Below are 57,671 nucleotides of genomic sequence, written 5' to 3'. Positions count from 1 at the left end.
TTAACGTTGCACTAAAAGGGCTGCTTTCAGGTTCGGCTATGATACGCACGGTCAGGTGGTCATAAAAAGCAAACTCCTGATTTATGTCGATGCTACTGTGCACCTCTCCTCCATCGGATAATTCCTGGCTATAAATCGGGACATCCTTCTCATCCAAAACTATCAGCTTTAAAGTGGCGCTTGCATCCGGCTCTTTTTCTACAGACACGCTGCTGATTTCAAGGCTTCGCCTTCCCTCACTCTCAGAGATTCTGAAGGCGGAATTCAGGTGATTTAAATGTATTGTTTCCATTATCCTGCTGTTAAATTTTATTGTGCTGAAGTACTTGCTGGCTTTCAGGTACTGGTTATAGTACGTTGTACAATGGGCGAGAGGTAGCGGTTACGGCGACGGATTTAGAGGATGTTGCTGCCCTTCTCCTACGCGAAAGCAACAGGCAGAAAACGACCATAACAATAGACAAAAATCTATATAGTTAAAATATGTTTTTTATAGGCATTATTACATAACTTCGTGCTCCGAATATATAGGTATACTACAAAAACTGTTTGGCTGTTTACTGCCTTTAACTATGAAAACCCGCTTTATCTTCCTCTTTTTTGCGTTCCTGCTCTTCTCTTTGCAAGATGCCGGGGCGCAGCATCATAATTTTGTTTCCAGGTATATCAATAAACTACTGAATGACACGACAGATGCTTCGCAGCCACAGTTTCTCCTTTACCCAACCCTGGCTTACTCACCGGAAACAAACCTGGAGTTTGGCCTGAGCAGCCTCTATGTTTACTATGCAAAGAATGATACCACCAACAGGCTCAGCGAAATAAACGGCTTTACCTTTTTCACGCTTGAAAACCAGTATGGTGTCCTGTTCGACCATTCCCTTTACTCAGATAAGAGCAGGTGGTTTTTTCTGGGTAAGCTTCGTTTCCAAAGTTTTCCGATGCTCTACCACGGCATCGGCCCGGACTCTCCCGCCGAACACCTGGCCCTTGTGGAGGCAACCCAGATGCAGGTGAAGGAACGGGTGCTGCGCCAGATTCGCCCAAACCTGTACATAGGCCCGCAACTGGATTACCAGCGAATGGCTTCTGTTGACTTTATTTCTCCCACCGACGCACACGTAGCAGAACCGGCTGGCAGCAAAGGCTCGGCTAACACGGGTTTAGGACTGGGCATTATTTACGACAACCGGCACAACGTGCTCAATGTGCGGGACGGGTTGTTTTCAGAACTGGCCCTGATCCGCTACGATCGGCTTTGGAACAGCGACTTTAAATTTACTTCCATTTTTTCAGATAACCGTATTTACAAGCCCATTGGCAGAAGCAACGTACTGGCAGCACAGCTGATAGGGCAGTTTAACGTGGGCAATATGCCCTTCAACCAATTGGCCTTACTGGGAGGCGAGAGCATCATGCGCGGCTATTACACAGGCCGTTTCCGTGACAAAAACCAATTAGCTGCGCAGGTAGAGTATCGTTTTCTGCCCTTGCCCCTGAGTTTTTCCAGCAGAATCGGCGCATCAGTGTTTGCAAGCACAGGCACTGTTTTCCCGGACTTTAGCCACCTGAACGCAAAAAACTTAAAAGTGGCTGGTGGCGGTGGCCTGCGCTACCTGCTCTTCCCTAAAAAAGACATCTACACCCGCGCTGATATTGCTTTCACCAACGAAGGAACCGGCTTTTACATTTTGATTGGGGAAGCGTTTTAATACTGGTTACGCCCTGCTTAACGGGAACAGCAAAGTATACGCTACTCCAATTTATGGTCTGGGCTTACTAAGAAATACAGTGCAGGAGCAGTATGTGAAGTAAAATGCAATCCCGCTGGCAAGAGTTTACAGCTCATGCTTTTTCACAACCATGCAATTCTCATGAAAAAGCACGAACTGCACGCTCACACTAGCGGCAGATAATAAAACTCCCCGCCGCTGTCGGTCAGTACCAACAACGGCGGGGAGTTTTTTATAAAGGTAGATAGTCTAAATCCCACTAAAGCTTACACCACTACGGCAGAAATTTAGGCGCTTTACGGTGTTTGGTCCCTTGCTCATATCCATAGGCAACTTCAAGTAAAACCGGCTCACTCCAGGCTCTTCCGAAGAAAGAAATACCCACCGGCAGTTCCCCCACATAACCCATCGGTACGGTGATGGAGGGATATCCAGCCTGGGCTGCAGGAGAAGAACTTCCAACCTGGAAGCTATCGCCGTTTACTAGGTCTGTTTTCCAGGCTGGGCCTCCCGTTGGGGCTACGATGGCATCCAGGTTATGCTGGTCCATTACTTTGTCGATGCCTTCCTCCCTACTGCCTTTCATCAGGTTAACTAAAGCCTCTGTATATTCCGTTGCGTTCAAGCCCCCTTTTTCCTGCGCCATCTCCAGGTAGCGCTGGTTGAAATGCTGCAACTCAACTGAATCCGCTTTATTAAAAGCGATCAACTCTTCCACACTTTTGATAGGAGCATCAGGCCCAAGCGACTTAAAGTATTCATTTAACCCGTGTTTGTATTCAAATAACATAATTTCAAAAGAACTGGCGCCAACTCCTTTTCCTCCTATGGCATCAATTTCCGCAATTTCTGCTCCCTGGCTTTTCAGGAAATTCACCGCTTTTAACATCAGGGAATCCACTTTATAGTTAGCGCCCAGCGGTGCTTTGTAAAAACCGATGCGCTTGCCCTTCAGGCCATCTGCTTTTAAGAATTGGGTATAGTCCTTGTGAAATTTCCCCTGGCTGGCTCCTGTTTTTTCATCTGCCGCATCCACTCCTACCATGGCTCCTAAGCCAATGGCCGCATCCCGCACAGTGCGGGCCATCGGTCCAGGTGTATCCTGTGTGGAGGAAATCGGGATAACTCCGGAACGGCTAACAAGGCCAACCGTGGGTTTAATGCCCACTACGCCGCTGGCTTGCGCCGGGCAAACGATGGATCCGTTCGTTTCCGTGCCAACGGCCAGTACAGTCAGGTTAGCGGCCACCGCTACAGCTGATCCGGAGCTAGAGCCGCATGGATTGCGGCTTAAAACATAAGGGTTTTTGGTTTGCCCGCCCAAGCCACTCCAACCACTGGTAGACATCTCGCCCCTGAAATTTGCCCACTCACTTAAATTAGCTTTACCAATAATGATGGCTCCTGCTTCTCTTAACTGCCTGGCAACATAGCTGTCCTGCAAAGGGTATGAATTGGCCAAAGCCCTGGAGCCGGCAGTAGTGGGCATTTTATCATGCGTGTCAATATTATCTTTCAGCACTACGGGTATTCCATGAAGCGGACCTCTTACTTTTCCCTCCTTCATCTCTTTATCCAGCGCTTCTGCAATTTGGATAGCATCCGGGTTTACTGCTATAATGGAGCCTAGTTCCGGCCCACTATCATCTAATTCCTCAATTCTAGTCAGGTAAGCCTGCACAACTTCTTTGGCGGTCAGGGTGCCGTCTTTATACCCTTGCTGTAGCTGGGCTATTTCATATTCAACTATGCTGGTACTGTCAGCGCTCACAACCTCATTTTCACGTGAAGTGATCTGGCAGGAAACCTGAAAGAATAAAGAGGAAGCAACAGTTAAAAGAAGCACAGCTTTTTTTGAAAGGTGCTTTCTGTTTAAAAGATTCATTTGTTTATACATGTTCAATTATTTGGATGCTGAGGTATACGTGCTTTGTTATTAGCAGCGGAACCGAATGTTACAACTGGTTAATGGAAATTACAGTTTTGTAAATTATGCAAATTGTGTAACAGATAAAAAACGATGAACAAAATATCCAGCAAGTACTTTCACCTGACATAGCAGGAGAGTGCTAATCAACGGCCTTATACCTCTTTTTATTGGCTTCGCACCTTTATCTCGCTAACACGATCCTGAAGCTTAATCTTTAAATTTTACTTTGGTTGGAAAAACTCTGAGAAAACTACCTCCTTCAGCACAACTAACGAAAGCCTCTGTTCGCGACAATTTCTAGAATTGTACTTATCTTTAGAGTTCTCCATCAACATATCTTGCTCATCAGCGTATTAATCTTGTTTGTTGCTCCCTTACTGGGAAAGCTGTTTGCCTTGGTATAAAGCTTATCCTGCCTGAATGCGGAGAAAAGGCAGAAAGCTAAAACCTGTTATTTGAAGTTTCAGAAGGATTTTCTAGAGCGTTAGAGATTTGACTCTAATAGGATTAATTATGGAAAACAAAAAAATAAAACAATGGCAGAAATTAGAATTGAACGCAAGAAAAATAGTTCACTATGGATATGGGTACTCGTATTTGTTCTGCTGGCTTTAGTAGCCTGGGCGGTATACGAGTTTGCTTTCGATAGGAACGAAGTAGAGACGATAGAGGTAAACCCGAGCACCGGCATGGTGCTACCGGAAGCGTCGCACTACCAGGTGGCTTAACCTCCTTGTCTCCTGTTACTAACTTTAAAAAATTAAAACTATGAGAAATAATGATATAAGTCAGGATATGACAGATCGCTTGATGCCATTAAGCAGTCTGAAGGATTATCAAGTGGCCTCTGACAGCACAGACGTGCTGGGCTGGAAAGTGGCAGGTGCCGATGGCGACATATTTGGAGTAGTAAAAGATTTAATTGTCGACCCGCAGACCCTGCGTGTCCGCTATTTGTCTGTAGTAGCCGACCGCAAATTCTTTGACACAAAAAACGATCAGTATTTACTGATACCTATTGGAGCAGCCGCACTTGACAAAAGAGGGAAAAAGATATTTGTGACTTACATTGACTCGCGCTCTGTTTCAAGGTATCCGGTATATGGTGGTGGCTCTATTTCTGAAGATTATGAGTATGCTGTTCGGGATACATTTCAACAGTCCCAACATGATACGCTGCCAGATACCAACACCAATAGAAGGAGCGAGTTTGAAGAGGCGGCAGTACAGCAACCAGTCACCAGCCGGCACATATCAGATGACTTTTATAACGACGACAACTACAACGAGAACCGATTCTACTCCTCCAGCTGGCAGGAAGATCACGCTGACAGTGTAGATGATACCAAGCCTGTAGCAACTGAAACAAATGCTTATAACGAGGACAACAGCACTTCTAAAACAGTGGAGGACTCCATTGCTACCATCGAAAGATTAGAGCAATTACGTAAAAGAGGTTCTATCACAGACGAAGAGTATACCGTACTAAAGAAGAGAGCTCTAGATATATAAATCTTCCGGTAAAAGAGTATGCTTCACATAAGAGTCTCTCAAACACATTTGAGAGGCTCTTATATTCTCCTCTTGCGGCGCAACACATATATCCAGTTTAAATCACTTTTAGCACAGTGATAAAAGTCAACTCAGTAAGTATAGTTGTGTTTTTATGATGCTAAAAAAGAAATGCTTCTTATCCGAACAGGTGCAACTCCAGGCTAATTCTGCATGTTTAAACGCAATACCTTACCGTTTTCCTGGTCAGTCAGCACATAGACGGAACCATCAGGTGCCTGCGCTACATCGCGTATGCGTGCATCCAACGGAATACGCTCCACTTCCTCTGCTTGCTCGCCATTGACTTTTACCCGTACGAGGCCTTGGCTGGTCAGCCCCCCAATAAGGGCCGTTCCCTGCCATTCATTGAACATGGACCCTGTATAGAATATCATACCGGAAGGAGAGATAACCGGTGTCCAATGAATTGCGGCATTGGCAAACTCAGTAGTGGTCGTCGGATCGGGTATGTCTGTGCCGTCATAGTTGTCTCCCCAGCTCACCACGGGCCAGCCGAAATTACGACCCGCCTCCGGCTGGTTTAGCTCGTCTCCTCCCTCGGGGCCCATCTCTGCCACCCAAAGCCTGCCGGTATTCGGTTCAATGGCTGCAGCTTCAATATTGCGATGGCCGTACGACCAAATCTCGTCTTCTGCATTTGCCTGCCCTACAAAAGGATTATCGTTTGGCACAGATCCATCAGGGTTAATGCGGACAATGGTACCCAGGTGATTTGAGAGTTCCTGCGCTGGGCCAAATTTAAACCTTTCGCCCAAAGTAAGGAACAGGTGACCCTCCGGCGTGAATACAATGCGTCCTCCGAAGTGGTTGGGACCTTCAACTTTTGGCTCCTGTCTAAATATTACTGTAAAATCCTGTATCTCGTTTCCCTCCAGCCGAGCGCGGCCCACAGCTGTGGAGGCAGTGTTATTTGCTCCTGGTTCGGAATAGGAAAGGTATACCAAATTATTTTCCTGAAAGTTGGGATCCAGTACCACATCCAATAAACCACCCTGCCCCTCTGCAAATACCTCCGGAGTGCCAGTCAGCGGTTCTGAAAGTTGATTGTTGGCATCTAATATTCTTAGTCTCCCGGGCCGCTCGGTTACCAGCAGCCGGTTGTCCGGAAGAAAAGTCATCCCCCAAGGATGTGTCAGGTTTTCAGTTAGTGTTTCAACCTGCATTTCAGCAGCAGCTTCTTCTGTAGCCACAGATTCTCCGGCTTGTGCACCCGAATTTTGCGTGCATGCTTGTCCGGCAAATACTAGTATAGCTGTCAGAAATCCTATCTTACTACGCACCGCAAGTAATCGTAATTTGTTTTCTGATGTTCTCATAGTTAAAGTCTACCTTTCCTGAATGTTACTTTGTTTGATAACGCAGGTTAACAGCTGATGTTCTGATTCTTGTCTCACATCCACCCCAGAAATAATTACAGTGAAGCCGAAAGGTGCTAAGCACTTTAATCTCTTCCTCCGGTTAAGAATGCAATAATTGCTGTTATACAAAAAGTAAACTTTTATGAGAAAATCCCCGATACAGCGAAACCTGGAAATATTTCTGAGGTTCGGAAAGTGGTGGAATTATGTATCAAAACCCCATTTTACTGTTATTCTTAAAGAAACTTGGTAAAACTAATTTGTCCAACCGAATCAAAAAGAGTTATGGGATAGGATAAGGAAGGTAACCGTGCCATAGGCTAAACTTTTGAGCGCCATATAGGCCCTGTCATAAATTGATGGTAAGGCCTATATGGCGCTCAAAAAACAAAATTTAACAGCTAAAGAGGAATTCTATTTCCTGTCTTTAAAGGAGAATTGAAGAACTTTCTTGTTCAACATCAAATAATCTAGCAAGGCGTAGTTGAATATAATGACACCAACCATTTCTAAAAGCTCTTCGATCGGAAATAAAAATTGGTTCACTACATTATCGGGGCCATATAACGTGTCAAAATGGGCTTCGCAAAACTCCAGGCCAAGTGCGGCAAAAACAAATATAGCACCTGAAAGATAAAAGAGATTTCTTGTTTTGCCTGGCAGCATTAAGGTAAACTTTAAAAAGTAAAGCCCGATCAGCAGCGTGAACACAGTGTAAGGCACCATCCATGCCCAGCTCAGTAATGGCGGGACTTCTTCCAGATAAGAATTAAATTCACTTCCTGCTAAGCCCCCAAACGTTTCATGAAGCTGCGCCGACTCATCTACTGACAGAAATACAAACAAAAGACTAAGGTGCAACCAGTGATAGGTAGCTTTTTTGCCGGTGCTGTGAATTACATAACACAAAATGGAAGCTAAAGCTAAATTGAAAGTTGAAAAATAGGTAGAAATGTTTCCTTCCTTGCCTAAATGAAATTGGTTGTATAGGGCATAATAAATTTCCTCAAAGATGGGCAGATTTGAGGATTGACTGAAAACTCCTAAGGCCTTAAAAGCAAGATGAACGACCACAACATGACCTACCAATAAGGATAATGCGATAAAAAGGAGCAATTTCATTATTCGAATGGGAGAAAGTGTTTTGTCTTCTGTTATATATTTTTGACATGCTTCTCATCGAATAGAACATCAGCAGCCAAAATCCTTTTAACCTCCCCTTCTTTTGTATCCTGTAAATGTAACCCCATTTAGATTTTATATCTTTAAACCAACATTAAATTTGTATATTTAAATATATAATAAATAAAATTCAATTACAATATTAGAGAAACAAAATATTATCTAGTGGTGAGAAGTTTCGGAAACAAGAGCAAACTCAACATACATAGCTGCATCTAATCCTGCCTCATCTGCTGCATGCCTTGGGTTATAATACCTATACTTAAAGTCGCTTTTGAAACACCGCTAACACCCGTTCGCCATTTTATATTTATCTAATTCCCTCTACTCCTATACAACTGAAACCTTATAGCATAAAAGCTCATAAAACATTTTCAGGAATGGTTTTTGTATAATTATACAGAATATAATAAGCCAAAAGCGAATATAAATTCTACAAGATATGAAGCCGACTAAACATAGATATTCCATATACATTTTGCCCGCTTTACTATTGGCATCCTTGGCATTTGTCAGTCCGCAAACGGACTTACCAAGTAGACTGACGTCTTACCTGAACACCTTTCGTGCGCAGTATGCACCAGAGAAGGTGTATGTGCAGACAGATAAGCCTTATTACGCGCCAGGTCAGTCCATATGGCTGAAAGGATATGTAGTAGATGCCGCTACGCTTCGCCCCTCTGCTAAAAGTGATGTGCTTTACGTTGATTTGCTTGACGCTGAAAACAAACCTGTTCACCGCCTTATGCTGAAAACAAAAAGCGGGAAAGCAGCAGGTGACATTGTACTGCCCCGCAACTTACCGGAAGGAACCTATAGTCTTTCTGCATATACCCAATGGATGCGCAATTTTGGAGAAAAGACTTTCTTCCACAAAACCATCCGGGTGCTTGGGCCTGACACTAACGGTACAGAGGAAACTGCTGCAGTTTCACAGGATATTGACTACCAGTTCTTCCCTGAAGGGGGTGATTTGGTACAGGGGCTTACGAACCGTGTAGCCTTTAAAGCGACAGGCCCTGCGGGAACAGGAGTAGCTGTTTCGGGGAGTGTGTTCGATGATCAGGGCCAGAAGATCACAGATTTTACGGATACGCACCTGGGAATGGGAGCCTTCGAGCTGTTGCCCCGGGCGGGACGCCGTTATTTTGCCCGCATAAAAACAAGCGCTGGCGAAAGCCAGAATTACGCGTTACCAGCGGCACAGGCAACAGGTTATGTGCTTAGGATAGATGAAGTATCCGACGAGAATATGATTAACGTGGTGGTGTCAAGTAATGTAAACGAGCAGGAGCCTTTGGTGCTAACCGGCATCAGTCAGGATGCTTTACAATATTCCCAGACCTTTACATTGCAACCAGGAAAAACGTATCGTCAGGCAATACCAAAAGCTGATTTCCCTACGGGTATTGCCCGCTTTCACTTAGCCCGTACTAACGGAGAGGCTCTGGCCGAACGACTGGTGTTCGTGGATCAGCAGGACAATCTTGATGTAACTGTTACTGCAAACAAGGAAACTTATGCCGGAAGGGAGCGCGTGACCTTGCAGTTAGAAGCGAAAGGCAAGGACGGAAAGCCTGTCGCCACAGACTTCTCGCTGGCCGTAACAGATGATGAATTGGTAAAGCATAACGAATATGGTGTGGGCATCAAGAGCTATTTACTTCTGACATCCGACCTGCGTGGCCATGTAGAGCAGCCCGGTTACTATTTTGAGAACAACGATACACAAAGAAAAAAGGAGCTGCAGCACCTGCTCATGACACAGGGCTGGCGCAGGTTCAGTTGGGAAGCAGCTGCAGCAGGCTCCTTTCCTGAAATAAAGTATACAGGTGACGAAGACCTAACTATCAGCGGCAAGCTGTTGACAAATAGAGGCAAGCCTGTTGCAAACGGAGAAGTGTTACTGTACGTGCAGGGGCAGCACCAGGCTTTTATCACCACTGAAACCAATCAACAAGGAGAGTTCGCCTTCAGGGGCTTCGACTTTATAGGTGATGTGGAGGTTGTAATACAGGGTACGGATGCCAGGGGAAGACGCAAGCACCTACAGGTTGTAATGGATGAGGACAGTTACATACCGCAGATGCCTGCTTCTCATGCACCGCAGGCAGATGCTCCTTCGGCTGATACAAAGCAGGCATTTTTACAGGCCAGCAACCAGCTGATTGCTTCAGCAGCAGATATAAGCGAGACTTATACATTAAGAGGTATACTTCTTCCAGAAGTTAGCATTCAGGGAGAAGAAGATATTTACAAGCCGTTCTCGCTACACCAGAAAGCGGATGTTGTTTTAACCCGAAGAGAGTTGCCTATGGCGCCTTCCGGTAACATTCTTGAAAGCCTTCAGGGGCGGGTAGCAGGGCTGCAGGTTTATCGTTCCGGCCAGAACCAGTTCCGGGCCAGCATTCGGGGGCAACAGACACCACCACTTTATTTAATAGATGGTGTGCCAGTTTCAGAAAACTCCCTTACAAGCCTGAACCAACTCGACATCAGCCGGATTGAGATATTAAAAAATGCCGCTAACGCCAGTATTTATGGCGGAAGAGCCTCTGGAGGAGTTATCGCCTTTTTCACCAACCGTGGTGGCGAGGAGGAAGTGGAGGTTGAGCCTGGCACTTACATTATTGTGCACGAGGCCAGCGGCTATAGCAAAGTCAGAGCGTTTTACAGTCCGCGCCACGACCGGCAAAGTAAAGACAGAAACGAACCTGACCTGCGCAGCACCATCTACTGGAACCCCAACGTAACAACGGATGCTAACGGAAAAGCAACAGTGACGTTCTATACCGCAGATCGCAACACTACTTATAGGGTTGTTGCCGAAGGTATTTCAGATGATGGAAAACCCGGCCGGGGAACCTTAACCTTTGACGTGGACAGTAAGATCCTGAGCCGATAGTCAACATCAGAAATAGTCAGAATGCCAGCCACGATTTTTAGCGGCTGGCATTTTTGTTTCTACCCTGTATACTCCCCTATGGATGTCAGACGACTGTGTTTAACAGTAACCTGCTGCATACAAGCGCTTAGCTCCAGAGAAGGAACGGGAACTGCATCTTTCAACAGGCAGTTTTAACGGGGTGGCCATTATGTACCTTGCATAATCATGCTTCCGCTGGTCTTTTGTATTTTTTCTGTTATCTTGATCCCTGTATCTGTTAATTCTATAGCGTATTTCTCCCTACATTTTTGATTTGTGCTATTGTCATACCTCAACATCAAATGAAGAACATTCTCCGACTACTGTTAATCATGACTATCAGTACAGCTACTACTGTAGTATATGCGCAGTCACCAGTTAAAGTAATATTTGATACTGATATAGATTCCGATGTAGACGATGTGGGTGCACTGGCAATGCTGCATACCTTTGCCGACCATGATGCAGTGGAAATTCTAGGTATAATAGTAACCAGCGAAGATAAATACGCACCGATGTGTACGGATGCCATCAACCATTATTTTGGCCGTCCTGACATTCCTATTGGTGCGCTTAAGGGTTACCCGCTCCGGGACAACTCAAAATACACGAGGCAGCTAAGCCAGGAATTCCCCCACAGCCTCACCTCCTACAACGAGGCAGAGGATGCGACAGCTTTATACCGTAAGCTTCTAACCTCACAGCCCGATTCCAGTGTCGTCATTATTACGGTTGGCCACTTAACAAATCTGCAGAACCTGATTGAATCCAAACCAGACCAGCATAGCAAGCTCTCAGGCCTGGACCTGATCAAAAAGAAAGTAAAGCTGTGGTCCTGTATGGGAGGTGTATATCCGGAAGGCAAAGAAGCTAACTTTTATCGCCCTGACCCGGCATCCACCAAAACAAGTGTAGAAAAATGGCCTGGCCAGGTGGTGTTTGCCGGTTGGGAAATTGGAGATAAAATTATAACCGGAGGAGATTACTTACAGAAGTCACTTTCAAACAAGAGTCCGGTCTGGCGGGCTTATCAGCTCTACAATAATTTTGAAGGAAGGCAGAGTTGGGACCAGGCGTCAGTCTTATATGCTGTTTCTCAATCAAATGATTATTGGGACCTTAATAAAGAGGGATACATTGTGGTGGCTGCAGATGGGAGCAACAAGTGGATCCCCGGTAAAAATGACAAGCAGGCATATCTGGTAGAAAAAATGAATCCTGCTGAAGTGGCTAAAGTGATAGATGCTTTAATGACAGGAAAGTATAGCATCAAGTTTTAAGAAAGCATAACTAAGGGATTTCGCTTCAAGAGAAGCGGCATTTCTTACAGCGGCGCAAAAAAAGCCGCTTGCTTTTTACAGCAAACGGCTTCCTGATTTACTTCTTTTCCTTTTCAGTCTCCTACTAGCCACACCTTTATTATATGCGTGAAAAGTAGAAGTAAGATTAGGCTAAATCATATTATAAAACCACAGGCATTATCTCACCCAGTTTCTGCGTTCATATTATAAAACCACAGGCATTATCTCACCCAGTTTCTGCGCTCGCTGAAATGGTTACAGCCAAAAGTGGCACCGGTTATCATTTCGAACTGCTTTGGCTTAGAGTCATTTGCAGGTCCCTCATGCACCAGAGGCAGTACATAAGCAGGATCCATGGCATGCTGTCCGGTAAGTTCATCACAAACGCCAAAGTCTTTGCTTTGCATCTCTATTTTTTTTTGATCTTGCTCCCAATGGGTGCAGTGATTGCAGGTTGCTTCCATAACTTTAAAATTTAGATTTCACATTCTTCTGTATTCTATTATACTCCCAATCCGCGGTTTCTTGTTTCGTTAACTGGTTGTTTCGAAGTAATTTAGAATAAAGTAAAATAAGGGAAAGCCAAATAGTGCCTGCCGGAACACCACCTTCGCTTATTTTCACCGCAAGGTGTGCATTAAGGAAGCTCAAAGTTCGCTAATCTCAGGTAGCTACTTATCCTAACGTACATGCTCCTCACTAAGAAGCAAACACCTCATCTTTGTTTCGGAAGGCTTTGAACTCAATCGGGTTTCCGCTCAGGTCCAGTATAAACATCGTCAGCTGCTCTCCTTTCTGTCCTTCGTAGCGCGTTTGCGGCTTCACAATAAATTCTATGCCATGCTTTGTCAAACGTTCCTGTACTTCATGAAACTGCTCGTACTCCAGTATGCATCCGAAGTGAGGAATTGGTACACTTACGCCATCCACGGTACCACAATAATCCGGATCCGGTATATTTAGACTGATGTGCGCTGAAAGCTGATTGCCGAAAAAGTCAAAATCAATCCAGCGTTCGGTGCTTCTTCCTTCTGCGCAGCCCATGATATCTACATAGAACCTGCGCGTGGAAGCAATGTCTTTTACCTTGAAAGCATAATGGAAAGCGCTCATATTAATATCCTTTTGTTAGTGAAACGGTACCGGTTAAAGGCTCGTTATTTTTAAGCCTGTCGTAGTTATCGAGTATTTGGGAAACAGCTGTTGCCGGATTCGTGATACTGGCAATGTGCGGTGTAATATTTATTTTCGGGTGCTCCCAGAACGGATGTTGTTTTGGCAAAGGCTCTTCTCTGAACACATCCAGGCTTGCTCCCGACAAATGCCCTTCATCAATCATTTCAATTAAATCCTGCTCTACAAGATGCTCGCCTCTTGCTACATTTATGATAAAAGCGCCCTCTGGCAATTTTCTGAAAGTATCTTTGTTGAGTATATTGGCTGTCTCCTTTGTTAATGGAAGTAGGCAGATGAGAATATCGGAGGCTGCCAGAAAGGCATTGAGCCCATTCTGGCCCACATACACCTCCACATTTTCGAGCTCCTTTGCCGTACTTGCCCAGCCATTCACTTTAAACCCGATTTTATTTAACTGTCTGGCGACATGAGTTCCTAATACCCCCACTCCCATTACGCCAACAGTAACATCTTCAGTTCTCAGGTACCCCGTTGGCTTCCATAACTGCTTCTGTTCTGCAATTTTAAAGGATGACAAGCCGCGTACGTGGTTCATGACAAGCGCAATCGTAAATTCTGCCATGTCCTTTGCCAGGTTAGGGTCAGTTATTCTTGTGATAATGGCTGCTTCGGGCAGTTCAGGGTCTTTTAGAATGTGGTCCACTCCGGCTCCCATAGAAGAAATACACTTCAGGTTAGGGTACTTCTTAAACGCGCCTATGGGGTGGTTCCAGGCCAACGCAAATTCGACATCCTCTCTGTTCGTGTCTTCCGGATAAATCCGGACATTCAGTTCTGGTCTTTTCTCTTTTAGTGCATTAACCCAGGGAGTTAAATCTTTTCCCTGTGTTATGATGGTGATTGACATATAGATTAAGGGTATAAGCAAGTATTGTCTTTGACTATTTGTTCAAATAAATAGTGCGTGTAACAAAGGTAAAAATGCAGTTCTTTTTAAGTTCTAATTAACAGAAAATTTATCAGGAAGTTCTGTACTTCTTTTAAAACTCATTAAGGCACCAGAAACTCTAGCCCACCAGGTATGATGCGAATACCTACGCTAAGGGGAGCCTCACTTTCATGTACTTCGTCATCTACATGGTAATGCTTGCTGCTCCACTTTACCTGAAGTTCTTTTGTGCGCCGCACCTGCCATCTTTCTGTATTGCCTTTGCCCCGCAAGCAGTTGGCAATGTATGCTTCAAACTCCTCACGCTCATCTTCCCGAACCAGTATGACATCCAGCAGACCGTCACCGGGATCGGCTTCAGGTGCCAGATCCATGTTGGGGCCGGCGAGCCGGATGTTCATGATCTCCACCAGTAAATAGTTGCCCGAAAGCTGCTCCTCCTCTACATCCAGTGTACAGAAATGAGACTCTATATTACGGAGAATTTCCTGCTCATGCTGTAAGGCACTCTCCATTTCTTCTTCCCGGCTTTTCTTTTCGCTCTGGTCTTTGCTGTGCTGGCTGATAAGTTGAGGAAAAATTCCAAACCCTGCGGATTCAAGAAAAATGCTCTCTCCGTCTGGTCCGGTCACCACGCCTACATCATAAGGCTTCTTCTTTAATAAATCCCACTTTCCAATGATGTCTGCCGCAGCCCCTGCTATACCCAGACTGCTGGCAATGTTATTAGCCGTGCCCAGGGGCAGCAAACCTATCGGAATGTCCCTGTGAAGCAGGTGCTTCACAATTTTAGCCACAGTACCGTCTCCTCCTGCTATCACCACCACTTCGCCTGGCTCATTGAGGTTCTTGGCAAAATCGTCGCTCTTCGTATCTACATAGGTAGTTTGACATCCCTTTTCATGAAGCGCCTGGAGCAGCTCCTCTTTTGAGTGATTTTCTAACCCCGCTGTAGGATTGTGGAACAAGGTAACACAGGTCGCCATAATTGAGTATGCTAAAAGTGTACAGTTGAAATTCAGGCAAAAGCTACTTCAGCTTAAGTCGGAAATAGGGTTTACGATCAAAGGGAATCTTGTATGCGTATTTTAATTGCAAATGACGACGGAATTTACAGCCCAGGCATTTTAGCGCTGGCTGAGGCGGCTTCTCAATTTGGCGAAGTAAGAATTGTGGCTCCGGATGTGGAGCAGTCTTCGATGGGGCATGCCATCACCGCTTCGCGCCCTTTAACGTACCGGCGCACTCCAATAGCGGATTTTGAGGCATACCGTGTAAATGGCACTCCTGCTGATTGCGTTGCGCTTGGTCTTTTTCATTGGGACCAAAAGGTAGATGTGGTGCTGTCTGGGATAAACTTGGGAACAAACCTGGGAAATTCAGCCTGGCATTCGGGAACACTAGCAGCTGCGAAGCAGGCAGTGTTGTTTGGTTGCCGGGGCATTGCTTTCAGTACGCCTGTCACCCGCGACGAGCCGGACTTTAGTACCATCAAACCTTATGTGCAAAAATCGCTGGAGCTGTTACTGCCAGAAAAAGACCTCTCGCTTCTTAACGTTAACATACCTGTTGATGCAAAGGGCATTCGTTGGACGCGTCAGTCTTTGCGGCACTATGATGGTAAAGTTGTACCGGGCACCGACCCGATGGGTCGCGAGCACTACTGGTTTACCGTGAAACCGGTTGAAGAAACCGAAGAAGGTACTGATCGCTGGGCTGTGGATCAAGGCTATGTTTCTATTACACCGCTCCGGCTGGATTTAACCAATGAGGAAGAACTAGACAAGGCAAAGAGTCGCGTCCCACTTTAATACAGGCAATTTCAAATAAGGTCGCAACGCTTCGATAAATGATTGCACAAGCACAGCAACCTTCCTCAAACCTTAGGTCAATTAACAGGTACTTCAACCCTGTCAGGATAATCCGTTATAATGCCATCTACTCCCATGCGCACCAGCTGGCGTATCCGGGTCTTATTGTTCATTGTCCAGGGTATTATTCTCATACCTTTTTGATGGCAGGCCTTAATTGTTTTATTGTTCACTAGCTTATGATAAGGGCTGTAAACGGCAGGCTGAAAGCTCAGGCGCTGCAGGTTATCTTCCAAGCCTTTCAGGTTACTAACCAGGAAAGCTATAGGTATGTTCGGGTGCGTGTTGTGAACCTGCTCCAGAATCCTTGGGTCGAAGGATTGTAAAATTAAGCGTTCCTGTATCCCCTTCTCCTGCACCACCTGCATGACTAAGGCAACAAATTCTTCCGGCTCGGGGTGATACACCCGATCCCCTTCCGGAGTTGCTTTTATCTCTATATTATAGTGTGGTGGCTGCATGTTCCTGCTGGCCGCATAGCGTTCCACGCTGTCAATCAACTCTGCTAACAAAGGCTTATAAGCTACCATCTTTTGCTGCTCAGGAAAGTCTGGGTGCGGTTTGCTGCCTACGTCATACTTCCGGATCTCATTATAAGTCATTTCATAAAGATTGTAATTTTTTTCTTCTGCCTCAGGAATAGCATTTCCTTCAGGCGTAAGGGTAATAGCAGCTGAGAAATAAGGCTCATGCGATACAAGCGGCAGTTCGTCTTTGCTTATACATACATCTAGCTCAAGTGTGGTCACACCATAATCCAGCGCCTTTTTCATTGCCGGAATAGTATTTTCAGGCATTAGTCCCCGGGCTCCCCGATGCCCCTGCACATCCAGTTGCTGTTGCGCAGGAGCAACAAAGGACCACATCATAAACACAAGTATCAGTAGGTTCTTTTTTAGCATATTATCATGTAGCGTATGATGTTGTGAAAATAGTACGGTAGCCGCAGTACTTTAAAATTAAGCACCTCCCGCCTTCCAGAACGCTCACCCTATACGTGGGCATACAGACAAAGTATTATTCATCCTGCGAATCCTGTCTGAAAAGAATACGAAATATAATATATCTTTTCTGTACAAGATCCGTAAGCCCTTCAACAAGTCATAAATATACATATACGCCTATGTGTTATTATTATACTATCCAGGAATATGCCTCTATAAAAGGGCTTGACCTGTCGGTACAGGACGTAGCAGAGGCAGTAGCATCCGCTACTCTGCTCAGCAACACGCGTGGCGTACCTATAAACAAAGTATACTGCGGCAAAAGTGACAGTACTCTGCACTGCTACGCAACACGCATTCTTCGGGAAGCTTTCAGGCCTTCTGCCAAAAAAATTAACAGCCCTTCAGAGATAGCCATAGGCGCCCTTACTTGATAGGTTGAAGTGCGATCAGGTTTCTGGCTTGAGGGCGTATTAGACCTTAACTTTCAACAGCACCAAGGCAAGTTGAAACATGACTTGGCGCCGCTTCTCCTTTCTGCCAGCTGCTCATAGCTCAGGCAGCGTGCCATCGTGCTCTTAAACTCCCAGTTGCCTTTGGTTCAGACATAAAGAACCATACAAATTTCTCTGCAGCGCTGCGCTTAATCAACAGTTTTAAACTAGTTGCTAACACTTTTCTGCGATTAATTTGATGGTACACCTCCCATAAACTTTCTTTTATCTATAATCAGAAGCCACCTGTTCTAAGGTTAGCACCTTTTACCTTAAAGGCAAATTTAAACTTATTTTTATACAAAATACACTATTAAAGAGTCCTATTATAAGAACAGAAGCAATATAATTCATAAAACACAGAATCATAATGTTTTAACAGCAATACTGTTCCCAGCTTATAATCCGAAACATTTATCCTATTATTCTTAAGGTGGTGTAAATCAAACACTTTACACTTTACTTTTTTTTGTTTTTTTTGACCATAACTATTTAAATAATCGTATATTGATTTAAATTATTCAAACAGCCCAATTACCTAAAACAAAAGGAGGAAATCATGGGGACAGTCAGACATATTTTACAGCAAAAAGGACACGACATTCTTTCTGTAGATCCAAACGCTACTGTTTTCAGCGCCCTGGAGCTGATGGTTGAAAAAAATGTGGGAGCCTTGTTAGTAATGGACCAAGGTAATTTCGTCGGCATCTTCACGGAAAGAGACTATGCCCGAAAAGTCATCCTTAAGGGTAAAGCCTCCAAAGAAACCCTTATCAAAGAAATCATGAGTGAGCATCCTCTTACTGTAACGCCCAACGAAACAGTGGAAGATTGCATGAAACTCATGACCCAGAAGTTCATTCGCCATTTGCCTGTTATGGAAGAAACGAAACTAGTCGGCCTTATTTCTATCGGCGATATAGTGAAATACATAATAGAGGAGCAGAAATTCATTATCGATAATCTTGAGCATTACATAGCGGGCCAGGTATAACCAAAGCCCAGTAGCAGGATTATTCTTTTTTCTTGGTATTAAAAACATCAACAAATTTTCCGCAAGGAGGCGGACAAGATGTGTATACCTCAAATGAAAACGCGACCCTACTGTGGCCGCTGCTGGTTTATGGCGCCATTGTATTGAGCCTGGTAGCTATTATCCTCGGCCTTTCCTATGTGTTAGGCCAGCATCATAATGAGCGTGCCACGGGTGAGCCGTACGAAGGAGGGATTCTGAGTGCGGGAACGGCGCGTATGCGCTTCTCCTCGCAGTTTTACCTCGTAGCAATGCTTTTTGTCATCTTCGACGTCGAAACAATATTCATACTATCTTGGGCCATTGCATTCCGGGAGTTAGGCTGGTACGGCTACATTGGTGTGCTGGTATTTATAGGGTTACTGGCCATTGTACTGGTGTATGAGTGGCGGAACGGGGCATTGGATTTCGGGCCTAACGGCAGAAAGATTCTGGCCGCCTATAAAAAGATGAGCCACAGACCATCTTCTTAACACAAAACATACGAAGAATTTATTTTAGATAAAATAAGACTGTTGCCAAACACCTGACACGGTGCGGGCATACTTTGGTCTTAATACTTGAGCAAGGAACAGTGTTTTCAAAACAAGTAGCTGCTTTTTATGGGTACATGACTCAGCAATGAACCTATAAATTTGGCTGCCCGAATTACAATTTTTTCTTTGCAAGCATCAAAAACAATACGCTGACACTATACGAGTCAGCGCAACACCAAAACCGATTCGATATGAAATGGTGGCTAAGTAAACCCGATGCACCTGCCTCTACAGTGAAAGGCACAGGCTCGTTTGAAGATAACATTCAGCAAAGCATTATGCTGACGACAGTGCAGGACCTGGTAGCGTGGGGCAGGAAAAACTCTATGTGGCCCTTTCACTTCGGGCTGTCCTGCTGTTTTGTGGAAATGGCCACCAGCATGACTCCAAAATATGATGTGGCGCGCTTCGGGGCAGAAGTAATACGGGGTACACCCCGTGAAGCTGACGTGATGATCATAGCAGGCACCGTTTTTATAAAAATGGCACCCATCATCAAGCGGCTGCATGAGCAGATGATGGAGCCCAAATGGGTTATCTCCATGGGGTCCTGCGCGAACTCTGGCGGCATGTACGACATTTACAGTGTGGTGCAGGGGGTGGATAAATTCTTGCCAGTAGATGTATACGTGCCAGGCTGCCCTCCCCGACCCGATGCTTTTATGGAAGGTCTGATGCTGCTGGCTGAGTCTGTTGGAAAAGAGAAAAGGCCGCTCAGCTGGACAATAGGTGAACAGGGCGTGATTAAGCCTGACAAAATAGATGTGAAGGAAAGAAGACAGGAAGCGCGGGCGAAGATGACGGAATTCAGATCACCTGATGAGGTGTAGAAAGCGTGGTGTTACTGTCGAAGTGAATCAATAGATCAATTTTAAAAAAAGAATCAGTATGCCTAAGTATGTCATTGAACGGGAAGTTCCAGGAGCTGGTAACCTGTCTGCAGAACAATTAAAAGGTATTTCACAAACATCCTGTGGAGTACTGAGTAACATGGGGCCACAAATCCAGTGGGTTCACAGTTATGTGACAGGTGACAAGATCTATTGTATTTACAATTCTCCAAATGAAGAAATGGTCCGAGAACATGCCAGGCAAGGTGGATTCCCGGCAAATTCAGTGAGTGAGGTAAAAACAATAATCGATCCTGTGACAGCAGAGGAAATGGCTGTTTAATTTTATGCTGTAGAAGCAGCTTTAGGCTTATTCAGCTTGGTATTGCTCTTTCTGGCTTCTTAATCCGGATTTAACTCGGGAGGATTTCCTAATCCCTGTGTAGTAGCTGTAGAGGTAAGCCAACAGTAATCCGCGGGCAAGTATGTCCGCAGCAGGTGTAGTTCCGGACAAAGACGGCCGGAACAGCAACAGCAGCCAATAAACTTTGCAGCGTGTGCAGTTCCTGCGAGTGTTTGCACCAGCACCTGCAAAGGCAAAACCAGAATCTATTCAACATACATAATCAGTAGAGAAAAGAGTAGCATGAGTTAACGTATTTCGGGCATTTATTACTTCCTACTATGGAAATGGAAAGCGGCATATTGCAGCATTTGCAGGAAAGGTTTGAGGCTTCTACTTTCAAACCACAAGCAACAAAGGATGAGATTCTCACCCTCTGGATGCCTGTAGATAAAATAAAAGAGGTGCTGGCTTTCCTGAAGCAGGATGTCCCGAAGCCGTACCGCATGCTCTTCGACCTCACCGCCATTGATGAACGTACCCGCAGGAAAGAAAACGGCCACGCGCCCTATGCTTTCACCATGGTCTACCACCTTCTCTCCTTTGATAGAAACAGCTTTATCCGCTTAAAAGTAGGGCTGAAAGATGATTTCCCGCTGGTGCCCAGCATCAGCAGCCTGTGGGCCAACGCCAACTGGTATGAGCGCGAAGTGTACGACATGTTTGGTATCCGCTTTGAAGGGCACCCGCACCTGTACCGTATCCTTATGCCCCGCACCTGGGTTGGACATCCGCTCCGCAAGGAACATCCTTCACGGGCAACCGAAATGGGTCCTTTCCAGCTCTACGACGATAAGATTGACTTGGAGCAGGCGGCCCTGCAGTTTAAACCGGAAGAGTGGGGCCTGGCGCGGCAAAGTGACGACAGTGACTTTATGTTCCTCAACATCGGCCCGCAGCACCCGGGCACGCATGGGGTGCTCCGCATCGTACTGCAGCTGGATGGAGAAGACATTGTAGATGCCATCCCTGACATTGGCTTCCACCACCGGGGTGCCGAGAAAATGGGTGAACGCCAGACCTGGCACACCTACCTCCCCTACACCGACAGAGTAGACTACCTTGGCGGCGTGATGAACAACATGGCTTATCTGCAGGCGGTGGAGAAGTTGGCAGGAATAGAGGTGCCGGAACGGGTAAAGTTTATCCGCATCATGATGTGCGAACTCTTCCGCATCGCCAGTCACCTCGTATGGTATGGCACCTTTGCGCAGGACGTGGGGCAGCTATCACCCGTGTTCTACATGTTCTCTGACCGGGAAAAGATATTCGATATAGTAGAAGCTGTCTGCGGCGGACGCATGCACCCCAACTGGTTCCGCATTGGCGGCGTGGCACAGGACCTGCCAAACGGTTGGGAAACACTGGTGCAGAACTTTATCAATTACTTTCCGAAGCGGCTGAAGGAGTACGACAACATGGTGATGAAAAACAGTATTTTCAAAGCCCGCACGAAAGGCATCGGCATCTTTACCTTGGATGAAGCCATTGAATGGGGCGTAACTGGCCCGAACCTGCGTGCCTGCGGCTTTGCCTGGGATTTCCGTAAAAAGCAGCCGTACTCCGGCTATGAAATGTTTGACTTCGAGGTACCCACTGCCGCCAACGGCGACTGCTACGACCGTGCCCTGGTGCGTATAGAAGAAATGCGGCAGAGCCTGCGCATTATTGAGCAGTGCATGAAAAACATGCCCGTCGGCCCCTACAAAGCAGATCACCCGCTGACGACGCCTCCCATCAAAAAGCACACGATGCATGACATCGAAACCCTCATCACACACTTTTTAGGTGTGAGTTGGGGGCCCGTAATACCATCAGGCGAAGCCATGAGTTGCATCGAAGCCACCAAAGGAGCAAACGGATACTACTTAACCAGCGACGGGAACACCTCACCCTACCGGGTGCGCATCCGCACTCCCTCTTTCCCACACATGCAGATGCTCCCTTACATCACCAAAGGCTATACGGTAGCCGATCTGCTGTCTATTCTCGGAGCGATGGATTATGTGCTGGCGGATATAGACAGGTGATTTTGAGTTAGAGAGTTACGAGTTGAACAGACGCTGGTGCGAACTTGTACCTCGTACCGCTACTCGTTCGGTTACTGCCGTTGTTGGTGTTTTCACCAACAACAAAATGGAGGAGTAAATGAGTTGTTGGTGAAACAACAACGGCAGAAAACATTGACACTAAGCTAAAGCAACTGAGATGAACATAATAACTTATGATGAAGCCATCCTTCATTCATAATTCTGAATTTCCAATTTATAATCAAAAATAAAATGCTGACAACAGAGGAAATACAGAAAATCGAACATGAAATAAGCCTCGTGCCGACACGGAAGAATGCTTGTATCGAAGCGCTTAAAATCGTGCAGCACAACCGTGGCTGGATTTCGGACGAGAGCCTGAAGGATGTAGCGGAAGTAGTGGATATGTCGCCGGCAGAGCTGGATAGCGTGGCGACTTTCTACAACCTTATTTTCAGAAGGCCCGTCGGCAGGCATGTGATTTTGCTCTGCGACAGTATCAGTTGCTACGTGATGGGTTATGAAGGAATTCGTGACCACCTCTACACCGCCCTTAACATACAGTATGGCCAGACCACAGCAGACGGCCGCTTTACCTTGCTCCCTAACTGCTGCCTCGGCACCTGCGACTGTGCCCCCGCACTTATGATTGATAACGATTTGTACCGGAATTTAACGGTTGACCAACTGGATGAGATTTTGACAAAGTATACATAAAAGCATGTGGGCCTATGGAGTTGCCCCTTACCCAATACATTGTACCCGGACGCAAACCGCTCAGCTTGAAAGAGTATGAGAAGGTGGGCGGGTACCAGTCCGTCCGTAAGATTTTGAAGGCCATGACACCCATCGAGGTGCAGACGCTGGTGAAAGACTCGGATCTGAAGGGACGCGGCGGCGCCGGTTTTAACACGGGCCTGAAGTGGAGCTTTGTGCCGATGGGCCCGGAAGCAGCTACTCCGAAGTATCTGGTGGCGAACGCCGACGAGATGGAGCCTGGCACCTTCAAAGACCGTCTCCTGCTGGAGGGTAATCCACACCAGCTCATCGAAGGTATGATTGTGGCCGCCTATGCCATACAAGCCACTATTTCTTATGTCTTTCTCCGCTGGGCCTATAAACTCGCTGCACAGGAAATCACAAAGGCCATACAGGAGGCACAGGAAGCCGGTTATTTAGGCGAAAACATCCTCGGCTCCGGCTTTAACCTCGAAATGCACCTGCACACCGGCGTAGGCCGCTACATGTGCGGCGAAGAAACTGCCTTGCTCAACGCATTAGAAGGCAAGCGGGCCAATCCAAGAGCTAAGCCTCCCTTCCCGCAAGTCAGCGGACTATATGGCAAACCTACCATCGTCAATAATGTGGAGACACTTTGCAACCTGCCCCATATTATCAATAACGGTGTGGACTGGTTCAAAAGCCTCAGCAAGAGCGAAGACACCGGCACGAAACTCTATGGCGTGAGCGGCCGTGTGAAAACCCCTGGCTGCTGGGAACTCCCCATCGGCACCACCATTCGCGAAATACTGGAAGATTATGCCGGCGGCATGCTGGACGGCTACCTGTTTAAGGGCCTTTTACCTGGCGGGGCTTCCACAGACTTTCTCGTGGAAGAGCACCTCGACCTGCCCATGGACTATGGCTCCATTCAGGCAGCCGGCAGCCGCATGGGCACCGGCACCATGATCATCCTCGACGACCAGACCTGCCCGGTAGGTTTTGTGCATAACCTGCAGCACTTTTTTGCGCAGGAGTCTTGCGGCTTCTGCACTCCATGCCGAGAGGGGCTGCCCTGGGTAGAGAAAATACTGCTTGCCTTAGACAGAGGCGAGGGCAAACCCGAACACCTGCTCACACTTGATTTTCATACTAAATACCTTGGCCCCGGCAACACCTTCTGTGCACTGGCACCCGGCGCCATGGAACCCCTGCAGAGCGCTCTGAAATATTTCAGAGAGGATTTTGAGCGACACATTCACGAACACCACTGTCCCTGGAGCAAAGTATGGCAACCATCTATATAGATAACAAACCCTATGACGTAGCAGCAGGCAAAAACCTGCTGGAGGCCTGCCTCACCTTAGGCCTCGATGTACCCTACTTTTGCTACCACCCCGCTATGGGGTCAATAGGCGCCTGCCGCCAGTGCGCCGTAAAAGTATACCGCGACGAAAACGACACCAAGGGCAAGCTCTTTATGTCGTGTATGGAGCAGGTGCGTGACGGCATGCGCGTATCTGTTGCCGATATGGAAGCGAAGGAGTTCCGCGCCCACGTCATCGGCTGGCTCATGACAAACCACCCTCATGACTGTGCAGTATGTGACGAAGGTGGCTCCTGCCATTTGCAGGACATGACCGTAATGACGGGCCATAACTACCGCCAGTATTCCTTCGAGAAGCGCACCTACCGCAACCAGTACCTCGGTCCCTTCCTCAACCACGAAATGAACCGCTGCATCCAGTGCTACCGCTGCGTGCGCTACTATAAAGACTATGCAGGGGGAAAGGACCTAGATGTTTTCGCGGCGCACAACCACCTATACTTTGGCCGCCACGAAGATGGTGTGCTGGAAAGCGAATTTAGTGGCAACTTAGCAGAAGTATGCCCGACTGGGGTATTTACTGATAAAACCCTAAAGCAGCACTATACCCGCAAATGGGACCTGACCACGGCTCCCTCCGTTTGCCACCACTGCAGCCTCGGCTGCAATACCATTGCCGGTGAACGATACGGCACGTTGCGGAACATCACCAACCGCTATAACGGCGAGGTGAACGGATACTTTCTCTGCGACCGTGGGCGCTTCGGCTATGAGCATGTGAACAGCCTCAGCCGCATTCGCAAGCCCCTCGTGCGCAGCCAGCTACCGGAGGCAACAGACAAGTACTTAGCCCTAAAGGCAGCCGCCTCTGCTGTAAGTGCAGGCCGCGTGATTGGGATCGGTTCTCCGCGTGCCTCTCTTGAATCAAACTACGTCCTCAAAACATTGGTTGGGGAAGACAATTTCCATCATGGCGTTTCAGACATGGAGCACGACCTAGTGGACCTGGCGCTACGCATTTTGAAGGAAGGTGCCACACCCACACCTTCTTTAAGAGAGGTCGAAAAAGCAGACGCTGTATTCATACTCGGGGAAGACCTGACAAACACAGCTCCCATGCTGGCCCTGGCGGTGCGACAGGCGGTGAGGCAGAAGCCGCTGCTGGAGCAGGTTTCCGAGGCTAATATTCCGGTGTGGCAGGATGCTGCGGTGCGGGAGTTGGTGCAAACTGAAAGAGGCCCTCTCTTTAGCGCTACTTTCACCGAGACCAAACTGGATGATTTGGCCACCAAGACCTACTTTGCCTCTCCCGAGGCGATTGCCCGTCTGGGTTATGCCGTGGCACATAACATATGCCTGGATTGTCCGCCAGTAGAAGGGCTCAAAAAGGAAGAAAAGAAACTGGCTGGGCAGATTGCGGATGCGCTGCTGGCGGCAAAAAACCCGCTGATTATTTCAGGCACGCACAGTGGAAACGAACGTGTATTAAAAGCTGCCGCCAATATCGCAGATGCTTTGTGTGCGAGAGAAAAAGCAGCAGGAATCTTGCTCACCGTGCCGGAATGCAACAGTATGGGGCTGGCTATGTTAGGGGGGCATAAACTGGAATCTGCACTGGAGGCTGTGCTCAACGGCTATGCCGACACGGTAATTATCCTCGAAAATGATTTGTACCGACGTGCAGGCGAGGCAACTGTTGACAGCTTTTTCAAAGCCTGCAAACAGGTCATCGTGCTGGACCACCTGCACAACCGCACGACCGAAACGGCAGGCATACTTTTACCGGCAGGCCCTTTTGCTGAATCAGATGGTACCCTCATCAACAATGAAGGGCGGGCACAGCGTTTCTACCAGGTGTACCCTACCGCAGAAGACATACAGGAAAGCTGGCGATGGCTGTCGGAACTAGGCACCATTGCGGCGCATGACGAAATCAGCCACTGGCATGGCTACGATGATATCCTGCGTGCTATTGTCATTGAACTGCCTGCATTTCGGGGTATTGAGGCCGTTACGCCTACATCGGAGTTCCGCATTGCCGGCCAGAAGATACCGCGGGCTTCGCACCGTTTCAGCGGCCGCACCTCTATGCTCGCCAACATCAACGTAAGCGAGCCGAAACCACCCGAAGACCCTGACTCTCCCCTTTCCTATACCATGGAAGGATACCGGGGCCAGCCGCCTTCGTCTATGATTCCGTTTTTCTGGGCACCTGGCTGGAACTCAGTGCAGGCTACAAACAAATACCAGCAGGAAGTAGGAGGCCACCTGAAAGGCGGTGACCCTGGTGTGCGGCTGATATCACCTGCCGGTACAGGAGAGTTCTCGACGGCCGTTCCTCAGAATTTTTTACCACTGGAGGATCACCTCTTTATGCTGCCGCTGTATCATACGTTCGGCTCTGAAGAACTCAGCATGTATTCTCTTCCTATTATGGAGTTGGCACCAGAGCCTTATGTGGCGCTGAATGCCGCTGATGCCATGCGCCTGAAGCTGGAAGACGGGCAGCCGCTGCATTTCACCATAGCAGGCCAGACTTATGATTTGCCAGTAAAAACAAGTCCGAACATTCCGAGCGGCACTGCTGGCTTACCAATAGGCTTACCTTCAGTACCCTTTGCAGAATTACCCGCATGGGCTATCTTAAACCGAAATTTAAAATGGAAGAAGCAACCACAAACTACTTTCTGATCATAGGCGGCGTGCTCTTCGTCATGCTTAATGTGGCAGCCGGACTCATCTGGGTGGAGCGCCGCATGCTGGCACTCTGGCAGGACCGTTACGGCCCGAACCGTGCAGGTCCGCTTGGTCTTTTTATTGTGCTGGCAGACTCGCTGAAGCTGTTTTTCAAAGAGGACTGGATACCTCCTTTTGCAGATAAGCCCGTGTATGTCATTGCTCCTGCTGTGGTGGTGGTAACAGTTCTGCTCAGCTTTGTGGTAGTGCCCTTTGCCCCCGGTATTGTGGTGGCAGACCTTAACATCGGGCTGCTGTTTTTCCTGGCTATGTCTTCCATGGGTGCCTATAGTATCATCCTGGGCGGCTGGGCCTCCAACAACAAATACGCACTTCTGGGAGCCATGCGCGGTGCAGCTCAGATGATCTCTTATGAGGTTTTTATGGGCCTGGCTCTGATGGGTGTCGTGCTGCTGAGCGGCTCCTTCCGGCTATCTGATATCGTGTTGGCACAGGCGGGCATGTGGTATATCATTCCGCAGTTCCTGGGATTCATCATTTTCTTTATAGCAGGCATAGCAGAAACGCACCGCCTGCCTTTCGATATACCGGAGGCAGAAAGTGAAATTGTAGCAGGCTTTCACTCTGAATATTCAGGCATGAAGTTCGGTATGTTTTTCATTGGCGAATATATGGGCATCACGCTTATCTCCTGCATGCTCGTCACCCTTTACTTTGGCGGCTGGCTTGGCCCAGAATTCTTACCGCCCATCGTATGGTTCATCCTGAAAACAGCCTTCTTCCTTATGATCTTCGTGCTGCTACGCGCCTCGCTGCCCCGCCCACGATATGATCAACTGATGGAATTTGGCTGGAAGATTTTGCTGCCCCTAACGCTGGTGAATCTGTTGGTAACCGCTGCTATTGTGCTGTGGCAGGAAGGGTAAAATTGATTTTGAGGTGTGGCAATTTGAAGACACAGCTTGTATGGAGGGGATACCGGGTCCAACCACTCCTGCCCCTCCTGGGGGTGAACGGGCCCCCTTTGGAGTCCAAGGAGGGGAGTTTGTATTACCATTAAGGAGGCATTAGCACTGTAGCATTAGCAGTTTTAGCATAGGTCTTAGGAGGTTTAAAAGCAAGTTATAGAGAAGCATTTGCTATAGAACCAAACAGGAGAAACCGGAACAGCAGACTCCCCGCCTTGGACAAGGAGGGGTCAGGGGTGGTTGGACCCGGGATGGTTAACGCTAACTGTTTCGACTAACAAAAGCCTTATCACAGATGAGGCTGGTATAGATCTCTCCTGTCGTTGAGATGACAGAAAAGTGAGATAACTGGTAAGCGGGATGGCAAATTAGGAATGAGAAAATAGATAATACATAAAAGAAAGGAGCAGACATGTTTAGTATTTTACGCAGTATGTGGCTTACATTTCTGCATGCGTTTCACAAACGTGACACCGTACTGTACCCTGAAGAAAAGCCGTATCTCCCACCGAGGTGGAAAGGCAGAATTGTCCTGACGCGTGACCCGGATGGAGGCGAACGCTGTGTCGCCTGTAACCTCTGCGCCGCTGCCTGCCCAGTCGACTGCATCTCGCTGCAAGCAACCGAAGATGAGACTGGCCGCCGCTATCCGGACTTTTTCCGCATCAACTTCTCCCGCTGTATTTTCTGTGGTTTCTGCGAGGAAGCTTGTCCGACTTATGCCATCCAGCTGATACCGGATTTTGAAATGGGTGAGTACAACCGCCAGAACCTAGTGTATGAGAAAAAAGACCTGCTCATCAACAGCCAGGGCAAGTATCCCGGCTACAATTATTACAAGGTGGCAGGTATGGTCATCGGTGGAAAAGACAAAGGTGAGGCGGAGAACGAAACGCCTCCAGTAGATATCAAAAGTTTAATGCCTTAATACCATGGAACTGACCTTTTATATAGCCGCAGCAGTCGCCGTACTGGCTACTTTGATGGTGATTACACGCTACAACATGATCCACGCGCTGCTCTACCTTGTAGTTTCCTTTTTGGCCATTGCCATTGTCTTCTTCACGCTGGGTGCCCCTTTTATGGCAGCCCTAGAGGTCATCGTGTATGCAGGGGCTATTGTGGTGCTCATCATCTTCGTGATTATGATGCTCAACCTCACCTACGAAGATGTGCAGAAGGAAAAGGAATGGCTGAAGCCTTCCGTTTGGGTGGGACCTGCTATCCTGTCGCTGGTGTTGCTGGCCGAGCTGGCTTATATGATAACCGCCGCTGAGGCACCTCCTGCCGCCGCAGTGGTGGCCGTGGATGCCCGTCTGGTGGGAATGGCCTTATTTGGCCCCTATGTGCTGGCGGTGCAACTCAGTGGTATTTTGCTGATGGCCGGAATCGTAGGCGCTTATCATTTAGGTAGACAGAAGAAAAAAGTGGTACACCGGTTTTTACAGGAAAGGAGCGCCGCCGCATGAATGCTGTATCTATGGAAGCCGGTCTGTTGCTGGCAGGAATCCTATTCTTACTTGGGATGATCAGCGTGATGATTCGGCGCAACATCATCTTTATGCTCATATCTGTGGAGATTATGCTGAATGCAGCTGGCCTGGCCTTTATAGTGGCAGGCTCACGTTGGGTGCAACCCGACGGGCAGATCATGTTCATCTTCATTCTCACCATGGCCGCAGCGGAAGTATCCGTTGGTCTGGCCCTGATACTGCAGATCTATCATCAGCTGAAGACCCTGAACAGTGACACCGCAAACTTTATGAAAGGATGAAAGCTATGGCAGATTTACTTTGGTTGATTCCCGCTTTACCCTTTGCCGGCGCTCTGCTGCTGGTACTGTTCGGCAATAGAATCTCACGTGGTCTGGTAACCGCTATCGGGACAGGCAGTGTCGGTGTTTCGGCGGCTATCACGCTGCTGCTGGGCATTGAATACCTCTCTTCTCAACCAGCCTATTACCACCAGGAGGTATGGAATTGGTTCAGTGTGGCGGGCTTTAATCCGTCCATTGCCTTTCACTTGGATGCGCTCTCGATGGTCTTCATCTTTGTCATCACCTTTGTCGGTTTCCTCATCCACATCTACTCTACTGAGTACATGGCCGAAGACGCCGATTACTCCCGCTTTTTTGCCTGTATGAATTTATTTGTGGGCTCTATGCTGGTGCTCGTGATGGCAGACAACCTCCTGCTCTTATACCTGGGCTGGGAAGGTGTTGGCTTGTGCAGCTACCTGCTTATCGGCTTCTGGTATAAAGAGCCAGCGAACGGTTATGCTGCCCGGAAAGCCTTTATCATCACACGCGTCGGCGATACGGCGATGGCTATTGGGCTGTTCATGCTCTTCCAGGCATTCGGCACCTTGCACATCCAGACAATTTCGACAGAGGCAGTTCAACTATGGGATACAGGCGCACAGATGGCAGTCATCATCGCGTTTCTGCTGCTTGGTGGAGCCGTTGGCAAGTCCGGTCAACTGCCGCTACAAACATGGTTGCCCGATGCTATGGCGGGTCCGACTCCTGTCAGCGCCCTGATACATGCGGCGACCATGGTAACAGCCGGTGTATACCTCATTGCGCGCATGCACGTCATTTTTGAACTGGCTCCTGTAGCCATGATGGCAGTGGCTGCTATTGGTGCGGTTACATTGCTAATTGCCGGCTTTGCCGCCCTCACGCAGTATGACCTGAAACGGGTGCTGGCCTACTCCACCATCAGCCAGATTGGGTATATGTTCCTAGCGCTGGGTGTGGGTGCCTGGTCGGCGGGGGTTTTTCACTTTATGATTCACGCTTTCTTCAAAGCATTGCTCTTCCTCTGTGCAGGGGCTATTATACTTGCGCTGCACCACGAGCAGGACATGCGCAAAATGGGTGGCCTGCGGACGTCGATGCCGGTTGTGTTCTGGACCTTCCTGATTGGCGCTGCTTCGCTGGCTGCATTCCCCCTGGTATCAGCTGGCTTTTATTCTAAGGACCAGATTCTGTGGCTGCAGTTGGCAGGCGAGAACGGGAGTGTCTGGCTCTATGCAGCAGGTTTGCTGGGAGCGTTTGTTACCTCCATTTATACCTTCCGGATGGTCTTCATCACCTTCTATGGCGAAGCCAAAACACATGTCGGGCACCAGCCTACGATGGCAATAAAGGTACCCCTGATTATACTGGGTGTGCTCTCGCTGTTGGGCGGCTTTATAGAGCTGCCGCATAATTTTGGGCATGTGGTACTGTTCTCTGATTTTCTTTCGCCCATACTGCCTGCGGTGAGCGTAGTGCCGGGCTTTGACCAGTACGAGTGGATGCTGCAGGTGTTGGCAGCGGTGGTGTCCTTGGGCGGCATCTACATTGCTTACCTCTTCTACTTGAGCAAACCAGAACTCTTAGCATCTATCCATCGCTCAAATACGGCGATGGCTGTTCATCGCTTCTGGCATTCCGGCTGGGGCTTCGACAAGTTGTACGACACTTTGCTGGTACGGCCTTATGTGTTCCTGGCCAACGTGAACAAACGCGACGTGATTGACGGCTTCTACACCGGCCTAGCCCGTGTGGCGGAAGGCTTCCATATGATGTTGTCTGACACGCAGAGCGGAGTCTTGCGCAACTATGTAGCGGGCATTGTGGTCGGTGCTATTATGATTTTAACCATAAGCATATTCCTATGATATTAGTCTGGCTTATCGTGATATTAATGGCTGGCGGGCTGCTGGCATGGCTGGCCCAACGGTGGCACCGTGCCTCTCCCCGCTGGATAGCACTGGGCTCCGTGCTGGCAACGCTCGGCACAACCGTTTACCTGTGGCTGGCCATGCCTTCCGCCACCTTGGGTGCTTCGCCCTGGCTCCTGCAGTACGACCTGCCCTGGATTCCGCAGTGGGGAGTTTCCTTCAGCCTGGCACTCGATGGGTTGAGCCTGCTCATGCTGCTCCTCACTTTTTTCCTGGGGCTGGTGGCCATCCTCATTTCCTGGAAAGAGATAAAAAACAAAGTCGGCTTCTTTCATTTCAACCTGCTGTGGGTATTGGCAGGCATCACCGGTGTGTTCCTCACCATGGACCTGTTCCTGTTCTACTTTTTCTGGGAGGTGATGCTGATACCGATGTATTTCATGATCGGTATCTGGGGCCATGAAAACCGCAATTATGCCGCCTACAAGTTCTTCATCTTCACCCAGGCCAGCGGGCTCCTCATGCTGCTGGCTATACTGGGTTTATACTTTATACATGGCAGCCAGACTGGCACTTACACCTTTAACTATTTTGCACTGCTGAACACAGCACTTGCCCCTGAGGCGGCACTCCTGCTGATGTTTGGTTTTCTGGCTGCCTTCCTCGTGAAGCTGCCCGTGGTACCGTTCCATTCCTGGCTACCAGATGCGCACTCTGAAGCTCCCACGGCAGGCAGTGTGATTTTGGCTGGGCTGCTGCTGAAAACGGGCGCTTATGGCTTGCTGCGTTTTGTGCTGCCGTTGTTCCCGACAGCCGCCGTGGAATTTGCCCCATGGGCCATGTTACTGGGTGTCATCGGCATTATTTACGGTGCTATACTGGCCTTTTCACAAACAGACCTGAAGCGGCTGGTGGCCTATACCAGCGTCAGCCACATGGGTTTTGTTATCCTTGGCGTTTTTGCCTTTAATGAGTTGGCGCTACAGGGTGTAGTCATGCAGATGATCACTCACGGCCTGAGTACCGGAGCACTATTTATACTGGCAGGCTTCCTCTACGAGCGCCTCCATACCCGCGACATACGGCTGATGGGTGGCTTCTGGTCTAAAGCGCCGAAGATGGGTGTGGTAGCATTGGTTTTTGTAATGGCATCTTTAGGCTTACCAGGGCTGGGCAATTTTATTGCGGAGTTTCTAACATTGGTGGGTTCATGGCAGGCAAACAACGTGCTCACCATTTTTGCCACTATTGGCCTGGTAATGGCCACTGCTTACTCGCTCCGAATCATGCAGAAGGTGTTTTATGAACCGGCCGCGGTGGAGCAGCCTGAACTGCCTGACCTTACTTCCCGTGAGATGTTGATTGCCGCCCCTATGATTGCAGGAATCCTCTGGCTCGGACTTTACCCGCAGCCTGTGCTTGACCTGGCGAAGCCATCTGTACAGGAGCAACTGCAGTCCTTTGTTCCATCAGTAGAAAACAAGACCATTGTGGGCAGGCAAACTGCTTTCACTACAACAACGACCGACACCGTCTATTTTCAGATAACTAAAGGGATCACATATGAGCGTAAATGACTTTATTCACCTGATGCCACTGCTCATCCTGACAGTCGGTTCACTGGTAAGTATGCTGGTGATTTCAGCGTGGCGCAACCACAAAATTATATACGTGATTACGGCGGTTTCTTTTGTGGCTGCCTTTGCCTCACTATTTGAGCAACGTGTGGCAGCGCCTTATACCATTGAGCCACTATTTGTGATGGACGGTTTTTCGGCGTTTTACATCGGCTTGATGCTGATTACGGCGCTACTCATCAGCATGCTTTCTTATGCTTATTTTGAGCAGCGCGAAGAGCGGAAGGAGGAATATTATATCCTGCTGATTTTGTCCACGCTGGGGGCCTGTGTCATGGTAATCAGCAAGCACTTCGCTTCTTTTTTCCTGGGCCTGGAGATACTGAGTGTGGCGCTGTATTCCCTGATTGCGTACCTCCGTACCCGTGAGCGATCCGACGAGGCGGGAATTAAATACCTCATCCTGGCCGCCTTTTCCTCTGCCTTTCTGCTGTTTGGAATGGCCTTGGTATATGCCGCCACCGGCACCATGACCTTTGCTGGAATAGCCACTGCCATCGCTGCTTTCGATAGGCTGCCGCTGCTCCTTATCACGGGCTTTGGCATGATGATCATCGGCATCGGATTTAAGTTGAGCGTGGTGCCCTTTCATATGTGGACACCCGATGTATATGAAGGCGCGCCTGCACCTGTTACGGCTTTCATCGCCACCGTTTCCAAGGGAGGAGTGCTGGGCTTGCTGATTCGGTTCTTTATGGAGGTAGACGGTTTCCGCTACCCAACTCTTATCCTCATTTTTACGATTATCGCCATTGCCTCTATGTTTGCCGGCAATCTGCTGGCCCTGATGCAGCAGAACGTAAAGCGCATCCTCGCCTACTCCTCCATCTCCCACCTCGGCTACTTGCTCGTGGCTTTTCTTGCAGGCAACCAGATGGGTGTAGAGGCGATTACCTTTTACCTCGTGGCTTACTTTATCACTACCGTCGGTGCCTTTGGTGTCATCGCCATGTTATCTGACAAAGACCGTGATGCTGAGCGTATGGAAGACTTCAAAGGTCTGCTCTGGCGGCGCCCCTGGACGGCGGCTATTTTCACGGCCATGCTGCTCTCACTGGCCGGTATACCTCTCACAGCTGGCTTTGTAGGCAAATTCTACATCATCGCGACAGGGGTTAATACACAACTCTGGCTTCCGGTGGCTATCCTTGTGCTCAACAGCGTAATTGGCTTATACTACTATATCAAAATCATCGCCGTCATGTTTCAGCAGCCTGAGGCAGCAATGGAGCCCAGAAGACAACTACGCCCCTCCATCTATATGGCCAGCATGGGTACATTAACCGTGCTTGCGCTATTGCTAATAGGTATCGGTGTCTACCCCACGGCACTCATCAACCTTATCACCACGCTGCTGCATACATTTTCAACACTGACGCTGCGCTGAAATAAAAAGAGCAAGATCACTAGCTGTACAAAATAAAAGTCGAGAACAGATATCACCAAAAACGGGGCGACACTGAAAAGCCATACGAGTAGGAAATTAATTGACGAAATATGAAAAACAGCCTCATTACCATCACAGCACTTGCATTCGTAGTGGCCTTAGTAAGCTATGCTATGGTTATTTCAAACGGTACTATCCGTACAGTTGAGTTCCTGTCCATATTTAGTACTGGAGCATTAGCAGGAGTACTTTTAACCCAGATCTTTGCCCTGTTGAAAAACAAGCAGCAAAACGTTACGAGAGGTTCTCAGGACAAGTAGTGCGTCATTTGAAACAGCCCACATCCGCTGCACCCGGGTTGCTGCCTGCAGTAGTTTTTAGCTCACAAAATTTTACCAAAGGCACCAGCAAGGGATGTCTCCTTCTACTGCATATGATATAAATGACCTGTAGAAATGTATTTCAGGCAAAAAGCTTGATAAAGATTTTCCAGGAGAAATGACAAACTTTTTCAACCTGCTGGTAAAAAAGTTTAAAAGCAGAATAGAAGTAAAATAAGCGGGTATAGCCATCCCTGAAAGCATTTTATCTATCCGATAACCAGTACTTTCAGGGATGACACATAGGGAGCGCATTACTATCTTTGTTCAGAGATTAACCGCTGTAGTCCTTCTTTGAAAAGCTCTATTTCCTCTGCTGTGTTGTAGGGAGCCAGTCCAATACGTATCCAGCCGCCCATAGCATACACCCCCAGTTTCTCCGCCATTGTGGAAGCATAAAAATCTCCATCCGCTATACACATGTTATACTTTTGAGCAAACCAAGCCGTCGCTTCTCTCGAATTTATACCTTTAATAGTGAAGGCAAAAGTCGGGGTTTTCCGGATGCCCTTCGGTGCGCGGTAAAGTTTAATTTCAGGAATACTTCCCAGGAAGCTTTCAATCTTTTCTGCCAGTTCATCTTCATAAGCGGCAATCCGCTGCATGCCTGAAAGCAACTTTTCCCTGCGTGTGCCGTCTTTGCCCAGGTTTTGAATAAACGCTATTGCTCCAATCAAGCCTGCAATGGCCTCATGGTTTTGGGTTCCGGTTTCCAGCTTGTAGGGTATTTCCTGAGGAGCCGGCTTCAGTTTGTAAACAGCCAATTTCTCGAAGAGCGAAGCCGATATAACCGCCATACCTATATGAGGACCAAAAAATTTATAGGCCGAGCACAGCAAAATATCTACGCCTGACTTTTTAAAATCAATTGGCAGGTGTGGAACAGCATGCACGGCATCCACTATAAATACAGCACCAACAGCCTGTGCCTTTGTGCGTACTTTCTCTATATCCGTAACCGTACCAGTCACATTCGACGACATGCCAACCGCTACTAGCTTTGTTTTGTCGGTAATTACCTCATCCAATGCGTCCAGGTCCAGGGTAAATGTCTCCGGATTCAGCTGTATAAACTTCACCACGGCGCCCTTGTCTTTTGCAAGTGTCACCCAGGGATCCACGTTGGCGCGGTGGTCCAGTTCCGTCACCACAATTTCGTCTCCTTCTTCTATAAGAGAAGCCAGGCTCCTGGCAATGGAAAAAGCGAGCGTCGTCATGTTCTGACCGAAGGCTACCTCTGAGGGCTGGCAGTTCAGTAAGTCAGCCACGGCACCTCTTGCTTCTGCAATTATGTCGTCTGTTCGTATGCTTGTCGGGAAGGTGCCGTGCAGATTTGCCATGCCGTCTGAGATATAGGACATCATGGCTTCTGCGGCGCTGCCAGCCATTTGTGTTCCTCCAGGGCCGTCAAAGAAAATAAGTGGTTTCCTGTTTTTATCTTCTCTTAATGCGGGAAAAGATGCGCGTACCTGCTGGATCGGGAAAGGCTGTTTCATTTATATCCGCTCCTTTTGCGTTGAGGTTGAATGATTCTCTTAAACTTTCCTATGCTATACATTCGTGTAGTGTGACATAAGATAAAAATTATCTTTCTTCTAAATCAAACAAATGCACATTTACCTCTGTCGTTTTATAGGTATCTGTTTCTTTTCCGATAGCAGAAAACTCTTTGTACAGGATATCTCTGGTGTTGTCCGGGGAGTAGTACCAGGCTGGTTGCCCGTCAAAATCTCCGATGTCTGACCAGATTCTGTTGCTGTAGACTAGCCATACACGCTTATTTCCGCGGAGCTTTTCGAAATCTGCTTTTAACTTATTGTAATAGTCGGCTTTTCCTTTTGCAACATAGCGATAGTCCTCTCCTTCCACCGCCTCAAACCTGAAGCCGCGCGTATCTTTGTAGTAGCGGTAGCCAACTAAGTCGTTCCAGTAGATGTAAACAGCGTCTCCCTCCTGGTATCTTTCGTCAATATATAAGAGCGTTTCCACCTGGTACGATTTCTTGTAATCCCCGAAAAGTTCCCTGTTTATCACCTGGTGAGTTGCATTCGCCAGTGGGCCCAGAAGAAGCAGCACAGGCAAAATAATGCGTCCTTTGGCTGTTTTGAAGAAAAAGGCTGACAGTTTCTCACAGCCGAGTGCCAGCACAATAATTAATACAGGAGCCAGAAAAACTATGAGCCGGTCCATGAAGGGGTATAGTTCCAATCCCGAAGCCAACAGCACCAGCAGGATCGGAAAAACCAGCACCATGAAATATTTTCTGTCTTTCCTGTAGAGCGCAGCAAACCCGACAGCCAGTACCGCCAAATGCAACAAGGACATTCTGGCAATAACCCGCACAACCGGGTGGGTAGATGGAGACAGGTCGAGCCACGACAAGCCTAGCGGGTGATGCAGGATAGAAAATGATTTTTGGAAGAACCACGTCAGGTCAGACAATGACGTTGGCGGGAAAGGCATAAAGCTGTGTCGGATTTTAAACCAGTGCAGTAACCAGGCGGCTTCTCCATGCTTGTGGGTAAAAAGAAAGTAGACAGCGCCAAAGCTGACCAGCCACATAGAGAATGGAATGATGGAGCGAAACAGATGCCGCCACTCCTTATTTAGCAAGTAGTGCAGGCAGACACCAAAAGCCATACCTGCCAGTATGAAAATAGAGGAGAAGGAGAACCAGAGCAGTACTGCCCCGCTCAGCCCCCACAGGATAAGTGGGGGAAGCGCCAATTTTTCATGAAACCGGATGTAGAGAAACAAAGCTATTACCGTAGAAAGCAGCTCGGTGCTGTATTGCTTGGCTTCCACAGCGTGATATATCAATGGAGGAGCCGCTGCCAAAACACCTATGGCTACCACCACTCCTATTGGCTTGAGGAAGTAACGTGCTACCGGCAGGAAAAGAAACAGAGAAGCAATGCCGCAGATCAAAGGAAATAACCTGAGTGCCATCTCTCCGGTGCCGAAGAGCAACACCATCAGCCGTTCTATCCACAAAAAGCCAAGCGGTGCCTTCTGCTCATACTCCAGCATAGGGGCAGTTAGTTCCAGAAAGTTCATCTTAACAAGGCTGGTAGCCAGGAAAATCTCATCTACATACAGAGACCTGTTATCCAAAAAATGGAAAAGCCGGAAAAACACCCCGACTCCTATCAAAATCCACACAACAGTAGTCCACTCTTTATTTACCCGCCCGTCCGATGGGGGTAGTTCAGAATTCTTGCTGACTTCAGGAAAAGTCACGTTAAAAGATGTCGGCATTCTGAATCTTGATTAAGATTTTACTTCAGGATTTAATCTAAATATTTTTGTTGCTATTTGATATTTCGCTCGCTTTCAGGTTACAGTAAATCAAGCATAAATGCATTTATAGTTTTGTATCCGGGCTCTTCTCAGACTTTCTTTAAGTAACCTTAAGATTGTATGCAACTCTATCAATCTGCCTTTAACGCAAAAAAAAGTCAGCGTCAGTTTAACTTTATCCGATAAGGTGCAAGGTGAAGTTTATTAACCCGGTTAATCAATGGCTTCATATTACATTCTTGCCCTTTATCTATAAATGCAGCCCTATACCCCATTCCAGTACGTTGGCTGTGCGGGCATGCACCATGAGCATAACATTGGTAGAAAGACTCCTGTTAAGGGAATACTTCAAACCGTAGCGCTGATAATTTTGGGGAAACAACCTGTAAGGCTGATAGACATAGTGCCCGAACTGGAACACAAAAGAAAGCTGGTTCAGGTGCAACTCATGTCCTACAGTGATTCCAGCCATTCTTGAATCCAGCGCTTCATCAGGTGGCTGCAGAGACATGTTGATGAACTCATTGTGTAATGCTGCATCATGAAAAGCATCGACTCCAATTAAGATACTGCTGGTTCTGGTGATGCGTTTACTGGCATAAGCTGAAAGCGTATAGACAGGATGCTTCTTGTCTATTAGCAACACCTCCTTTACACCGGCAGCAATTCTTAAGTTAAGTCTAATGCTGTTGTCAATAGCTGCAGCTACGGTATCGTTTTGTTCCATATACCGCACCTCTCCCGGCTGGTATCTAACGCCAAACCCCAGCAGTGGAAAGTTCATACCATTGTTCGGCTTATCCAGGGCACCGTTGGAAAAGTGGCGGAAAGCCAGGTTCAGGTTCATAAACGAGTGACCACCAAACGGAAACTCATACCGGAGCGTACCACGGAGGGAGAAAGCAAGTGCGCTGCCAATGGCTTTATTCTGTTCGTTCGTGATGGGGACATAATGGCGTGTGGAATAAACTAGTCCTGTACCCACATGAAACCGCAGGCTGCCTTTCCTGCCTTCTATGATAGCATTATCCAGGTAGGTGGTAAGCGTTACAGCCTCTCCCAGTTCATCAGGCACACCGTAATTATAGTAAGCCAGGGCATAGCCAATTTGAGGGTACTTAAACCGTCTTTCCCACTCCCGCTTCCCTATAGTTTGCCTGTTGGCAAATACCTCTATTCCGACGGGGTGTGTGAAGTTAAGCGCCGGAAGTCCGCTTCTGTAGCGAAGTAAGGTTCCATAGTAGCCATTAACTCCAAATGACCAAGGCGTATTGCTATCTTGCTTGATATCCTGGGCGTGTACCTCCGGAATAATGCTGTACAGAATTAAAAGGCAGACTAAAACATACCGGTAAAATCCCCACATAGCAACACTCAAAAACTTCGACATTGAAAACTACGATTTGCCCTCTTTTTACTGAGCGCCTGGAAATAACAAACGTAATTTACTACGCCTCAGCCACGTGTAAGTTGTACAGGAACAGCTTTAAAAGCAGCGTTTTTTAAAACAATCGTATTTTTTACCGTGATACCTGAATCACTTATCTATGCCCATGACAAAATTCTTTTGCTTAGGCCGTACTTTATATCTGCTTTGTAGAACAGGTATCCTGCCAGCAGACAAGTGAAGAGTGAGAACAGCACGCTATTTTGTTTGAGGAACAGACCGAAGTACACTATCTGGATGAGGAAAATGTGGTAGGATGCTTTGCCCAGGGCAGCAAACAGGCGAAGAAACATAGTGTCAGAAAAGATAGGTAAAGACTTAAAGAGCATCCATACAATAGCCGCAGCATAGGCAAAGGTTAAGACGCTCTGTGTCTGCCACTCAGCAGTCATTAAGCTTATTTCTAAATCAGCATACACCATTCGGTAGAGGTATAAACCACTTGCCGCCGCAATAGCCAGGAAAATCAAAATGACATTCGCCTTGAAAGGCTGCAACATACTTTTGGACAGCACCAGGCCAAAAGCAATGGCAGAAAAATAACGAGGTAAAGCCGCACTGTAGAGGTAGTCTTCTTTCAGGAAAAGGTAAACATGACTACTCCAAAAGAGGAACAGGATTTCCAAAGCAACCAGCAAAAAGATAGTTCGCGAAGGGTGGCGCTGAAACAAATAGTATATAATAGGGAAGAAAAAGATGGTCTGTAGTATCAGCGTCACAAAGTAGTTACCTGGTCCGGTGACGGGCAACAGACCGATGAGATTATAGGCATCAAACTCCAACTTATGCTGGTTGTAAAGCAAAAACCAGGCAAGTCCTGCCAGTATAGAGAGTACGTATACCCACAGCAGGGGAAACAGGATGCGTTCTGCCTTTTTCCGAAAGTACTTTCTGGTGTACAGGGAGGAGAGTTTTGGCTTGTTGCCTGTAAACTCCATGCCTAAGTTAACCCCCATTAGAACCATAAAAACCGGCACTGCCTGCCAGATATGGAAAATGGCATAGGAGTTAAGCAAAGTACTCTTATCGAAAGCATGCAGCAGTAGGACCGAAACGATAGCCAGGCCTTTGGTAACATCTATCTGCTGAAAACGCTTCTGTGAATTAGTGAAAGCGGAAACCGTAGAAGAGTTAGTTGGAGGCATGGTAAAGGTATACAGGCACTCTTACTACGCAGGTCACATATAAAAAGGGCACACTACACTTTATGAAGCCTAAAAAGATTTCAAGAAAAGGTAATTGTAACTGACATAAAGAGAAACAGAAGAAAGCCAGCTGCTACACCTGCACATCGCCGTGCGTGTAGTGATGATAATCTTTTACCACCGTTTGCAGAAAATCCCACTCCGCCATTTCTGTCTGGATACCAGTTACTTCTTTTACGCGCTGGCTTATTTTCTCCAGCAACTCATAGTTGTTGTACTGCTTCGCTTTGTAGAGCAGTTTGCGGACCAAGGCCACATCTTTGTCTGTAAGCAGGTTTACCTCCGGGAAGCGAATTTGGTAACCATCTTCGGTGCTTACTGATATATGGTCTTTTCTGCGCACGGCCTGCTTCCGGATAACGGAGGTGCCGGCGGCCATGTCGCCGAGGCGCTGCCCTTTGTTGCTTACTGCTATCGTCACAATAGCTATCAACCCTGTCGATGCGGCGATATCTATTAACCGGAATACCCAGCGCAGGAGGTAATCACCGATGGTGGGCGCTTCGCCAGACAGTTTAACTACGCGGATGTCGCGGGCCATTTTGCCGATGCTCTGGCCATTCATAAATATCTCGCAGATGAGGTGGTAAAACAGGACGGGAAGCGCCATAATTATGAAGCCTACTACATTGTCACCCAGTCCCAGTCCATTCAAAGCCAGGCCAGTTATTAGCATCCACATAAAATATACCGCAAAGTCAATGAGGTGTGCAAGAATACGATCGCCAACGCTGGCAACGGCGTACTCCAACTCTACATTCTGCGTCGTCCTGATTTTAATGGTATTCATCTTAAAATAAATTTGCTTCCGTTTTTTTCTACATCACAATATACATATATTTGATAGAGTTCAAAATTGATTTACCGTGCGTGAGGCTGCCTTCATCCGAAAAAACAAACTTAAGTGGAAGTCCTATGAAACAAAGAAGCCTTCCAGCCCGGACGAACTGGCTGACCGGTTTATTGAGTTGACAGACGACCTTGCGTATGCGCGCACCTTTTACCCGGAGTCTGATACCACGGCTTACCTCAATACCCTGGCCGGGCGCTCCCACCAGGCCATCTATAAAAACAAAAAAGAAAAGCAGAACCGGTTTATTTCTTTCTGGAAGTATGAATTGCCTTACCTCTTCCGGCAGCACCACCGGCAGTTGTTCTATGCCTTTCTCATTTTTGCGGTCGCCTGTGGCATCGGCGCGCTCTCAGCCGCCCTCGACGATACCTTTGTGCGCCTCATACTCGGCGATTCTTATGTAAACATGACACTGGAGAATATCCGCAAAGGTGACCCAATGGCCGTGTACAAAGGGCGTGGCGAGGCTGAGATGTTCCTGTTTATTACCTTTAACAACATTAAAGTTTCTTTTCTAGCTTTCGTGATGGGCGTGTTCTTTTCCATTGGCACTTTTTGGGTGCTTTTCCAGAATGGCGTTATGCTCGGGGCCTTTCAGTACTTTTTCTACAAGCAGGGGCTGCTGCTCACTTCCGTGCTGACCATCTGGATACACGGCACCCTCGAAATATCGGCCATCGTAATTGCTGGTTGCGCCGGGTTCGTAATGGGCAACAGCCTGCTTTTCCCGAAAACCTACTCCCGCTCCTACTCTTTTAAGCGGGGTGCTCGTCAGGGCCTGAAGATTGTGGTGGGGCTGGTGCCCATTTTTATAACGGCGGGTTTTCTCGAAGGCTTCGTCACGCGGCACACTGAAATGCCGATGGCGTTGAGCCTGTTCATCATCCTTTCTTCTGCCGCCTTCATCCTTTACTACTTTATTATCTATCCACGTTCACTGCACAAAACCCATGTTACAGACAAAACAGAAAATTAACTTAAGAGAAGAAAGGAATTTCGGTGATAAGCTGAACGCCACTTTTTATTTTATCAAAACAAACTTTAGGCCGCTGCTAAGGGTTTTGCTGCTTTACGTTACGCCCGTAGCGCTGGCAGCAGGTATTTTCTCCGGGCTTTTTCAGGCGCGCACGTTCCAGCGCATGACAGGCGAAGGCGCTTATAGCACCTTTGTTGGCAACATTTTTATGAACCAGGTTACATCGCTCAATTATATCCTGAGCATGTTTTTCACCTTATTGAGTATTTTTATCCTCTCCCTTACAGTATATAGCTTTATGGTGGTGTATCAGGATGAGGAGGGTGAGGTGCAAACGGCAGCTGTGTGGGAGCACATCAAAGGAAACCTTGTGCCGGTTGTTTACAGTGGCGTCGTCATATCCGTTGTCACCTTCTTAAGCATTTTCCTGTTTGGCCTTGGTATTTACCTTGGTATTGTGCTGTCGCTCTTCATTATGGTGATGGTGCGCGAGGAGTCGGGTTTCATTGAAACAGTGGAACGCTGCTTTTATCTTATAAAAGGCAACTGGTGGGCAACCTTTGGCTTTTTGCTGGTGGTAGGCATTATTCAGGGCCTTATTGGTTTTCTGGCTGCCTTGCCGCTGGGTGCCGTTACCATATTGCACGCGTTTGAAGTGCCGGGTATGGACAGTGACATTCTGCTTGTTGTGGTAAATGCGTTGGCCTCTGTGCTGAGCATCTTCCTTTACTGCATCTACGCCGTAGCAATTGGTTTCCAGTACTACAACCTGGTGGAGCAGAAAGACGGCATCGGACTAATAGAGCAGGTCAACCTGATTGGCCGGACCGATACAAATCTAACCGCTAATGAGGGTGAGTTTTAAGTACCTGTTTACTTTCCTGTTCTCTTTTTGCCTGCTATGCGGTTTTGGCACGGTTGCACACGCCCAAGCTCCTGATAGCGTGCCTGCTGCCACTGCGCCTGTACAAGTGCGCCTGCCCGAACAGGAGAAATTGGAGGCCATGCGTGCCAGTGAAGATTTCCAGTATTACGAAGAGGTGCGCCCAGCCAACACCTTTTGGGAGCGCCTTAGTCGCAGGATAAAAATGTGGCTACGCGAGGTGCTGTACCAGGGCCAGGCAAGCGGCTTCTGGGAATTTCTCATTTATGTTGTTATAGCAGCTGCCATTGTGTATATAGTGGTAAAGATGCAGCATGTGGATGTGGGGAGCCTGTTCGGCAAAAAGAGTGCAAACAATGAAACACCTTATAATGTGTTTGAAGAAAACATACATGAGCTTGATCTTAAGGCTCTTACGGATGAAGCTGTAACACAGCGCGACTTCCGGAAAGCCATCCGCCTGCACTACCTCCAGAGCCTGAAAACACTCACCGACCGCGGCCTGATCCACTGGAGTCCGAGCAAAACGAACCGCAGCTATATCACTGAAATTGAGCAGCCTGACATACGAAGAGAGTTTGAGCAGCTTACCGGCATGTTTGAGTACGTATGGTATGGCGGTGCCGCCCTCGGCGACGAGCTTTTTGCCTCCGCCCGGGCAGAGTTCATTCAGTTCGACACTCACTTAAAGCAGCAGGCATGAAAGGCTACCGTCGCTATATTGCGTTGATTGTGGTGCTTTTCGGGGTGCTGGTACTGCTAGATTATTTCCGGCCAAAGCCGGTGGACTGGTCGCAGACCTTCTCCCGCAAAGATAAGATTCCGTACGGCACCTATGCACTGTATGAGTTGCTGCCCGGTCTTTTTGGGGGCGAGCCAGTGCAGCCGGTGCGGGAGCCCATTTATAACCAACTGCAGGATACTACGCTTTGGGGGAACTACATTTTTGTGAACAAGTTCTTTGCTGTGGACAGCCTCGATACAAACTTCCTGCTTGATTTTGTGCAGCGTGGCAACGATGTTTTCATTGCGTCGGAAAACTTTTCTTTTGACCTGTCGGACACGCTTCATTTTGAGACGGATATGCTGGATAATACAGATCCGGATTCCACTGGCTTGCTCTTCACCAGCCAGCCGCAGCAAGCGTATACTTACCCGGCTAACAACAACCAGTTTTACCTGGAAGTAACGCAACAGGAAGAACACGAGGCCTTGGGCCGAAATAAGGCGGGTAAGCTTGTGTTTATGAAAGTGCCCTTTGGCGAGGGCCACTTTTACATCAGTTCCGTACCACTCGCTTTCACCAATTACCAGTTGCTCACCCTGAACCAAAGCACCTATGCCGCCACAGCCCTCTCCCACCTGCCCGTGCAGCCCGTGTACTGGGACGAGTACCAGAAGCAGGGGCGGCTTGATGAGCAGTCCATTTTCCGGGTGCTGATGCGCCACGAGCCGCTGGCGTGGGCGTATTATGTTGCCCTGTTCACCATGGTGCTGTTCCTGCTGTTCAAGAGCAAGCGCACCCAGCGCATTATCCCGGTACTGGACCCGCCGCGCAACACCACTCTCGACTTTGTGAAGGTGATAGGCAGTTTATACTTCAACCACGGCAACCCCAAAAATATTGCCGAAAAGAATGTTATTTACTTTCTGGAGTACCTGCGCCTGCACTATCATGTGGCCACCAGCACACCAGATAAAGAACTGCGTGAGCGCGTTATAGCCAGGTCCGGGGCAGATGCGGAAGTAGTGAACAACATTTTCAATTTAATCCAGAGTATCCGGCAAAGCGACGGCATCGGAGAACAAACGCTGATGCTGCTAAACAACAACCTCGAAGATTTTTACAGACAAACCTCCACAAGGCCTTTGGCCAACGTATAGTTATGCAAGAAGAAGTACTAACCACCACGCAGGAAAACAAAACAGATTATAGCGCCTTACGGGAAACAGCACAACGCATCAAGCAGGAACTCCGTCAGATAGTTGTAGGCCAGGAACAACTGGTGGAGCTGCTATTGGTAGCCATGCTTGCCGAGGGCCATGTACTGATTGAGGGAGTGCCGGGAATTGCCAAAACACTCACAGCCAAGCTACTTGCCCGCACCGTGCAGGCAGATTTCAGCCGCATCCAGTTCACGCCAGACCTGATGCCTTCCGATGTGCTCGGCACCTCTGTGTTCCACCCCGGCACCGCTACTTTTGATTATAAGAAAGGGCCTATCTTCGCCAATATTGTACTGATAGACGAGATAAACCGGGCACCTGCCAAAACCCAGTCCTCGCTTTTTGAGGTGATGGAGGAACAACACATCACCCACGACCGACAAGTATACCAACTGGCTGCGCCCTTCATCGTGCTGGCCACCCAGAACCCGATAGAGCAGGAAGGCACCTACCGCCTGCCAGAAGCACAACTAGACCGCTTCATGTTTAAAGTGCTCGTTGACTACCCTAGCTTGGCAGAGGAAATAGCCATACTGGAGCTTCAGCACAAAGGCGCTCACCTAAAGCGCGACCTGGAGCGGGTGCAACCGGTGGTATCAGCAGACCAATTGCTGGAACTGCGCCAGGCAGTGCAGGCCGTGCACCTTGATAAAAAGCTGATTGAATATATTGCTCAGGTGGTGGGCGAAACGAGGGTGAGCAAAGCCTTATATCTGGGTGCTTCGCCACGTGCCTCCATTGCCTTGATGAACAGTTCCAAGGCGCTGGCTGCCTTGCGTGGCCGGGGTTTCGTAACGCCGGAGGATGTACAGGAACTGGCACCGGTGGTGTTGCGCCACCGCATTCTCCTGACGCCGGAGCGGGAGATGGAAGGTATTACGCCTGATGAAGTGATAAAGCAGATAATTCAGAAAATAGAGGTGCCCCGCTAGTGCAGTTTATCCGCAGCTTATACTTTACGAACCGTTTGTACCTGTGCCTGGCAGTGCTGGTGTGCCTCTTTGTGCTCGCCTTTTTCCTGCCGGTACTGTTGCTCGTGGCCAAAATAGCCTTTGGGGTGCTGCTGTTGCTCACCCTGATGGACCTGCTACTGCTCTACCGTACCAGGCAGGGTATGTTTGCCAGCCGCAGCATGCAGCAAAAGCTCTCCAACGGCAGCGACAACGATATATACCTGTACATCGAGAACAAGTATTCTTTCGCAGTGCATACTGAGGTGATTGATGAGCTGCCGTTCCAGTTCCAGAAGCGCGACAGCCTGTTTCGGGCTAATATTCCTAAAGGACGCACCCACATCATCCATTATACCTTGCGGCCAACCAAACGCGGCAGCTATAGCTTCGGAGCCATTAACGTTTTTGCGATGGGTACGCTGCAGTTCATCAAGCGCCGCTTCCGCTTTGCCCAGGACCAGGAGGTGCCGGTGTATCCATCTTTCATTCAGATGCAGCAGTATGAACTGATGGCTATTTCGAACAGGCTGCAGGAGATAGGTGTAAAGCGGGTGCGCCGTATCGGGCACAGCTCCGAGTTTGAGCAGATACGGCCCTATGTAGCGGGCGATGACCAACGCACTGTCAACTGGAAAGCTTCGGCCCGGAAAGCAGAACTGATGGTGAACAGTTACCAGGACGAAAAGTCGCAGCAGGTATACTGCCTCATCGACAAAGGCCGTGTGATGCAGATGCCGTTCGAAGGCCTTAGTTTGCTGGATTATGCCATCAATGCCTCGCTTGTCATCTCCAACATTGCCTTGAAAAAGCAGGATAAGGCCGGCCTGATTACGTTCTCCGACAAGATCAGCAACATGCTGCCGGCAAAGCGCAAATCAGACCAGATACGCCGTATCATGGAGCTGCTGTACAACCAGAAAACCATGTACCAGGAAACAGACTATGAACGCCTCTACACCACCGTCCGCCACAGCATCAGACAGCGCAGCCTGCTCCTGCTGTTCACTAACTTCGAAACGCTGAACGGGGCACAGCGCCAGCTGCCTTACCTCCGGGCCCTCGCCAGGCACCACTTGCTGGTAGTTGTCTTCTTCGAAAACACCCAGCTGCACGCTTTGCTGCACCAGCGGGCCAAGAGCACCGAGGAAATATACACCAAAGCCATTGCCCAGAAGTTCGATTTTGATAAGCGCCAGATCGTGAAGGAGCTACAACAACATGGTATCCACGCCATTCTGACGCCGCCAGAGCAACTGACTGTCAACACCATCAACAAATACCTGGAGCTAAAAGCACGCGGTCTGATTTAAATTTTTATATCCACCTTCCCCTCCTGTTTCGTTAAACGTAAGAAACAGAAGAAAAAGAATGAAAAATAAATCAAATAAAAAACAACTTACCGATATACCTTTCTCTATCCTGGACCTGGTGCCCATCCTGTCCGGGAAAACAGCTGCCGACTCCTTCAAAACCACCGTTGACCTGGCGCAACATGCAGAGCGATGGGGATTTATGCGGTACTGGATGGCAGAACACCACAACATGGCAGGTATTGCCAGTTCCGCCACGTCTATTCTGATTGGCCACGTAGCAGGCAATACTTCTTCTATCAGGGTTGGTTCCGGTGGCGTAATGCTGCCAAACCACGCACCACTCGTGGTTGCAGAGCAATTTGGCACCTTAGAGTCGCTATACCCTGGCCGGATTGATTTAGGCATAGGCCGGGCACCCGGAACTGATCAACTGACGTCGATGGCTTTGCGGCGGGACTTGCACGGCTCTGTGGAAGATTTCCCGAACAACGTGCAGGAAATCAGAAATTACTTTGCTACTGACCCTACCGCAAGAGTTCGGGCAGTTCCGGGCGAGGGTCTTGAGGTGCCGGTCTGGCTGCTAGGCTCCAGTACCTATGGCGCCCAATTAGCCGGGATGCTTGGTTTACCTTATGCTTTTGCCAGCCATTTTGCCCCGGCAAGCCTGCACGCTGCTTTAAAAGTGTACCGGGAGAGCTTTCAGCCGTCTGATGTACTGCAGGAGCCGTATGCCATGGCGTGTGTGAATGTAGTGGCCGCAGACACAGATGAGGAAGCCAACCATCTCGCCACCACGCTGTACGCCTCTTTTCTGAACGTTATAAGGGGAACTGCCAAACAAATGCAGCCACCTGTTGACAGCATGGACGGACTTTGGGACGCGTCAGAAAAATACAATGTCCTACAGATGCTCCGCTATTCTTTTATCGGCTCTTCTAAAACGGTGAAAGAAGAGATGCAGGCGTTTCTGGATGATACTCAGGTAGATGAAATCATGGTCGCTTCTCACATCCACGACCACGCGGCAAGGCTTCATTCCTATAAAATACTCTCTGACATACAAAAAGGCACAGCTCATTAGGTTGAGTTGAGCCTGCTACAGCTTAACCTAAAAGTAGATTCTATAGTAAGAAAACTGAGGAGTATCACCTTGCCAACTGACAAATAACATTCTGATGGCTTGGCTGATAGCTTAATTTTGCATTGTATATACCTAAATCCTTCACGGCATGAACCATACAAGCGAAGCAGCGAGAATACAGAAAATATTAGTTCCTACTGATTTTTCGAAGGAGGCAGATAATGCCTTACTTTATGCCGTAGCGATGGCCCAAGTCACAAAAGCTGACATTGTGTTGTTTCATGCTTTCCACCATCCTGTTTTTTCGCCGTCGCCCTATGATGAAGAAATTAAAAAAGTAGAACTGGAAGAGGAAAAATTAAAGAAACTGCAGGACCATACGAGTAAAATTGTTCGTAGCGTCTGTAAAGATTTCTCTGTGGATTATAGCAGTGGTGCCAGCACTTCGACCTCTATAGCGAGTGGTTCCTGTACATTTAGTCTAACAGAAGATGGAGCTGAAAAAAGCTCCGTTTGTATTACCTGTGTTTGTGTATTCGGTCTCTCTTCCGAGGAAATTCTGAAGGCCAGCAGGCAGTATGCGGCAGATATTTTAGTTATGGGCATGCGGGGCGCAGGAGCCATAAGCCAGGCCTTGCTGGGTAGCACTACCATGGCCATCATAGAGCAAAGCAAGGTGCCGGTTTTGGCTGTGCCTGCTAAGAGAGAATTCCAAGGATTGAAAACAGTTGTGGCGGCCATAGACTTAATCCAGTTACCTGACCTGCATACGCTTGATCCTCTCAAAACCGTAGCCACCACCTTCCAAAGCCACCTGCATGTGCTCCATCTGTACAAGAAAGACACAGAAAAGGCGGAGCGCGATAAAGCTTCCGGTTCCCTGGATGCGCTGGACGCTTGCATGCAGGAGATAAACCATGACATCCACTTCAAGCAAACAGAAGATATACCAAAAGGAATCCATGACTATGTGGAGGCACTGCAGGCTGATTTACTAGCTCTGCTTCCATCGCAGCATACTTTTCTGAGCAGGCTGCTGAACAAAAGCATTACCGGGCAAATGACGGCCAAAGCTACCATACCACTGCTGGCTTTACCGACCACAGCTTCTGAGACACAGCAAGGGCAAATAATTTAAGTTCTACTCAAAGAAACTTACATAAAGAAGAGCCGCTCAACCATCTGGTTGAGCGGCTCTTCTTTATGCTTTCATTTTGAAAATGAAAGGCTGGTGCAATTTAAATTTAATCAAAGCAGCTTGTCCAGCGTTATCGGTAATTCCCGTACACGTTTTCCTGTGGCGTGAAAGACAGCATTGGCAATAGCAGGTGCCACACTCACGATGCCTATCTCACCCAGCCCTTTTGCACCGAGCGGATTTACTATCTCATCTTTTTCTTCCACAAAAATTACCTCCACATCATGCACATCGGCATTAACCGGAATGTGGTACTTGTCGAGGTCGTGGTTCATGAAGCGCCCCAGGTTGTTGTCCATCACGGTATCTTCTTCCATGGCAACACCGATGCCCCATACCACACCACCTAAAATCTGGCTTCTGGCTGTTTTCGGGTTGATGATGCGCCCACCTGCCACCGCGCTCACCACACGGGTTACTTTGATGGTACCTAAATCCTCATCCACTTTCACTTCCACAAAAGTCGCAACGTGGGCATAACGGGCATAGTCGCTTTGGTTATCGGCAGGCTTGCTCGACACCTCTTCCTCAATAGCCTTGCCCTGGTTTTGACTCATAGCTGCCATGATAGAAACAGCTTTAGAAGACTCACTCTTCAGGCTTATCTGCCCGCCTTCAAAAATCACTTGTTCTAAGCTTGCCTCCACCAGGGGAGAATCCTTTACCTGTTGCGCTAGCTTTAACAGCCTCTCTCTTACCTTATCGCAGGCAGACTTCACGGCAGTACCGACGGTAGACACTGTCTTCGATCCGCCTTCCAGGGGCGCGTCCGGTAAAGAGGAATCCCCTAGTTTAAACGTTACATCATCTAACGGAATTCCAAGCGTTTCAGCGGCAATCTGCGTCATCACGGTATAGGTGCCCGTTCCAATATCCGCGGTGGCACTGCTAACGGTTAGTTTACCGTCTGATGTTACAACGGCTTTGGCACTTGCCTGTGCCTGGTTCGCCTCCCAGGCACCATGCGCCATCCCCCATCCTATCAGGTTATGCCCCTCCTTCATGCTCCGCGGTTCGAGATTACGCTTCTCCCAACCAAACTTTTCAGCACCTTGTCTATAACACTCCCGCAGTTCTTTACTGGAAAAAGGCTTGTCCTCGTTCTGGTCTTTCTCCGAATAATTCTTCAAACGAAACTCAACGGGGTCCATTCCAAGTTTATAAGCGAGTTCATCCATGGCACATTCCAAGGCAAAGATACCTGTGGTACCGCCTGGTGCACGCATATCGAGAGGAGTATACACATCGAGCTCTACCAGTTTATGGCTAAGCTTTACATTGCCGCACTTATAGAGTACACCTGCCCAGATGACCACGTCCTCGCTGTAATTCTCGAACCTGGAAGTCTCTGCAAAAACATCCTGCTTTAGAGCTTCCAGCTTGCCTTCTTTTGAGGCGCCTAAGGCAAACCGCTGCATTGTTTTAGGGCGATGGCCAAAGGAAAACATCTGCTGGCGCGTGAGTGTGACCCTGACGGAACGCTTCAGTTCCCGTGCTGCCAGCACTGCAAGGAACAGCTGGTACTGCGGCCGCAGGCCCGAGCCGAATGCCCCACCTACAAAAGGAGAGATAACCTGTACCTCCTCCGGCTGCATACCGAACGCGTGGGTAACGTACTGCTGGGTGTTCATGACGCCCTGAATTTTATCATAAACGGTCAGCTTACCGTCATCTTTCCAAACAACAGTAGAGGCATGCATTTCCATTGGGTTGTGGTGCTGGCTGGAATGGGTGTAATCCCCTTCTATCTGTACTGGTGCACTGGCTAAGGCTTGGTCGGGCTGCCCCCATGGCTCCGATGGCTCACCAGATTTGTATTCCTCCGGCACGTAGGCGCTTTCTATGTTTGTCTCAAAGTCTGTGTCGTGCGGCGATGTTTCATACTCTATCCGCACAAGCGATGCAGCATACCTTGCCAGTTCAAACGTCTCGGCGACGGCAAGTGCAATAGGCTGCATGCTAAACTTTATTTCATTGTCGTAAAGCGGGCGGAAGGGTGAGCCTGGAGGCGCATCCATGTCTTTGTAGTTTTTATCGAACCAGACATAGCCCGGGCGGTTTTCGTGGGTAAATACCTCCAGCACACCCTCCACCTCAAGCGCTTTACTTGTATCGATTTTCTTTATTTTTCCTTTGGCAATAGCGCTGTTCACTACAAAGCCATAGGCCAGATTCGGCACATTGAACTCACCGGCATATTTGGCTTCGCCGGTTACTTTGAGGCGGCCGTCTACACGGTTCGTTGGTTTTCCTATTTCGTTTGTTTTCATGATCTCGCCTCCATTTCTTTAGCCTGCAGCAGCGCACGCACAATGGCGCGCTTCGCCAGTTCTATTTTAAAATCATTATGTCCGTAACCCTTCGCACCCTGTACATAGGCTTCAGCTACTTTCTGAAAATTCTCTCTTGTAGCAGGTTTGCCCTTCAACAAGGCTTCGGCCTCAGGTATGCGCCATGGCTTGTGCGCTACACCTCCGAGTGCAACACGCGCTTCTTTTACAGTGTCGCCATCTATATCAAGGGCGGCGGCAACTGAGACAAGCGCAAAGGCATAAGAAGCACGGTCACGCAGCTTCAGGTAGGTATAACGGTCGGCAAAGCCTTTGGCAGGCAGGTCTATGGCCGTAATAATCTCGTCCGGCTTCAGGTTTGTATCAATGTTAGGCGTGTCTCCGGGCAGTCGATGGAATTCAAAAAGCGGGATTATACGTTCACCGTTTTTACCGGTTACTCGCACTGTAGCTTCGAGAGCGGCAAGTGCCACCGCCATATCAGATGGATGTGTGGCAATGCAGTGTTCGCTGGTGCCTAAGATGGCCAGGTCGCGGTTATACCCCTTTATTGCAGAACAGCCTGTTCCGGGTTCCCGCTTGTTGCAGGGTGTGTCGGTATCGTAAAAATAGTAGCAGCGGGTGCGTTGCAGCAGGTTGCCGCCATCCGTGGCCATGTTGCGCAACTGGGCCGTAGCACCAGCTAGTATAGCATGCGACAACAGCGGATAGCGCTTTCCCACCTCTTCGTGATAGGCCGTGTCGGCATTGGTGACGAGCGCGCCGAGACGCAGGCCTCCCTCCGCTGTTTCTTCAATAGTATCTAAGGCAAGGCGCGTGATATCCACCAAATGGCTCGGTCGCTCCACCTGTATCTTCATCAGGTCGAGCAGGTTGGTGCCTCCGGCAATAAACTTCGAACCTTTCTCTGACGTCACTTCGTCTACTGCGTTGGCCACATCGTTTGCTCTGGTATAGGTGAAATTTTTCATTTTGCCTGGCTCCTTTCCAGTGCTTCCTGCACTACTTTCACAATGTTGGTATAGGCCCCGCAACGGCAGACATTGCCACTCATCAGGTCACGGATATCATCTAGAGTTTTGGCTTTACCCTCGTTTATCAAACCAACAGTAGAGCAAATCTGCCCCGGTGTGCAGTACCCGCACTGGAAAGCATCGTGATCAATAAAGGCCTGTTGCACCGGGTGCAGTTCGCCTTCTTTGGCCAGGCCTTCAATGGTGGTAATCTCGGAGCCGTCTTTCATCACTGCCAGGGTTAAACAGGAATTGATGCGCTTCCCGTCTACCAATATCGTGCAGGCACCGCACTGCCCGTGGTCGCAGCCTTTCTTAGTTCCGGTCAGGTTCAGGTGGTCGCGCAGGAAATCGAGCAGCGAGGTCCAGGGCTCCACTTCCAGTTGCTTTGCTTCCCCGTTGATGTGAAGTGTAACGGCCTCTTTAGGAGGAGCTGAGAGAGAGGCTGTTTCAGTGTTTTCGTGTTCTGGTTTGTTTTTCATAAGCGGTCAGAAGAAATGACGTGTAAAATATTGTAACGAGGTTATTACTTACCTGAACCGTGACGGCAGGATGAACGATACCTAATGTACGCCCTCTTCTGCCTGAGGTTCTTGTAAAACACGTTCTTCAGCAAGTTGCTTTCGTGCCTGAGTTCGGCGAGCGAACTGTAGATTGTATTACCAGTATATCCTCCTAGCAAACCAATAAGGCTATATAACCCCGAAAGATAATTTAAACGGTTGTCAATGATTTTCTCTCTATTGCACAACTTTTGTCCCGTACTCCCTGATTTGTTTCTTTCAGGTAGTACGGTTTGTCTTTTGGCCTGCGTGCCCTCTCCGGAATAAAAGAGCAGCTAGCTGCCTTAGGATTAAACTTGGAAGAACTTGATAAATTTGTACTAATGGCAGAAGCCATAGAAGGCTTTTGGAGTAAACCTGAAAATCAGCGAGTCGATACCTGAACAGAGCACTTGGATATCAACGCCGTCACACACGCCGCCAGTATGATTGACAGTCACTACCCATTTGCTTATTGCGCTGTCCAGAAAACAAGCTAACCCGCATACTGGAGGTCGGCACCATCTCCAATACCGGGTTGAGCTTTATTTACTTGAAAAGGCTGTTAGCGAAAGTACGCCCTTTTCAGGCGCAAAGAATGAAAACCTATGTATTACTGGCAGGCGCTCCATTAAAGCACTGTTAGCAGGAGCACATGATTTCCTGCAGCTATCAGCGAAGCCACAGTCTTGCTTTCTCTTGCCAATGCGGGTCACAGTGTACTTAAAATCGACTATATATCAGCGTCCATGAAATCATGCACATCGATATCATCAATATAAGGATCTAAAACCGCAACAGCATTAGCAGTTTTTTTAAAGGTACTGATTATCTGTGCTTCCTTGCCTGCCCAAAGCTCAACAAACAATCCGTTCAATGAATAAAGCGTAACCTGCCAATCATTGTAACTGCGTTGGGCGAGTATGGTACCATCTTTCGCTAAAGATTCTGCCTGGCTCCTGAATGGGAGCCTTTCAAACATAGAATATTCCAACATACTAAATCTTTATAGTCAGCTATACTTTAAGTGTGCCAGCACGTAAATAGTTTCATTTTCACCGGCTCAAAAAAACACGAATATGACCTTGTTGTATAACCTCAATGGTTTGAAAGCTGCTAATTTATACAGAAAGCACAAACAAAAAAGTGAAAAAAGCGTGATAGATATAGCTTAGGGTATAACCAGGATAAATAAAGAAATGGGACGCAGCGAAGGAGAAATAAAGGTAGCAGTATTTGACTTGAATGGCACTTTTTATAACAAAAGTTCTAAAGATGAATTTTATAAATTCATCTTAGCCAAAAGACCTCAGAGGCTCCACTATATCTTGCAAATGCTTTATTATAAAACATTGAAAAAACTTCATCAGATCAGAAAAACAGAATTCAAAGAAAACTTTTTCAATTACCTGGATGAGCTCTCGCCGGAGCAGGTGGAGGCATACGCAGAGGAGTTCTGGGAAGAAGAGTATCCTGTCCATTTCAACAAAGAACTGAAAAGCCGTTTCGACCAATTAAAAAAAGAGGGCGTGCATATATACTGTGCTACAGGAGGCCTTGAACTATATGTGAAGCCTTTGTTTGAAAAATATGCTATCGACGGCTTTGCCGGGACAAAAGTACACTATGTAAACAGCACCTATAAAGTAATAGGCAAAGCTTGCAAAGACGAAGAGAAGATAGAGCGGCTGGAGGCTCATTTCAAAGGAAAGCCTTACAGGGTTGTAGAAGCGTACTCTGATAGCAAGGAAGCCATATTAGACAAAGCTGAGAAAGCATACCTGATCAAGGATGATAAAATTGTTCCTTATACCAGCTAGCAGGCTTAAACCTATTTGCATTTTGCTGATGAAATAAGATAGCTAAACTAGTATCTGACAGTTTACTCAAACTTTCTATAGTAACTGGCTTTTTGTAATTACTGGAGATGCGGCTGGAGGGCACGGAGTTTATCCGCCGCTTCGCTTTCTCATTCTGCCAAAGAACTTTGTTCGCATCCGTGACTACGGCATTCTGAGCGGCACCAGCAAGGCCGCAGCTATTCCGGCCATACGAGAGTATTTGCCAGGAGAAAAGAGGCAGAAGGTAAAGGCCCGGCAACTGCAGGAGTATAATTTGCTCCTGTGCCCCTGCTGCAACAAAGAGACGATGGTCACCCTGCAGGTGCTGCCCAAGCGGGGGCCGCCGCAGGGCATCAGGACAGGCAGGCAGTACAGGGAATACGAGAAGGGACTATAAAAAAAGCTACCGGAAAGGCGGCCTGGCGCAGCTATGCCCATAGCAGAGTAAAAGACATGAAAAAAGCGGGGCACCTCTTTGGAAAACAGCAAAGAGCACCTCTTTATACCTCTTCAGGCTCACATCCGTTGAGCTGGCCGGCTACCAGACAGCCCCAGACAAGTAGCGCAGGCAAACATCTTCCGACTTAAAACCCATAACGCATCGCACGGTTAGTGCAACCACGGCTTCATTGTCGGCACTCCGTACCCAACGAAGCCTTAGTTGTTGGGCAGAGTTATTTTATCTTCTTGAAAACACCAATTCGTTTGTAATCTTCAGCTGATATCTCTTCCCATTTATTATTGCGTAAAAGCACAATAGAAGAGACTGCTAACTGCCCATCTGTCTTTCTTAATCTCCAAACTGAGGTGGGCTCAAATTCTTTATAGTTGTCTACTTCAAATTGGGCTTCTACAATTGCAATCTTAATCGTATCCCCTGCGATAGAGTAGTTCGCATCGAAGTGCCAGTCCATTTCACAGTCATATAGCACCACTTCTCTATTGCTTAAGAAATGAAGCGAATCGCTGCAACTTTCGAGAGGGTTTGCTATTGTATTCACCCATTTTGTATCAACAATCTCTGTCTTTCTATTTATGGTAGGTCCAGCAAGCTCAAGGTTGTCATTTGCCTTTTCTTCTTGCTGAGGTTCTGGCTCAACACATGAAGCAAGTGAAGCGAAGGAGACACTTAATAGGAAAATCAGCTTTTTATTCATGATTACAATTTGGCCCAACGGCATTGTGCTATAATATGGGGGAGGCGAAGCCGAAGCCTAAATTATGCACTTTGTTATGGGCTTTAATTCTTTCTCTTTTTTTAGATGTATTTTATCACTTTGGTTGATTGAAGATATAAGAATAAAGCCCAACAGATACGAAACCCATCACAACAACTCCCCAAGCTATTATTTTCATAAACAAATTATCCAGTTTCGACCCGTTTATCTCGTTGTATATTCTATCGTACCGAGAATTAAAAAGAAACAGGAAAAAGAACAGAAGAAGACCTGCAATTACTATGGCAAGACTTATTCCTACAGACAATCTCGAGTTGTTTATTATGCTGTTGAACAGAGCAAAAACTGCCAAAAAGGACATGGTCAAGGAGGAGCCTACTAAACCAAAAGCTGTTAAGTGAGGAATATCATTTGTATAATTCCCGTTCTTATAATAGCAATTGTACACGTGATAGAATATCACATTTAATGCTTTCATCCTTTTCTTAAGTAATTTTTATTGCCCATAACGGCAGTTTGTCTAAAAACCTCCGTCTGTTTTTTAGTTAAATATAGCAATTTGGAAATATACTGTACTAGATGCAGCGCCTTTTATTCGTTGGCCAAAGCTTCGCCAACATGTCCCAAACATGG

The 57,671-nt window shown here is 47.9% G+C and carries 50 protein-coding genes and 1 pseudogene (1 of these 51 running past the window's edge); 32 read left to right on the top strand and 19 right to left on the bottom strand.

Annotated elements, in window-relative coordinates:
* Positions 1–292 carry the 5' portion of a hypothetical protein gene (locus E1919_RS17120; RefSeq protein ID WP_162054634.1) on the bottom strand. Its footprint begins 11 nt before the window's first position, so only the first 292 of its 303 coding nucleotides appear in the window; it begins with the start codon at positions 290–292; the stop codon falls past the left edge of the window.
* 280 nt (positions 293–572) lie between these two features.
* On the opposite strand from E1919_RS17120, the gene E1919_RS17115 reads away from it, so the two are divergent.
* Positions 573–1,712: a BamA/TamA family outer membrane protein gene (locus E1919_RS17115; RefSeq protein WP_162054633.1), complete on the top strand. Its 1,140-nt coding sequence runs from the start codon at positions 573–575 to the stop codon at positions 1,710–1,712.
* A gap of 295 nt (positions 1,713–2,007) precedes the next feature.
* Here the strand turns inward: E1919_RS17115 and E1919_RS17110 are convergent, their stop codons facing one another.
* Positions 2,008–3,579, bottom strand: a complete 1,572-nt coding sequence (locus E1919_RS17110; protein WP_237144561.1) for an amidase — start codon at positions 3,577–3,579, stop codon at positions 2,008–2,010.
* A 620-nt stretch (positions 3,580–4,199) separates the two neighbouring features.
* On the opposite strand from E1919_RS17110, the gene E1919_RS17105 reads away from it, so the two are divergent.
* A complete protein-coding gene (locus E1919_RS17105; protein ID WP_162054631.1) occupies positions 4,200–4,391 on the top strand; it encodes a hypothetical protein in 192 nt (63 codons plus the stop codon).
* Positions 4,392–4,431: 40 nt separating this feature from the next.
* The gene (locus E1919_RS17100; RefSeq protein ID WP_162054630.1) at positions 4,432–5,175 is read left to right on the top strand and encodes a PRC-barrel domain-containing protein; all 744 of its coding nucleotides are present in this window, start codon (positions 4,432–4,434) and stop codon (positions 5,173–5,175) included.
* 203 nt (positions 5,176–5,378) lie between these two features.
* On the opposite strand, the gene E1919_RS17095 is transcribed toward E1919_RS17100, so the two are convergent.
* Together E1919_RS17095 and E1919_RS17090 are read right to left on the bottom strand one after the other, a co-directional pair.
* The gene (locus tag E1919_RS17095) at positions 5,379–6,554 is read right to left on the bottom strand and encodes a PQQ-dependent sugar dehydrogenase (protein ID WP_162054629.1); all 1,176 of its coding nucleotides are present in this window, start codon (positions 6,552–6,554) and stop codon (positions 5,379–5,381) included.
* A gap of 456 nt (positions 6,555–7,010) precedes the next feature.
* Entirely contained in the window at positions 7,011–7,718 is a 708-nt protein-coding gene (locus tag E1919_RS17090; protein WP_162054628.1) for a multidrug transporter, read from the bottom strand.
* Positions 7,719–8,280: 562 nt separating this feature from the next.
* Here E1919_RS17090 and E1919_RS17085 point away from each other — a divergent pair.
* Both E1919_RS17085 and E1919_RS17080 read left to right on the top strand, forming a co-directional pair.
* Entirely contained in the window at positions 8,281–10,683 is a 2,403-nt protein-coding gene (locus tag E1919_RS17085) for a TonB-dependent receptor plug domain-containing protein (protein WP_162054627.1), read from the top strand.
* Between the two features lie 353 nt (positions 10,684–11,036).
* Positions 11,037–11,984 carry a nucleoside hydrolase gene (locus E1919_RS17080; RefSeq protein WP_237144554.1) on the top strand — a complete coding sequence of 316 codons (948 nt, stop codon included), beginning with the start codon at positions 11,037–11,039 and terminating at the stop codon, positions 11,982–11,984.
* A 242-nt stretch (positions 11,985–12,226) separates the two neighbouring features.
* Here the strand turns inward: E1919_RS17080 and E1919_RS17075 are convergent, their stop codons facing one another.
* The 4 genes from E1919_RS17075 to E1919_RS17060 form a co-directional block, all read right to left on the bottom strand.
* On the bottom strand, positions 12,227–12,412 hold the full coding sequence (locus E1919_RS17075) for a hypothetical protein (protein WP_237144552.1): 186 nt from the start codon (positions 12,410–12,412) through the stop codon (positions 12,227–12,229).
* 292 nt (positions 12,413–12,704) lie between these two features.
* Entirely contained in the window at positions 12,705–13,118 is a 414-nt protein-coding gene (locus E1919_RS17070; protein WP_162054624.1) for a VOC family protein, read from the bottom strand.
* A gap of 1 nt (position 13,119) precedes the next feature.
* The gene (locus tag E1919_RS17065) at positions 13,120–14,049 is read right to left on the bottom strand and encodes a 2-hydroxyacid dehydrogenase (protein WP_162054623.1); all 930 of its coding nucleotides are present in this window, start codon (positions 14,047–14,049) and stop codon (positions 13,120–13,122) included.
* Between the two features lie 143 nt (positions 14,050–14,192).
* The gene (locus tag E1919_RS17060; protein WP_162054622.1) at positions 14,193–15,077 is read right to left on the bottom strand and encodes a diacylglycerol/lipid kinase family protein; all 885 of its coding nucleotides are present in this window, start codon (positions 15,075–15,077) and stop codon (positions 14,193–14,195) included.
* 93 nt (positions 15,078–15,170) lie between these two features.
* Here E1919_RS17060 and surE point away from each other — a divergent pair, with 93 nt between their 5' ends.
* Positions 15,171–15,902 carry a 5'/3'-nucleotidase SurE gene (gene surE, locus E1919_RS17055; RefSeq protein ID WP_162054621.1) on the top strand — a complete coding sequence of 244 codons (732 nt, stop codon included), beginning with the start codon at positions 15,171–15,173 and terminating at the stop codon, positions 15,900–15,902.
* A gap of 77 nt (positions 15,903–15,979) precedes the next feature.
* Here the strand turns inward: surE and E1919_RS17050 are convergent, their stop codons facing one another.
* On the bottom strand, positions 15,980–16,864 hold the full coding sequence (locus E1919_RS17050; protein WP_162054620.1) for a glycerophosphodiester phosphodiesterase: 885 nt from the start codon (positions 16,862–16,864) through the stop codon (positions 15,980–15,982).
* A gap of 221 nt (positions 16,865–17,085) precedes the next feature.
* Between E1919_RS17050 and E1919_RS17045 the strand changes: the two genes are divergently transcribed.
* The 16 genes from E1919_RS17045 to E1919_RS16970 all read left to right on the top strand — a co-directional run bounded on the left by E1919_RS17045 (position 17,086) and on the right by E1919_RS16970 (position 34,637).
* Positions 17,086–17,340, top strand: coding sequence for a hypothetical protein (locus E1919_RS17045; protein WP_162054619.1), 255 nt, complete (start codon positions 17,086–17,088; stop codon positions 17,338–17,340).
* Between the two features lie 619 nt (positions 17,341–17,959).
* Positions 17,960–18,394, top strand: coding sequence for a CBS domain-containing protein (locus E1919_RS17040; protein WP_162054618.1), 435 nt, complete (start codon positions 17,960–17,962; stop codon positions 18,392–18,394).
* An 80-nt stretch (positions 18,395–18,474) separates the two neighbouring features.
* Positions 18,475–18,906, top strand: coding sequence for an NADH-quinone oxidoreductase subunit A (locus E1919_RS17035; protein WP_202915928.1), 432 nt, complete (start codon positions 18,475–18,477; stop codon positions 18,904–18,906).
* Positions 18,907–19,160: 254 nt separating this feature from the next.
* Positions 19,161–19,799: an NADH-quinone oxidoreductase subunit B gene (locus tag E1919_RS17030; RefSeq protein WP_162054617.1), complete on the top strand. Its 639-nt coding sequence runs from the start codon at positions 19,161–19,163 to the stop codon at positions 19,797–19,799.
* Positions 19,800–19,857: 58 nt separating this feature from the next.
* Positions 19,858–20,142: a DUF4242 domain-containing protein gene (locus tag E1919_RS17025; RefSeq protein ID WP_162054616.1), complete on the top strand. Its 285-nt coding sequence runs from the start codon at positions 19,858–19,860 to the stop codon at positions 20,140–20,142.
* Positions 20,143–20,483: 341 nt separating this feature from the next.
* Positions 20,484–22,232, top strand: coding sequence for an NADH-quinone oxidoreductase subunit C/D (nuoC, locus tag E1919_RS17020; protein ID WP_162054615.1), 1,749 nt, complete (start codon positions 20,484–20,486; stop codon positions 22,230–22,232).
* A gap of 252 nt (positions 22,233–22,484) precedes the next feature.
* A complete protein-coding gene (gene nuoE / locus E1919_RS17015) occupies positions 22,485–22,949 on the top strand; it encodes an NADH-quinone oxidoreductase subunit NuoE (protein ID WP_162054614.1) in 465 nt (154 codons plus the stop codon).
* A gap of 14 nt (positions 22,950–22,963) precedes the next feature.
* Positions 22,964–24,259: an NADH-quinone oxidoreductase subunit NuoF gene (gene nuoF / locus E1919_RS17010; protein ID WP_162054613.1), complete on the top strand. Its 1,296-nt coding sequence runs from the start codon at positions 22,964–22,966 to the stop codon at positions 24,257–24,259.
* A complete protein-coding gene (gene nuoG / locus E1919_RS17005; protein ID WP_162054612.1) occupies positions 24,241–26,970 on the top strand; it encodes an NADH-quinone oxidoreductase subunit NuoG in 2,730 nt (909 codons plus the stop codon). Before nuoF ends, nuoG begins: the two co-directional genes overlap by 19 nt.
* Positions 26,940–27,902, top strand: coding sequence for an NADH-quinone oxidoreductase subunit NuoH (gene nuoH, locus E1919_RS17000; protein ID WP_162054611.1), 963 nt, complete (start codon positions 26,940–26,942; stop codon positions 27,900–27,902). The genes nuoG and nuoH overlap by 31 nt, the downstream gene beginning before the upstream one ends.
* A gap of 454 nt (positions 27,903–28,356) precedes the next feature.
* Complete coding sequence (nuoI, locus tag E1919_RS16995) at positions 28,357–28,872, top strand: NADH-quinone oxidoreductase subunit NuoI (RefSeq protein ID WP_162054610.1); 516 nt, start codon at positions 28,357–28,359, stop codon at positions 28,870–28,872.
* Between the two features lie 4 nt (positions 28,873–28,876).
* Positions 28,877–29,413 carry an NADH-quinone oxidoreductase subunit J gene (gene nuoJ, locus E1919_RS16990; protein ID WP_162054609.1) on the top strand — a complete coding sequence of 179 codons (537 nt, stop codon included), beginning with the start codon at positions 28,877–28,879 and terminating at the stop codon, positions 29,411–29,413.
* Complete coding sequence (gene nuoK / locus E1919_RS16985; protein WP_115566502.1) at positions 29,410–29,718, top strand: NADH-quinone oxidoreductase subunit NuoK; 309 nt, start codon at positions 29,410–29,412, stop codon at positions 29,716–29,718. Before nuoJ ends, nuoK begins: the two co-directional genes overlap by 4 nt.
* 5 nt (positions 29,719–29,723) lie before the next feature.
* Positions 29,724–31,610, top strand: a complete 1,887-nt coding sequence (gene nuoL, locus E1919_RS16980) for an NADH-quinone oxidoreductase subunit L (RefSeq protein WP_162054608.1) — start codon at positions 29,724–29,726, stop codon at positions 31,608–31,610.
* Positions 31,607–33,190, top strand: coding sequence for an NADH-quinone oxidoreductase subunit M (gene nuoM, locus E1919_RS16975; RefSeq protein ID WP_162054607.1), 1,584 nt, complete (start codon positions 31,607–31,609; stop codon positions 33,188–33,190). The genes nuoL and nuoM overlap by 4 nt, the downstream gene beginning before the upstream one ends.
* Entirely contained in the window at positions 33,177–34,637 is a 1,461-nt protein-coding gene (locus E1919_RS16970) for an NADH-quinone oxidoreductase subunit N (protein WP_162054606.1), read from the top strand. The genes nuoM and E1919_RS16970 overlap by 14 nt, the downstream gene beginning before the upstream one ends.
* A 637-nt stretch (positions 34,638–35,274) precedes the next feature.
* Here E1919_RS16970 and E1919_RS16960 read toward each other — a convergent pair.
* The 5 genes from E1919_RS16960 to E1919_RS16940 form a co-directional block, all read right to left on the bottom strand.
* Positions 35,275–36,513 carry a cysteine desulfurase-like protein gene (locus E1919_RS16960; RefSeq protein ID WP_162054604.1) on the bottom strand — a complete coding sequence of 413 codons (1,239 nt, stop codon included), beginning with the start codon at positions 36,511–36,513 and terminating at the stop codon, positions 35,275–35,277.
* An 88-nt stretch (positions 36,514–36,601) separates the two neighbouring features.
* Positions 36,602–38,275 (bottom strand): glycosyltransferase family 39 protein, encoded by a 1,674-nt coding sequence (locus tag E1919_RS16955; RefSeq protein WP_162054603.1) that lies wholly within the window; start codon positions 38,273–38,275, stop codon positions 36,602–36,604.
* A gap of 292 nt (positions 38,276–38,567) precedes the next feature.
* Positions 38,568–39,707, bottom strand: coding sequence for an acyloxyacyl hydrolase (locus E1919_RS16950; RefSeq protein WP_162054602.1), 1,140 nt, complete (start codon positions 39,705–39,707; stop codon positions 38,568–38,570).
* A gap of 155 nt (positions 39,708–39,862) precedes the next feature.
* A complete protein-coding gene (locus tag E1919_RS16945) occupies positions 39,863–40,909 on the bottom strand; it encodes an acyltransferase family protein (protein WP_162054601.1) in 1,047 nt (348 codons plus the stop codon).
* A 133-nt stretch (positions 40,910–41,042) separates the two neighbouring features.
* Positions 41,043–41,759 (bottom strand): RDD family protein, encoded by a 717-nt coding sequence (locus tag E1919_RS16940; protein ID WP_162054600.1) that lies wholly within the window; start codon positions 41,757–41,759, stop codon positions 41,043–41,045.
* A 76-nt stretch (positions 41,760–41,835) separates the two neighbouring features.
* On the opposite strand from E1919_RS16940, the gene E1919_RS16935 reads away from it, so the two are divergent.
* The 8 genes from E1919_RS16935 to E1919_RS16900 all read left to right on the top strand — a co-directional run bounded on the left by E1919_RS16935 (position 41,836) and on the right by E1919_RS16900 (position 50,113).
* The gene (locus tag E1919_RS16935; protein WP_162054599.1) at positions 41,836–42,798 is read left to right on the top strand and encodes a stage II sporulation protein M; all 963 of its coding nucleotides are present in this window, start codon (positions 41,836–41,838) and stop codon (positions 42,796–42,798) included.
* Positions 42,773–43,663, top strand: a complete 891-nt coding sequence (locus E1919_RS16930) for a hypothetical protein (RefSeq protein WP_162054598.1) — start codon at positions 42,773–42,775, stop codon at positions 43,661–43,663. The genes E1919_RS16935 and E1919_RS16930 overlap by 26 nt, the downstream gene beginning before the upstream one ends.
* On the top strand, positions 43,653–44,384 hold the full coding sequence (locus tag E1919_RS16925) for a DUF4129 domain-containing protein (protein ID WP_162054597.1): 732 nt from the start codon (positions 43,653–43,655) through the stop codon (positions 44,382–44,384). The genes E1919_RS16930 and E1919_RS16925 overlap by 11 nt, the downstream gene beginning before the upstream one ends.
* Positions 44,381–45,565 carry a DUF4350 domain-containing protein gene (locus E1919_RS16920; protein ID WP_162054596.1) on the top strand — a complete coding sequence of 395 codons (1,185 nt, stop codon included), beginning with the start codon at positions 44,381–44,383 and terminating at the stop codon, positions 45,563–45,565. Before E1919_RS16925 ends, E1919_RS16920 begins: the two co-directional genes overlap by 4 nt.
* Positions 45,566–45,567: 2 nt before the next feature.
* Complete coding sequence (locus tag E1919_RS16915) at positions 45,568–46,560, top strand: AAA family ATPase (protein WP_162054595.1); 993 nt, start codon at positions 45,568–45,570, stop codon at positions 46,558–46,560.
* Positions 46,560–47,891 (top strand): DUF58 domain-containing protein, encoded by a 1,332-nt coding sequence (locus tag E1919_RS16910; protein ID WP_162054594.1) that lies wholly within the window; start codon positions 46,560–46,562, stop codon positions 47,889–47,891. The genes E1919_RS16915 and E1919_RS16910 overlap by 1 nt, the downstream gene beginning before the upstream one ends.
* A 58-nt stretch (positions 47,892–47,949) precedes the next feature.
* Entirely contained in the window at positions 47,950–48,975 is a 1,026-nt protein-coding gene (locus E1919_RS16905; RefSeq protein ID WP_162054593.1) for an LLM class flavin-dependent oxidoreductase, read from the top strand.
* 148 nt (positions 48,976–49,123) lie between these two features.
* A complete protein-coding gene (locus E1919_RS16900; protein ID WP_162054592.1) occupies positions 49,124–50,113 on the top strand; it encodes a universal stress protein in 990 nt (329 codons plus the stop codon).
* Positions 50,114–50,223: 110 nt separating this feature from the next.
* On the opposite strand, the gene E1919_RS16895 is transcribed toward E1919_RS16900, so the two are convergent.
* The 4 genes from E1919_RS16895 to E1919_RS16880 form a co-directional block, all read right to left on the bottom strand.
* On the bottom strand, positions 50,224–52,443 hold the full coding sequence (locus E1919_RS16895) for a xanthine dehydrogenase family protein molybdopterin-binding subunit (RefSeq protein ID WP_162054591.1): 2,220 nt from the start codon (positions 52,441–52,443) through the stop codon (positions 50,224–50,226).
* The gene (locus E1919_RS16890; RefSeq protein ID WP_162054590.1) at positions 52,440–53,435 is read right to left on the bottom strand and encodes an FAD binding domain-containing protein; all 996 of its coding nucleotides are present in this window, start codon (positions 53,433–53,435) and stop codon (positions 52,440–52,442) included. The genes E1919_RS16895 and E1919_RS16890 overlap by 4 nt, the downstream gene beginning before the upstream one ends.
* On the bottom strand, positions 53,432–53,959 hold the full coding sequence (locus tag E1919_RS16885) for a (2Fe-2S)-binding protein (RefSeq protein ID WP_162054589.1): 528 nt from the start codon (positions 53,957–53,959) through the stop codon (positions 53,432–53,434). Before E1919_RS16885 ends, E1919_RS16890 begins: the two co-directional genes overlap by 4 nt.
* Before the next feature lie 793 nt (positions 53,960–54,752).
* Entirely contained in the window at positions 54,753–55,016 is a 264-nt protein-coding gene (locus E1919_RS16880; protein WP_162054588.1) for a hypothetical protein, read from the bottom strand.
* 202 nt (positions 55,017–55,218) lie between these two features.
* Between E1919_RS16880 and E1919_RS16875 the strand changes: the two genes are divergently transcribed.
* Both E1919_RS16875 and E1919_RS28255 read left to right on the top strand, forming a co-directional pair.
* The gene (locus E1919_RS16875; protein WP_162054587.1) at positions 55,219–55,839 is read left to right on the top strand and encodes an HAD family hydrolase; all 621 of its coding nucleotides are present in this window, start codon (positions 55,219–55,221) and stop codon (positions 55,837–55,839) included.
* A gap of 101 nt (positions 55,840–55,940) precedes the next feature.
* Positions 55,941–56,257: pseudogene (locus tag E1919_RS28255) on the top strand (transposase); the annotation flags it as partial.
* A gap of 277 nt (positions 56,258–56,534) precedes the next feature.
* Here the strand turns inward: E1919_RS28255 and E1919_RS16865 are convergent.
* The gene (locus tag E1919_RS16865; RefSeq protein ID WP_162054586.1) at positions 56,535–57,017 is read right to left on the bottom strand and encodes a hypothetical protein; all 483 of its coding nucleotides are present in this window, start codon (positions 57,015–57,017) and stop codon (positions 56,535–56,537) included.
* Positions 57,018–57,671: the final 654 nt, after the last annotated feature.

The organism is Pontibacter pamirensis, from assembly GCF_010015475.1.
Taxonomy (GTDB): Bacteria; Bacteroidota; Bacteroidia; order Cytophagales; family Hymenobacteraceae; genus Pontibacter; species Pontibacter pamirensis.
This window is presented reverse-complemented; position numbering and strand designations above follow the sequence as displayed.

What these genes read in the sequence shown, in the direction of transcription:
- E1919_RS17115 (WP_162054633.1), top strand. Translation starts at nt 573, where the DNA reads ATGAAAACCCGCTTTATCTTCCTCTTTTTTGCGTTCCTGCTCTTCTCT.
- E1919_RS17105 (WP_162054631.1), top strand. Translation starts at nt 4,200, where the DNA reads ATGGCAGAAATTAGAATTGAACGCAAGAAAAATAGTTCACTATGGATA.
- E1919_RS17100 (WP_162054630.1), top strand. Translation starts at nt 4,432, where the DNA reads ATGAGAAATAATGATATAAGTCAGGATATGACAGATCGCTTGATGCCA.
- E1919_RS17095 (WP_162054629.1), bottom strand. Translation starts at nt 6,554, where the DNA reads ATGAGAACATCAGAAAACAAATTACGATTACTTGCGGTGCGTAGTAAG.
- E1919_RS17090 (WP_162054628.1), bottom strand. Translation starts at nt 7,718, where the DNA reads ATGAAATTGCTCCTTTTTATCGCATTATCCTTATTGGTAGGTCATGTT.
- E1919_RS17080 (WP_237144554.1), top strand. Translation starts at nt 11,037, where the DNA reads ATGACTATCAGTACAGCTACTACTGTAGTATATGCGCAGTCACCAGTT.
- E1919_RS17075 (WP_237144552.1), bottom strand. Translation starts at nt 12,412, where the DNA reads ATGCAAAGCAAAGACTTTGGCGTTTGTGATGAACTTACCGGACAGCAT.
- E1919_RS17070 (WP_162054624.1), bottom strand. Translation starts at nt 13,118, where the DNA reads ATGAGCGCTTTCCATTATGCTTTCAAGGTAAAAGACATTGCTTCCACG.
- E1919_RS17065 (WP_162054623.1), bottom strand. Translation starts at nt 14,049, where the DNA reads ATGTCAATCACCATCATAACACAGGGAAAAGATTTAACTCCCTGGGTT.
- E1919_RS17060 (WP_162054622.1), bottom strand. Translation starts at nt 15,077, where the DNA reads ATGGCGACCTGTGTTACCTTGTTCCACAATCCTACAGCGGGGTTAGAA.
- surE (WP_162054621.1), top strand. Translation starts at nt 15,171, where the DNA reads ATGCGTATTTTAATTGCAAATGACGACGGAATTTACAGCCCAGGCATT.
- E1919_RS17050 (WP_162054620.1), bottom strand. Translation starts at nt 16,864, where the DNA reads ATGCTAAAAAAGAACCTACTGATACTTGTGTTTATGATGTGGTCCTTT.
- E1919_RS17045 (WP_162054619.1), top strand. Translation starts at nt 17,086, where the DNA reads ATGTGTTATTATTATACTATCCAGGAATATGCCTCTATAAAAGGGCTT.
- E1919_RS17040 (WP_162054618.1), top strand. Translation starts at nt 17,960, where the DNA reads ATGGGGACAGTCAGACATATTTTACAGCAAAAAGGACACGACATTCTT.
- E1919_RS17030 (WP_162054617.1), top strand. Translation starts at nt 19,161, where the DNA reads ATGAAATGGTGGCTAAGTAAACCCGATGCACCTGCCTCTACAGTGAAA.
- E1919_RS17025 (WP_162054616.1), top strand. Translation starts at nt 19,858, where the DNA reads ATGCCTAAGTATGTCATTGAACGGGAAGTTCCAGGAGCTGGTAACCTG.
- nuoC (WP_162054615.1), top strand. Translation starts at nt 20,484, where the DNA reads ATGGAAATGGAAAGCGGCATATTGCAGCATTTGCAGGAAAGGTTTGAG.
- nuoE (WP_162054614.1), top strand. Translation starts at nt 22,485, where the DNA reads ATGCTGACAACAGAGGAAATACAGAAAATCGAACATGAAATAAGCCTC.
- nuoF (WP_162054613.1), top strand. Translation starts at nt 22,964, where the DNA reads ATGGAGTTGCCCCTTACCCAATACATTGTACCCGGACGCAAACCGCTC.
- nuoG (WP_162054612.1), top strand. Translation starts at nt 24,241, where the DNA reads ATGGCAACCATCTATATAGATAACAAACCCTATGACGTAGCAGCAGGC.
- nuoH (WP_162054611.1), top strand. Translation starts at nt 26,940, where the DNA reads ATGGAAGAAGCAACCACAAACTACTTTCTGATCATAGGCGGCGTGCTC.
- nuoI (WP_162054610.1), top strand. Translation starts at nt 28,357, where the DNA reads ATGTTTAGTATTTTACGCAGTATGTGGCTTACATTTCTGCATGCGTTT.
- nuoJ (WP_162054609.1), top strand. Translation starts at nt 28,877, where the DNA reads ATGGAACTGACCTTTTATATAGCCGCAGCAGTCGCCGTACTGGCTACT.
- nuoK (WP_115566502.1), top strand. Translation starts at nt 29,410, where the DNA reads ATGAATGCTGTATCTATGGAAGCCGGTCTGTTGCTGGCAGGAATCCTA.
- nuoL (WP_162054608.1), top strand. Translation starts at nt 29,724, where the DNA reads ATGGCAGATTTACTTTGGTTGATTCCCGCTTTACCCTTTGCCGGCGCT.
- nuoM (WP_162054607.1), top strand. Translation starts at nt 31,607, where the DNA reads ATGATATTAGTCTGGCTTATCGTGATATTAATGGCTGGCGGGCTGCTG.
- E1919_RS16970 (WP_162054606.1), top strand. Translation starts at nt 33,177, where the DNA reads ATGAGCGTAAATGACTTTATTCACCTGATGCCACTGCTCATCCTGACA.
- E1919_RS16960 (WP_162054604.1), bottom strand. Translation starts at nt 36,513, where the DNA reads ATGAAACAGCCTTTCCCGATCCAGCAGGTACGCGCATCTTTTCCCGCA.
- E1919_RS16955 (WP_162054603.1), bottom strand. Translation starts at nt 38,275, where the DNA reads ATGCCGACATCTTTTAACGTGACTTTTCCTGAAGTCAGCAAGAATTCT.
- E1919_RS16950 (WP_162054602.1), bottom strand. Translation starts at nt 39,707, where the DNA reads ATGTCGAAGTTTTTGAGTGTTGCTATGTGGGGATTTTACCGGTATGTT.
- E1919_RS16945 (WP_162054601.1), bottom strand. Translation starts at nt 40,909, where the DNA reads ATGCCTCCAACTAACTCTTCTACGGTTTCCGCTTTCACTAATTCACAG.
- E1919_RS16940 (WP_162054600.1), bottom strand. Translation starts at nt 41,759, where the DNA reads ATGAATACCATTAAAATCAGGACGACGCAGAATGTAGAGTTGGAGTAC.
- E1919_RS16930 (WP_162054598.1), top strand. Translation starts at nt 42,773, where the DNA reads ATGTTACAGACAAAACAGAAAATTAACTTAAGAGAAGAAAGGAATTTC.
- E1919_RS16920 (WP_162054596.1), top strand. Translation starts at nt 44,381, where the DNA reads ATGAAAGGCTACCGTCGCTATATTGCGTTGATTGTGGTGCTTTTCGGG.
- E1919_RS16915 (WP_162054595.1), top strand. Translation starts at nt 45,568, where the DNA reads ATGCAAGAAGAAGTACTAACCACCACGCAGGAAAACAAAACAGATTAT.
- E1919_RS16905 (WP_162054593.1), top strand. Translation starts at nt 47,950, where the DNA reads ATGAAAAATAAATCAAATAAAAAACAACTTACCGATATACCTTTCTCT.
- E1919_RS16900 (WP_162054592.1), top strand. Translation starts at nt 49,124, where the DNA reads ATGAACCATACAAGCGAAGCAGCGAGAATACAGAAAATATTAGTTCCT.
- E1919_RS16895 (WP_162054591.1), bottom strand. Translation starts at nt 52,443, where the DNA reads ATGAAAACAAACGAAATAGGAAAACCAACGAACCGTGTAGACGGCCGC.
- E1919_RS16890 (WP_162054590.1), bottom strand. Translation starts at nt 53,435, where the DNA reads ATGAAAAATTTCACCTATACCAGAGCAAACGATGTGGCCAACGCAGTA.
- E1919_RS16885 (WP_162054589.1), bottom strand. Translation starts at nt 53,959, where the DNA reads ATGAAAAACAAACCAGAACACGAAAACACTGAAACAGCCTCTCTCTCA.
- E1919_RS16880 (WP_162054588.1), bottom strand. Translation starts at nt 55,016, where the DNA reads ATGTTGGAATATTCTATGTTTGAAAGGCTCCCATTCAGGAGCCAGGCA.
- E1919_RS16875 (WP_162054587.1), top strand. Translation starts at nt 55,219, where the DNA reads ATGGGACGCAGCGAAGGAGAAATAAAGGTAGCAGTATTTGACTTGAAT.
- E1919_RS16865 (WP_162054586.1), bottom strand. Translation starts at nt 57,017, where the DNA reads ATGAATAAAAAGCTGATTTTCCTATTAAGTGTCTCCTTCGCTTCACTT.